47 protein-coding genes (1 of these 47 running past the window's edge) are annotated in these 57671 nt (G+C 58.6%); 28 read left to right on the top strand and 19 right to left on the bottom strand.

Going from position 1 to position 57671, the window contains the following annotated elements:
* Positions 1–1477 carry the 5' portion of an oligosaccharide flippase family protein gene (locus GOV89_RS20930; RefSeq protein ID WP_171239009.1) on the bottom strand. The gene continues 5 nt to the left of window position 1, outside the view, so only the first 1477 of its 1482 coding nucleotides appear in the window; the start codon lies at positions 1475–1477; its stop codon lies beyond the left edge, outside the window.
* Positions 1478–1880: 403 nt separating this feature from the next.
* Here GOV89_RS20930 and GOV89_RS20925 point away from each other — a divergent pair, with 403 nt between their 5' ends.
* Together GOV89_RS20925 and GOV89_RS20920 are read left to right on the top strand one after the other, a co-directional pair.
* Positions 1881–3143, top strand: a complete 1263-nt coding sequence (locus tag GOV89_RS20925) for a nucleotide sugar dehydrogenase (RefSeq protein ID WP_171239008.1) — start codon at positions 1881–1883, stop codon at positions 3141–3143.
* Positions 3136–4386: a glycosyltransferase family 4 protein gene (locus GOV89_RS20920; protein ID WP_171239007.1), complete on the top strand. Its 1251-nt coding sequence runs from the start codon at positions 3136–3138 to the stop codon at positions 4384–4386. The genes GOV89_RS20925 and GOV89_RS20920 overlap by 8 nt, the downstream gene beginning before the upstream one ends.
* 377 nt (positions 4387–4763) lie before the next feature.
* Here the strand turns inward: GOV89_RS20920 and xrtD are convergent, their stop codons facing one another.
* The 5 genes from xrtD to GOV89_RS20895 form a co-directional block, all read right to left on the bottom strand.
* Positions 4764–6383: a VPLPA-CTERM-specific exosortase XrtD gene (gene xrtD / locus GOV89_RS20915; protein ID WP_171239006.1), complete on the bottom strand. Its 1620-nt coding sequence runs from the start codon at positions 6381–6383 to the stop codon at positions 4764–4766.
* Positions 6384–6518: 135 nt separating this feature from the next.
* Positions 6519–8075: a hypothetical protein gene (locus GOV89_RS20910; protein WP_171239005.1), complete on the bottom strand. Its 1557-nt coding sequence runs from the start codon at positions 8073–8075 to the stop codon at positions 6519–6521.
* A 12-nt stretch (positions 8076–8087) separates the two neighbouring features.
* A complete protein-coding gene (locus GOV89_RS20905; RefSeq protein ID WP_171239004.1) occupies positions 8088–8696 on the bottom strand; it encodes a polysaccharide biosynthesis/export family protein in 609 nt (202 codons plus the stop codon).
* 116 nt (positions 8697–8812) lie between these two features.
* A complete protein-coding gene (locus GOV89_RS20900; RefSeq protein ID WP_171239003.1) occupies positions 8813–11263 on the bottom strand; it encodes a tetratricopeptide repeat protein in 2451 nt (816 codons plus the stop codon).
* A gap of 55 nt (positions 11264–11318) precedes the next feature.
* Positions 11319–12002: a sugar transferase gene (locus tag GOV89_RS20895; protein WP_371810654.1), complete on the bottom strand. Its 684-nt coding sequence runs from the start codon at positions 12000–12002 to the stop codon at positions 11319–11321.
* Positions 12003–12669: 667 nt separating this feature from the next.
* Here GOV89_RS20895 and GOV89_RS20890 point away from each other — a divergent pair.
* The 4 genes from GOV89_RS20890 to GOV89_RS20875 are packed head-to-tail and all read left to right on the top strand — an operon-like array spanning position 12670 to position 16818.
* Positions 12670–13527 (top strand): ExeA family protein, encoded by an 858-nt coding sequence (locus GOV89_RS20890; RefSeq protein WP_171239002.1) that lies wholly within the window; start codon positions 12670–12672, stop codon positions 13525–13527.
* A gap of 1 nt (position 13528) precedes the next feature.
* Entirely contained in the window at positions 13529–15070 is a 1542-nt protein-coding gene (locus GOV89_RS20885; RefSeq protein WP_171239001.1) for a lipopolysaccharide biosynthesis, read from the top strand.
* Positions 15071–15101: 31 nt separating this feature from the next.
* Positions 15102–15941: a CpsD/CapB family tyrosine-protein kinase gene (locus GOV89_RS20880; protein ID WP_171239000.1), complete on the top strand. Its 840-nt coding sequence runs from the start codon at positions 15102–15104 to the stop codon at positions 15939–15941.
* The gene (locus tag GOV89_RS20875) at positions 15922–16818 is read left to right on the top strand and encodes a glycosyltransferase family 2 protein (RefSeq protein ID WP_171238999.1); all 897 of its coding nucleotides are present in this window, start codon (positions 15922–15924) and stop codon (positions 16816–16818) included. The genes GOV89_RS20880 and GOV89_RS20875 overlap by 20 nt, the downstream gene beginning before the upstream one ends.
* 68 nt (positions 16819–16886) lie before the next feature.
* Here GOV89_RS20875 and GOV89_RS20870 read toward each other — a convergent pair whose 3' ends face one another.
* A complete protein-coding gene (locus GOV89_RS20870; protein WP_171238998.1) occupies positions 16887–17423 on the bottom strand; it encodes a VPLPA-CTERM sorting domain-containing protein in 537 nt (178 codons plus the stop codon).
* A gap of 567 nt (positions 17424–17990) precedes the next feature.
* On the opposite strand from GOV89_RS20870, the gene GOV89_RS20865 reads away from it, so the two are divergent.
* The 5 genes from GOV89_RS20865 (at position 17991) to GOV89_RS20845 (ending at position 22632) form a co-directional block, all read left to right on the top strand.
* On the top strand, positions 17991–18701 hold the full coding sequence (locus GOV89_RS20865) for a methyltransferase domain-containing protein (protein ID WP_171238997.1): 711 nt from the start codon (positions 17991–17993) through the stop codon (positions 18699–18701).
* Between the two features lie 81 nt (positions 18702–18782).
* A complete protein-coding gene (locus GOV89_RS20860; protein ID WP_171238996.1) occupies positions 18783–19178 on the top strand; it encodes an NAD-dependent epimerase/dehydratase family protein in 396 nt (131 codons plus the stop codon).
* 6 nt (positions 19179–19184) lie between these two features.
* On the top strand, positions 19185–20693 hold the full coding sequence (locus GOV89_RS20855; RefSeq protein ID WP_171238995.1) for a hypothetical protein: 1509 nt from the start codon (positions 19185–19187) through the stop codon (positions 20691–20693).
* Positions 20690–21715, top strand: a complete 1026-nt coding sequence (locus GOV89_RS20850) for a glycosyltransferase (protein WP_171238994.1) — start codon at positions 20690–20692, stop codon at positions 21713–21715. The genes GOV89_RS20855 and GOV89_RS20850 overlap by 4 nt, the downstream gene beginning before the upstream one ends.
* 14 nt (positions 21716–21729) lie before the next feature.
* The gene (locus GOV89_RS20845; protein ID WP_171238993.1) at positions 21730–22632 is read left to right on the top strand and encodes a sulfotransferase; all 903 of its coding nucleotides are present in this window, start codon (positions 21730–21732) and stop codon (positions 22630–22632) included.
* 19 nt (positions 22633–22651) lie between these two features.
* On the opposite strand, the gene GOV89_RS20840 is transcribed toward GOV89_RS20845, so the two are convergent.
* The gene (locus GOV89_RS20840; RefSeq protein WP_217352188.1) at positions 22652–24139 is read right to left on the bottom strand and encodes an NAD(P)/FAD-dependent oxidoreductase; all 1488 of its coding nucleotides are present in this window, start codon (positions 24137–24139) and stop codon (positions 22652–22654) included.
* Positions 24140–24814: 675 nt separating this feature from the next.
* On the opposite strand from GOV89_RS20840, the gene rfbF reads away from it, so the two are divergent.
* The 5 genes from rfbF to GOV89_RS20815 are packed head-to-tail and all read left to right on the top strand — an operon-like array spanning position 24815 to position 29190.
* The gene (gene rfbF, locus GOV89_RS20835) at positions 24815–25588 is read left to right on the top strand and encodes a glucose-1-phosphate cytidylyltransferase (protein WP_171238992.1); all 774 of its coding nucleotides are present in this window, start codon (positions 24815–24817) and stop codon (positions 25586–25588) included.
* Positions 25585–26664, top strand: coding sequence for a CDP-glucose 4,6-dehydratase (gene rfbG, locus GOV89_RS20830; RefSeq protein WP_171238991.1), 1080 nt, complete (start codon positions 25585–25587; stop codon positions 26662–26664). The genes rfbF and rfbG overlap by 4 nt, the downstream gene beginning before the upstream one ends.
* A complete protein-coding gene (locus GOV89_RS20825) occupies positions 26661–27902 on the top strand; it encodes a class I SAM-dependent methyltransferase (protein ID WP_171238990.1) in 1242 nt (413 codons plus the stop codon). Before rfbG ends, GOV89_RS20825 begins: the two co-directional genes overlap by 4 nt.
* On the top strand, positions 27902–28792 hold the full coding sequence (locus GOV89_RS20820) for an NAD(P)-dependent oxidoreductase (RefSeq protein WP_171238989.1): 891 nt from the start codon (positions 27902–27904) through the stop codon (positions 28790–28792). The genes GOV89_RS20825 and GOV89_RS20820 overlap by 1 nt, the downstream gene beginning before the upstream one ends.
* A complete protein-coding gene (locus GOV89_RS20815) occupies positions 28789–29190 on the top strand; it encodes a GtrA family protein (RefSeq protein WP_171238988.1) in 402 nt (133 codons plus the stop codon). The genes GOV89_RS20820 and GOV89_RS20815 overlap by 4 nt, the downstream gene beginning before the upstream one ends.
* A gap of 17 nt (positions 29191–29207) precedes the next feature.
* Here GOV89_RS20815 and GOV89_RS20810 read toward each other — a convergent pair whose 3' ends face one another.
* A complete protein-coding gene (locus tag GOV89_RS20810) occupies positions 29208–31271 on the bottom strand; it encodes a hypothetical protein (RefSeq protein ID WP_171238987.1) in 2064 nt (687 codons plus the stop codon).
* A 208-nt stretch (positions 31272–31479) separates the two neighbouring features.
* On the opposite strand from GOV89_RS20810, the gene GOV89_RS20805 reads away from it, so the two are divergent.
* Positions 31480–32790, top strand: coding sequence for an arylsulfotransferase family protein (locus tag GOV89_RS20805; RefSeq protein WP_171238986.1), 1311 nt, complete (start codon positions 31480–31482; stop codon positions 32788–32790).
* A 22-nt stretch (positions 32791–32812) separates the two neighbouring features.
* Here GOV89_RS20805 and GOV89_RS20800 read toward each other — a convergent pair whose 3' ends face one another.
* Together GOV89_RS20800 and GOV89_RS20795 are read right to left on the bottom strand one after the other, a co-directional pair.
* On the bottom strand, positions 32813–34864 hold the full coding sequence (locus GOV89_RS20800; RefSeq protein WP_171238985.1) for a hypothetical protein: 2052 nt from the start codon (positions 34862–34864) through the stop codon (positions 32813–32815).
* Positions 34861–35844, bottom strand: a complete 984-nt coding sequence (locus GOV89_RS20795) for a glycosyltransferase family 2 protein (protein WP_171238984.1) — start codon at positions 35842–35844, stop codon at positions 34861–34863. Before GOV89_RS20795 ends, GOV89_RS20800 begins: the two co-directional genes overlap by 4 nt.
* 243 nt (positions 35845–36087) lie before the next feature.
* On the opposite strand from GOV89_RS20795, the gene GOV89_RS20790 reads away from it, so the two are divergent.
* Complete coding sequence (locus tag GOV89_RS20790; RefSeq protein ID WP_171238983.1) at positions 36088–37593, top strand: PepSY domain-containing protein; 1506 nt, start codon at positions 36088–36090, stop codon at positions 37591–37593.
* Complete coding sequence (locus GOV89_RS20785; protein WP_171238982.1) at positions 37587–38762, top strand: glycosyltransferase family 4 protein; 1176 nt, start codon at positions 37587–37589, stop codon at positions 38760–38762. The genes GOV89_RS20790 and GOV89_RS20785 overlap by 7 nt, the downstream gene beginning before the upstream one ends.
* Positions 38763–38768: 6 nt before the next feature.
* Here the strand turns inward: GOV89_RS20785 and GOV89_RS20780 are convergent, their stop codons facing one another.
* Genes GOV89_RS20780 through GOV89_RS20770 form a run of 3 tightly spaced genes read right to left on the bottom strand, consistent with a single transcriptional unit; the run spans position 38769 to position 41902 of the window.
* On the bottom strand, positions 38769–40037 hold the full coding sequence (locus GOV89_RS20780; RefSeq protein ID WP_171238981.1) for a glycosyltransferase family 4 protein: 1269 nt from the start codon (positions 40035–40037) through the stop codon (positions 38769–38771).
* A complete protein-coding gene (locus GOV89_RS20775) occupies positions 40038–41516 on the bottom strand; it encodes a lipopolysaccharide biosynthesis protein (protein ID WP_171238980.1) in 1479 nt (492 codons plus the stop codon). It abuts the gene before it with no gap.
* Positions 41516–41902, bottom strand: a complete 387-nt coding sequence (locus GOV89_RS20770; protein WP_171238979.1) for a hypothetical protein — start codon at positions 41900–41902, stop codon at positions 41516–41518. The genes GOV89_RS20775 and GOV89_RS20770 overlap by 1 nt, the downstream gene beginning before the upstream one ends.
* A gap of 145 nt (positions 41903–42047) precedes the next feature.
* Here GOV89_RS20770 and GOV89_RS20765 point away from each other — a divergent pair, with 145 nt between their 5' ends.
* From GOV89_RS20765 to GOV89_RS20750, 4 genes are read left to right on the top strand one after another with little or no spacing between them, the layout of a single operon-like run.
* Positions 42048–42965: a glycosyltransferase family 2 protein gene (locus tag GOV89_RS20765; protein WP_171238978.1), complete on the top strand. Its 918-nt coding sequence runs from the start codon at positions 42048–42050 to the stop codon at positions 42963–42965.
* Between the two features lie 13 nt (positions 42966–42978).
* Entirely contained in the window at positions 42979–43941 is a 963-nt protein-coding gene (locus tag GOV89_RS20760; protein WP_171238977.1) for a lysylphosphatidylglycerol synthase transmembrane domain-containing protein, read from the top strand.
* Positions 43938–45374 (top strand): FAD-dependent oxidoreductase, encoded by a 1437-nt coding sequence (locus tag GOV89_RS20755; RefSeq protein WP_171238976.1) that lies wholly within the window; start codon positions 43938–43940, stop codon positions 45372–45374. Before GOV89_RS20760 ends, GOV89_RS20755 begins: the two co-directional genes overlap by 4 nt.
* 3 nt (positions 45375–45377) lie before the next feature.
* The gene (locus GOV89_RS20750) at positions 45378–46127 is read left to right on the top strand and encodes a polysaccharide deacetylase family protein (RefSeq protein WP_171238975.1); all 750 of its coding nucleotides are present in this window, start codon (positions 45378–45380) and stop codon (positions 46125–46127) included.
* Positions 46128–46136: 9 nt separating this feature from the next.
* Here the strand turns inward: GOV89_RS20750 and GOV89_RS23135 are convergent, their stop codons facing one another.
* From GOV89_RS23135 to GOV89_RS20735, 3 genes are read right to left on the bottom strand one after another with little or no spacing between them, the layout of a single operon-like run.
* Positions 46137–47630 (bottom strand): GMC oxidoreductase, encoded by a 1494-nt coding sequence (locus tag GOV89_RS23135; RefSeq protein ID WP_171238974.1) that lies wholly within the window; start codon positions 47628–47630, stop codon positions 46137–46139.
* A 38-nt stretch (positions 47631–47668) separates the two neighbouring features.
* Positions 47669–48448 (bottom strand): methyltransferase domain-containing protein, encoded by a 780-nt coding sequence (locus GOV89_RS20740; RefSeq protein WP_171238973.1) that lies wholly within the window; start codon positions 48446–48448, stop codon positions 47669–47671.
* A gap of 13 nt (positions 48449–48461) precedes the next feature.
* Complete coding sequence (locus GOV89_RS20735; RefSeq protein ID WP_171238972.1) at positions 48462–49433, bottom strand: NAD(P)-dependent oxidoreductase; 972 nt, start codon at positions 49431–49433, stop codon at positions 48462–48464.
* A 171-nt stretch (positions 49434–49604) separates the two neighbouring features.
* On the opposite strand from GOV89_RS20735, the gene GOV89_RS20730 reads away from it, so the two are divergent.
* From GOV89_RS20730 to GOV89_RS20720, 3 genes are all read left to right on the top strand, one after another.
* The gene (locus tag GOV89_RS20730) at positions 49605–50696 is read left to right on the top strand and encodes an NAD(P)-dependent oxidoreductase (RefSeq protein ID WP_171238971.1); all 1092 of its coding nucleotides are present in this window, start codon (positions 49605–49607) and stop codon (positions 50694–50696) included.
* A gap of 163 nt (positions 50697–50859) precedes the next feature.
* On the top strand, positions 50860–52230 hold the full coding sequence (locus GOV89_RS20725; protein ID WP_171238970.1) for a nucleotide sugar dehydrogenase: 1371 nt from the start codon (positions 50860–50862) through the stop codon (positions 52228–52230).
* Between the two features lie 373 nt (positions 52231–52603).
* Positions 52604–52816 carry a hypothetical protein gene (locus tag GOV89_RS20720; protein ID WP_171236680.1) on the top strand — a complete coding sequence of 71 codons (213 nt, stop codon included), beginning with the start codon at positions 52604–52606 and terminating at the stop codon, positions 52814–52816.
* Between the two features lie 3 nt (positions 52817–52819).
* Here the strand turns inward: GOV89_RS20720 and GOV89_RS20715 are convergent, their stop codons facing one another.
* Entirely contained in the window at positions 52820–53827 is a 1008-nt protein-coding gene (locus tag GOV89_RS20715; protein ID WP_171238969.1) for a replication initiator protein A, read from the bottom strand.
* Between the two features lie 386 nt (positions 53828–54213).
* On the opposite strand from GOV89_RS20715, the gene GOV89_RS20710 reads away from it, so the two are divergent.
* On the top strand, positions 54214–55641 hold the full coding sequence (locus GOV89_RS20710) for an AAA family ATPase (RefSeq protein WP_171238968.1): 1428 nt from the start codon (positions 54214–54216) through the stop codon (positions 55639–55641).
* A gap of 77 nt (positions 55642–55718) precedes the next feature.
* Positions 55719–56741, top strand: coding sequence for a ParB N-terminal domain-containing protein (locus tag GOV89_RS20705; RefSeq protein ID WP_171238967.1), 1023 nt, complete (start codon positions 55719–55721; stop codon positions 56739–56741).
* 22 nt (positions 56742–56763) lie between these two features.
* Here GOV89_RS20705 and GOV89_RS20700 read toward each other — a convergent pair.
* Positions 56764–57671 (bottom strand): tyrosine-type recombinase/integrase (locus GOV89_RS20700; RefSeq protein WP_171238966.1); only part of this gene is annotated, 908 nt, incomplete at its 5' end.

The raw sequence follows: 57671 nt of genomic DNA, 5'->3' as shown, positions 1-57671 counted from the left end.
CCTTGCGGCTGCGCAGATGGTTGCGCAGCTTGCCCAGAAGCGAAAACACCATGGTCTCAAACCCGTTCGGTCGCCCGGTCATGGCCCAGAGAGCGATATGGGTGGTGGTGTAGACAACCACGCCGACGCCGGTTTTCAGCAGCACGATGCCCGGGGTGTATGTCACCAGCAGAACATCCCGCAGCGCGTAATTGGTGGCGATGACCGCAAGTGCCATCAGCGCGCAAGAGACAAAGCTGCGCCATCCGACGATCAGGGGCTCAAAAAATCCGCCGTTTCCGAACCGTTTGGCGATGATCAATGTGGCAATCAAACCGGCCAGATTGGCCAGACCGGCGGCGATCAGGGCGCCGTAGAAGCCATATTGAACTCCGATCCACATCACCAGACAGACAACAACCAGAAGGATCGTGTTCCTGTAGAACAGCAACGAGGTCGAGCCTTCGACATAGACGGCGGACCGTACGCTTGCCTGTAGCGCATTCAGCGCATAAAGCGGGGCCAGCACCCAGATCACCGGTGCAGCTGCGACCCATTTGAAGCCCAGAAACATCCAGATTACATCAACCGAGACAAGCGCGAAGCCCACGCTGAACGGCAACAGGATCGCCAGGAAACCGGCATTGATCTTGCGGAACCCTTCCCGGCCCTGATCGGTTTTCCGGGACAGGTCGGCCAGCCCGGGATAGACCACCCGCAGGATCGGCGTGAACAGTTGGTGGGTGACGACATTGACCAGTCGGGTGCCGATCCGGAACAGACCGGCATCCGCCAGACCCAATGTGGCACCAATGATCAGTTGCGGGGCGTTGGCGGACATGAACTGCGCAAACTGCGCCCCGATGGTCCAAGACGAGAATGACAGGCTGTCGCGCCATTGGGACAGGGTCAGTCTGGGCAGCATTGGCGCAATCGAAAATGTCCAAACCCCGCGCATGACCTGCCCGGCGAAGGTTGCCACAACGATGGCCCAGTAATCCCGCCAGTACCAAGACAGGGTGATGGCCAGAATGGCGTAAACCAAACGGCTGAGGGTTTCTTCACCCGCCGCAAAGCCAAACCGTAGGCCGCGTTCGAACAGCAGGAAACGGGGGCTTTTGATGGCCACCACCAGCGACATGGCCGACAGCACGGGCATCATGTCCGTGAGTGCCGGTATTCCCAGCAGCGCGACCAGAGGTTGCGCCGCCCAGAACAGGATAGCGGCCATCAGACCAAAGATGATCTGGAACGAAAACACGGTGTGCAGATGCTCGGGCGTCACATTATCAAGCCGGATCAGGACCATTCCGATCTGCCGCTGAAACATTTCCAGCAGCGCCGTTGCGATCAGAAAATATGCGATGATGCCGAAATCTTCGGGCGTCAGAAGGCGCGCTGTGATGGCAATCGTCAAAAGCCCAAGGCTCTGCCGAAAGACACCGGAGGCCAGCAGTGTCGCCGCGCCCACCGCTAGGGCAGAGCGGCGTGTCAGCATGCTGGGGGCCGGGTTGTGATCAGGGGAATTCTGCACGTGATCAATATTTCCGAATTGGGAACAACAAATTAGTTTTCCCGTTAGTGTTTCCCTTTGTGCGCTCTTCAATGTGGTGCTTTGAAATGTGGAATCTCAGATCTGGCAAGCAGGCCGATCGGCTGATAATCAAATCAAAGAAGGATTTATTATAACGAGATCGCATGTTTTTATTATTCAGTGTTAGATGTTTGTGTGATGTTTTGGCGATGACACCTCTTCCGTGTCAGCAAATGGCATCACATAGCAAGGTAAATTTCCGCTTCAGTGTCTCAGATCGGCCTCGGGTCGTGCAAGTCTGCTGAGTTAAGAGTTGCCGCAGTCTGACTGGGCTGCGGGTATTACGTTTCAAAAATGGTGTAGCGGAATGAAGATTGCAATTTTCGGGTTGGGATATGTGGGGTTCACGGCGGCGTGCTGTCTGACCCGCGAGGGGCATGAGGTGATCGGCGTCGATGTGAATGCCGACAAGGTCTCTGAGATCAACGCCGGGCAGCCCCCGATCAAGGAACCGAAAGTGGCCGAGTTGCTGACCGAAGCGTTGGCCAGGAACCTGATCCGGGCCTCGGTTGAAATGCCGGACCTCAGGGATGTGGATCTGGCCATCGTCTGTGTCGGTACGCCCAGTTCCACAGATGGCTCGCATAACATGAGTTTTGTGGCCGAGGTGACGCGCCAGATTGCTGAAACCGTATCGCCGGATCGGGCGCGGCCTCTGACCGTGGCCTATCGCTCGACCTTCCGGCCGGGCACCGTGCGGCAGCTGATCGAGCCGATCTTTCAAAGCTATCTGGGCGATCGGACGGCGCAGGCGGTCGAGATTGTCTATAACCCCGAATTCCTGCGCGAGGCTTCGGCGGTAGATGATTTCTTCAATCCGCCCAAAATCGTTGTCGGTACAGCAGACGGCAACCGATCCGCAGTGATGGATGAAATGCACGAAGGGTTGGATGCGCCGGTGTTCTATACCGCCTTTGAAGAGGCCGAGATCACCAAATTCGTGGACAATACCTGGCATGCCACCAAGGTGGCCTTCGCCAATGAGGTCGGCCGCATCTGCCACAGCATGGGCGTGTCGGCCAAAACCATGCACGAGATTTTCGTCTCGGACACCAAGCTGAATATCTCAGCCTATTACACCCGTCCGGGGGGGGCGTTCGGGGGCTCGTGCCTGCCCAAGGATGTGCGGGCGCTGCAGCATATCGCGGGCGAGGTTGGGGCGCATACCCATCTGATCGACAGCCTGTTGCAGACCAACCAGGCGCACAAGACCTATCAGGCGCAGGACATCATGGCGCGGTTGCCTGACGGGGGCCGGGTGCTGATGGCGGGGCTGGCCTTCAAGGCCGGAACCGACGATCTGCGTGAAAGCCCCAATGTCGATATCGCCCGGCGCCTGTTACAGGCGGGGTATCAGCTGTCGGTCTATGACCCGGCCATCAAGCCTGCCGATCTGCGCGGACAGAACCTGGGCTATGCCTTTACCCATTTGCCCAATGTGGGCAGCCTGCTGGTGGATCGCGCTACGGCCGAGGCCGGACCCTGGGATCTGGTGGTTGGATCAAACCGGATCGTGAATGACCTGAACCTTGGCGATACAGAGGTGCTAAGAACCTATGAATATGACTAGCCCCGTATCCGCCATTCAGCCGATCTCGTTCGAGGAATTGCGCCAGAGTCAGCCCCTGAAGGGGCTGAAGGTTCTGATCGTGGTTGAAAACCTGCCGGTGCCCTTCGACCGCCGCGTCTGGATGGAGGCCCGCACGCTAGCCGCCGCAGGCGCGCTGGTCTCGGTCATCTGTCCGACTGGCAAGGGGCATGAGGAGCGTGTCTGGGAAGACGAAGGCATCAAGGTCTATCGCCACCCGCTGCCTTTGGATGCCAGCGGCGCGCTGGGGTATCTGTTGGAATATGGCGCGGCGCTGTTCTGGGAAAGTTGGCTGGCACTGAAGATCAAGTTTACCTGCGGTTTTCACGTCATCCATGGCTGCAACCCGCCTGACCTGATCTTTCTGGTGGCGCTGCCCTTCAAGCTGTTTGGCGTGCGCTATCTGTTCGACCACCACGACATCAACCCCGAGCTTTATGAGGCCAAGTTCGACAAGCGCGGGTTCTTCTGGAAGCTGATGAAGACGTTCGAGCGGCTGACCTTCGCCTCCGCCCGGGTGTCGATCGCCACCAATGAAAGCTATCGCAAGATCGCCATCGAACGCGGCGGCATGGCGCCCGAGGATGTGTTTATCGTCCGCTCAGGCCCCGATCTCAGCCGGTTGCAGCACCTGCCGCCAAACCCGGACTGGCGCAATGGGCGCAAATATATGGTCGGCTATGTCGGCGTCATGGGCGATCAGGAAGGCATCGACCTGCTGCTGGAATCCGTGGCGCATCTGGTGCAGGTTCAGGGGCGCGACGACATTCAGTTCTGCCTTGTGGGCGGCGGCCCCAGCCTGGACAAGCTGAAGCAGCAATCCGTCGATATGGGCCTGTCAGACTATGTCACTTTCACCGGCCGTGCGCCGGATCAGGATCTGTTCGAGATCCTGTCGACCGCCGATGTCTGCGTGAACCCGGACCGGGTGAACGAGATGAATGACAAATCCACCATGAACAAGATCCTTGAATATATGGCGTTCGAGAAACCCATCGTTCAGTTCGACGTGACCGAAGGGCGGTTCTCGGCGCAGGAAGCCTCGCTATATGCCAAGGCCAATGATCCAGTGGATATGGCCGACAAGATCACCGAACTGCTGGCAGATGACGAGCGCTGCGCTGCCATGGGCCGCTATGGGCGTGCAAGGGTCGAGGCCGAGATGGCCTGGCCCCATCAGGTGCCCGCGCTGATTGCAGCGTATAAGCGGATCTGGAAGGGGTAAAACCCTAAGTGTTGCTTTTGGTGCCGCAGTGGGCTGGAATAACAAAAATGGGAATTGTTGTTGATTGATCGCGCTGCACAAACCTTGGGTTCAAGTTCTGTGATTATGACAGGATAAGGTGGTTGTGTTACAAAATAATTAAGCCAAGGGCTGATTGGAACAGAGCGGCGGACATCATTTTTTTCGAACGCTGCTTTTGAGCAGGCAAGAGCGAGCGTAGATCGCAGTGCAATTGTTAAGCGATGGCTTATTTTGTTTTGGCAAGAGATTCAGATGATGCAAGTCGGAGATGGTGAGGAGTTTCAGACAGCCACAGGACCCGGAGAAATACTGCACAGTAGGAATTCCAGAGGCTGACTGGCACCAAATGCCGTATATCAAAACGGCACAAATTGCGGCAGGCGGTTCAGGCTTGGTTCCATGAAGCGTTGCAGCCTTGCATCTGCGTCAGCTTCGGTTTCACCGGGCTGGATTGGGGTCACAAAACGCACCAATGCACCATCGGTGCGGCCCATGATAAAGCCGTCCTGCATCACGCTCAGCTTGGCACGGAAGTCGTTGACGATGCGTTTACCCCGCTGTTCGAACCAGTAATACACCAGTTGCTTTGACAGCTCTTTCTGGATCACCGCGCGGTTGACGGTGAAACTGCCATATGGGGTGTTGCCCGGATTGACCTCGTAAGGTTCAAGGCTGAAGATTTCCCAGCCACCGACGGGCAGGCAGACTTCGGGCGAATGGATGCCGTCGCCTTCGGTCTGCTTGTTGTAAAAGGCCACGAACATATTCACGAAATCGCCGGAGGTGGTGTCGATATAGGTGGTGTTCAGATAGTCGCTGGCGCCCAATGTCCGTTCCACCTTGGGATCGAGACTGGTGGTCGAACCGGACCACGGCCCAAGCTGGCGCGGGTACAGAACAAACGGATCGCGTTCGACGTGCTGTACGTCCGAGGCGGGCCGCAGCGCCCAGGCCGTTGAGACTGCCAGTGTCAGAACCGCCGCTACCGCCAGCGCCACCGAGGCTTTGATACCCACGATGCGCAGCGCGATGGGGACGAACCCTTCGGTATCCAGATCGATGGTCTGGGCAAAGGGTTTGGGGTTGGGGGCCAGGCGCTGCAACCCGATTGCCATAAGAAACAGAATGCCCACGCAGATCAGGAAGACGACCCACCCTTCGAAGAAATGCATGAACCCTTCGGCTTGTTCGATACCGTGGTGGTTGACCAGAACACCGATCACGCCGATGCGGACCGAATTCATCAGCACTGTCAACGGTGCTGCCGACAACATCAGAACTGCCTTGTGCCAAATCGGGCCGCGATACAGCAGGGCGAAGAGATAGGAAAAGCTCAGGATCGGGAACAGGTAACGCAGCCCCGCGCAGGCCTCGGCCACCTGCAGCTTGTAGACGCCCAGATCAATGATGTTGCCTTCGATAAAGACCGAGACACCGGCCAGCTGCACGAACCAGACGCCCAGCTCGGATGACACCCACTGCAGAAAGATCGTTAGCTTCCAGTAGATGAACTGCGGTAGAGGCAGCATGAAGACCAGATGGATCACTGGTAGTTGGTGATGGATGCCGCGTTTCCAGCCGAACACGGTCAGCATGACGCCACCGGTCCAGATGATCATGGCATAGGTGACGATATCCGGGATGCGGGTCAGGTTGCCCAGAATTGCGATGACCAGCGCCACCGCAATCACCGCCACGCCCGGCCAGCGGTCATGGACGACCGGGTTGGGCGGCGGCATATTGCGCAGCTCGCGAAGGAACAGATACAGCGAAATGATGGGGATCAGTGGCCCGTGGCTGTATTCTGGCGTGCTCCAGGCCGCGCCCAGCGAGACGATACCGATCCAGAAAACGGGGATCGATCCCAAAAGCAGCAGGGCAAACCAGAACAAACCCACCGCGCTGATCGTCGGCAGGGCAGTGCGGGCCGCTTCAAGCGTATGGCTACGGCTGTCTTTCGAATCGAGACGATGCATCACCAATCATCATGCACAATAAAACTTGATCTTGAATTGCGCCGGTTTTGGATCGCAGAGTTTGGATTCGAATCTGGCACAATGGATATTTCTGGCTGGTATTTATTCGTTATTTGAAACTGTGCCGAAGGCGGCTCAGGGCTTGAGTGTGAATCGCCGTCCAAGTGTCAGGAAAAACGAGCTTGAATCCACATCAATATTGCTTCGGTCGTCCATTTCATATTGATAGCCGAAATTCAGCGCCCAGTCTTTTGTCACCGCACGGGAATAAGAGGCGTTGAACGTGCCGCGCTGGCGCGGGTTGGAGGGGCCGGAGCCTTCGTTTTCCTGGTCGATGAAATTGGCGCTGAAGGACAGGGCCGATACCGAATTGATGAAGTAATCATAGGTCAGGAACGCCAGCGTCTGGCGGGTTTCCACGCTTTGGGTGCTGGTGCCGACCCGGCGTTGGATAGTGGCGCCGATCCGGGATGTGGGTAACTGATAGCTGTAATCGATCTGGCCAATCGGCGTGACTTCGTCAAACGGCCCCCGGGTAAACCCGGCATTGAAGCTCAGCGTTGAGTTGAGCCGCTGGTAGCTGCGGCCAAAGGTGGCGTTGGTACGGGTGCCATTGACACCAAAGGACTGGTCAGCCTGGAAATTGACACTTCCGTCCGGCAGGGTTTTGTTCCAGCCGAAGCTCCAGACAAAGTTCTCGGTTACGTTGTTCGTGTTGGTGGCCCCTTGCGTGTTGTCGACCTGCGTGTAGCCTATATTTGCGCTGACGGAGGTCGTGGGGGAAATGTCGTAGGATGCTCCGGTTGAAACGGTTGTCGTATTCCTGTCGGTCTGGGCGGTGTCATCAGCTTCGAACTCGCGGTAGTTGACGCGCAGGTTCGTCTGCAAAATCGGCGAAATCCGAAAGATGGCGGCGCCCGTGAACTGGTCGGACCGGTTGTCGAACAGGCTCGGGTCGATTGTGTTCTGATAGGTGCGTTCGCTATAGGTATAGTCGAACCGGAAACCAATGGGATCGGTCAGACCTGTTTGCCAGTTCAGGAGTCCCCGGGTGTTGACCTGATCCCCGAAAGAGCCGGTGACATCGGCTGCGTCGATGATGCCGTCCAGATTGACATCGGTCAGGGACCGGTTGAAGGCCAGATCTCTCTCGCGATACTCGGCCAGCAACCGAAGTCGGCTGTTGGCGCGGTCCCGTTGATAGGTCAGCTGTGTAAACGGGTCCGAGAAACTCGATTCCGTGCCGATGATCGGTTCATTGGCGATCCGGTACAGCCCCGACAGATCGAATGTCAGTGTCGAATCCGGTGTCTGGTTCACAACCCCCAGCGCCAGGGTGTTTTCCCACCAGGTGGTCGACCCGAAAGAGGGGTCGGTCAGGCGCAGGTTGTCGTCATATCTGAGCGAGGACAGGTAATCCAGCGTCACGGTCAGGCCGGTTCCGGTGCCAACCTGTTGCGCGGGCTGCCCGACCCTACGGGCCGGGTTCTGTTGCGCGCGCTGCGACAGAAGCTGCAGGCTGGGTGTCTGCTGGACCGGCGCCGAAGGTGCCGTTGTCTGTTGCGCATTCGACTGTTGTACCGTCGTTTGTTGCGTCGCGGTCTGCTGTCCGGTTGCGGGTGGCGAAAGTGAAATTGCAAAAGCGATCCCGCCCCCCAGCGCAGAGACCAGCCTGTATCCGGATTTTCCCACCTGTATTAGCCCCTATTCGAACAAGCGGCGTGCTGGCACGACAACTACGTCTCCCGTTTTGAGCACTGTTGTGCCTTTGATGCCGCTGCCCGAGCCGTTGTAGTTATAGATATATGTATTCATCGCCCCTGACTGAGTGTCGGGCCGACGCAATTCGATGCGTTTACGCGCTGCAAAATTGGTCAGGCCGCCGACCTGAGCCAGAAACTGCAGAATTGTTGTGCCTTCGGATGCCAGATGTTTTCCGGGCACGCCCACTTCGCCCATGACGAAGACGTCAATTGTTGGTCCGGCCGCCGCACTCCCCGGAAGGGCCGGAGCGCCCAGCGAGGCGATCGAAACGAAGACCGTCGGAGGTGTGTTGAAGTTCGTGGCCAGTGCCGACGCAAGAGATGAGCTGAGACCGTCGGTCGACTTGCCCGAAGCCCGGACCGACCCGGCCAGCGGAAAGGTGATGGACCCGTCCGGCAGAACCAGAACGGTGCGATTGAGGGTGGGGTCTTCCAGCACCTCAACTCGCAGGGCATCCCCCGGTTGGATTTGGTAGGACTGCGCCCAGGCGCTGGTCGCCACAACCATGGTGACGACAAGTGTGATCAGGGATCCAAGTACTGTCCGCATGTTCAAATCTCTCAACTTTTCCTCTTTTATTACTCTTTCCCGATAACGAAACAATCTGTGGTGCGTTCACGGGGTATGAGATGCGGCAGAAATGCCGCGGACTCCAACCCGGGTGTTTACTGCCCGGGGGGCTCCGCTGCACTGATCCGTTCGATTTCGGCCTCCAGCGAGGGGGTCACGCTCAGAGGGATGTTGGTGTTCAGGGCGGCCTGAAAGGCGTTCAGGGCCTCTTCCTTGCGACCGATCGCGTCATAGGCCTTGCCCAGGTGGTACAGGACCAGCGGGTGATCCGGTATCGCCTGCGCTGCGGGTTCCAGATATTCTACAGCTTCGTCGTAATTTCCCAGCCGATAGGCGATCCAGCCATAGGTGTCCTGAAACGCCGGTACGCGGGTGCCGCGCAGACGGCGGGCCAGAACCTGCGCGCGCTGCAGACTTTCGTCATCGCTGCGATATGTGGTCAGCAGACTTGCCAGATTGTTTGCGATGACCATGGAGCGACCGGTGAGCGGGTAAAGCTTTTCATAGACCGCGATTGCCTGATCCAAATCCCCGGCGCGTTCGTGATCCGCCGCCTGCAACATCAGAAGATCCGGGCTGTTCGGCAGCGCTGTCAAAGCATTTGTAAGGGTTTGCCGGGCTTTTTCAGGCGCGTTCTGTTCGCTCAGCAGTGCATGAAGCGCCAGCCAGGCCCGTGTCGTATCCTGGTGGTCTGCGAGGATCGCGCGATACATCTGCTCAGCGCTGTCGCTCTTGCCCTCACCAGCCAGAGCATGCGCCTTGAGCAGGCGCAGCGGCACCGAGCTAGGGTTCTTTTCCAGCAGCTGATCAAGGCGGGCAAAGGCGGCTTCGGTCTCATTCCGGGCCAGAAGGGACCGGATCAGCGCGATATCCGCCGGCAAGCCGAATTCGGGGTCATTTGCCAGCTGATCCAGGAATACCGTCAGGTCATCGGCGCGGTCCTGCGCAGCCAGCATATGCGCCCTGAGCTCATTCGCCAGACGACGCGTTTCCGGGGTGCCCATGTCGCCCAGTGATTGCTGTACCGCGCGGGCGCGATCCCAATCCTGCATTCTGAGGTAGACCTCACCCAGCAGAAACAGAAGCTCGGGTTGTTCTACATCCTGACGTAGGGAATCGGTCAGAACACGCTCGGCGATTTCCAGATCATCCTCTGCAATCAGAAACCGGGCATAGCGTAGCGATTCTTCCGGCCCGTTGCGCGAGACTTCGATTGCCAACGCCAGCATTTCCCCCATCAGTTCCCGGTCGCCGTTGCGTTCATGCGCATGGGCCATCAGGGTCATCAATTGCGGATCCCGGGGCGTTTGGCCAAGTGCCTCGCGCAATTGCACGATGGCATCGCCGGTCTTGTCCTCGTCAATTAGCCAGGACGCTTTGAATTTCAGCGCACCCACCTGGGTGGCGTCTTCTTCCAGCACCTTGTTGATCAGGGTCTTGGCCTCGGCGGGTTTGCCAGTCTGGAACAGCATGCGGGCATATTCAACCTCGCTTTCGCGGGTCTGGATGTTCCGGTCCGCACCTTCCAGAAGCTCCTGCATTTCGGCAATCGCCGTTTGCGTATCGCCCATGCCGAATTTCAGCGTGGCCCGGGCGGTTTTGAGTTTGGGGATATTGGCACCGTTTTGGGCGATGATCGCATCCAGTTCGGCAATTGCCGCATCGATGCCGCGATATTCCCCCAGAAACGCGATCAGCCTCTGGGTTGGCAGATACTCTTCGGATTGCGCGTCCACCTCGGCCCGCAGCATCTGCTCGGCCGCACCCAGATTGTCCCGGCCGATATAGTGCTGGACCAGCAATTGTTCGATGCCTTCATCATCGGGGAACAACAGCGCCATCTGTTTGAGCAGCGCCTCGATTTCGTCGGGTTTGTCCAGCTCCTGCAGCGCGCGCAGCCGGATTCCATAAAGGTTTTCCCGTTTTGGCGCGATGTCCAGGGCCGCAGCGGATTCCTTAAGGACGACCTCCCAGTCCAGCTTGCGGATATGGTGGTCAATCACGACCTCGCGCGCAGACATCAGCTCAGGGTTTGTTTCGATGAATTTGCGCGCCGTATGAATGGTGAAGTCCACATTGGCAGCATCGCCATTTCTGACCGCGTCAGTATAGGCCAGCGTGTTGTTGATGGACTTGATCGTCACATCATCCGGCGCCAGTTGCGCCGCCGCCGCGCCATGTCGCCGGACATCTTCCCAATTGCCCGTTTCCAGTGCCAATTCCGCCAGGCTGCGCTGCCCTTCCAAGCTGTCGGGGTATTGCTCGACCAGCCGCAGATACTGGCTGTAGGCGATGGGAATATTGCCCCGTTCGCGTTCCAGCCTGGCAAAGGTCAGCCGGGCCTCTTTGTGGCGGCCATTCAGTTTGAAGACATTCCTGAATTCGACCAGGGCGCGTTCGACATCGCCCTCTTCCAGGTGGGCCATCCCAGCCTGAAAATGCGCCTCGGCGCGTTCTTCGGCTGTGTCACACGCGCTGAGCAGCACGGACACGGCAAAAAAGGCCACTGCCAGTCGCTTGCTGATATTGGGTCCTGTTCTGCTCAATGCTGCTCTCCCGCATCGATTACGAAAAGCTTGCGATAGGCGGCGGGGACCGGTCTTAGCAACCGGTGCCGCGCAGAACCACGAAGATGGTCCGGATCAGGATTGAAACATCTGTGCTGAACGACATGCATTTCCAATAGTCTGTATCGTGCGCCGCGCGTTCGGCAAAGGAAGATTGGCTACGGCTGGACACCTGCCAGGGTCCCGAAAGGCCGGGGCGCATCGCGTTGTAGAATTTGCCGGGGTAAAGCTTTTGCTGTTTCACCATCATCGGGCGGGGGCCGATCAGGGACATCTCGCCAACAAAAACGTTCCAGAACTGGGGCAGCTCATCCATCGAGAATTTGCGTAGGCAGTATCCGAACTTGATGATGCGGGGGTCATCGCGCAGCTTTTGATTGCGGTTCCATTCGTCACGCGCCTCGGGATTGGCCGCCAGATAGTCTTTCAGAACCGTATCGGCGTCATGCACCATGGTGCGCAGCTTGAGCAGGTTGAAAACCTTGCCGTTCTTGCCGACGCGTTTCTGCAGGTAAAACGGGGTCACGCCTTGAGTGACAAGGAAAACAGCCAGAAAAAGAACCAGAGGTACAACAAAAGGGGCTGCAAGCAGCACGAACGCGATATCAAAGATGCGTTTCCCGACACTTCTGTAAAACCCAGGGTAATCCACCGAAGTAGGCATCACAGAAATATTAGAGTAGCCAGGATTGGCTGCTTCTTTCGAATGACTCGTCACTATTTAAACCCCCAGCACACACAATTAACCAAGAACCACCTACCACACTCAGAAACCGACTACGCTCAACCTCATTCTGTATACAAAATCTTTTATGTTTTTATGCCTTACTTGGCTCTGCTTGTATCAACATGTCAGCAGACCCTTTGCCCGCAATTCTTAACAAATTCCGGTAGGCTTGCAAAACAATAATCCTGCCGGATCGGGCCGTCGACACAGAAAAGAGACCGTATTTCCCTGCTGTTAAGGCCCGAACCGTACCCCGCCGCGCAAGAGAGGTCGGGATATCTGTTGTGTTTTTCGACACAATCTGGGGTTTTAGGGGGTTTTGACTTTAATTCGACATAAAATGGCGCGCGATGAGATTTTTCTGTGGGGTACCGATTTGTGACCTGCCTTGCCGCTTTTCCGGGCAGTTTTATCAGGTGTTTGGCGAAAACAGGCGGCTTCGAGCGCCCCGATTGTCAGGATCGCTAAGTCAATTCATCGCATGTGAAGTTTAGTGCTGATTGCTATCTTGATTTTATGGCAGAGTAATACGCAAGTACGTTTTGTTTATGTGATATGTGTGTTGGGTAAGGGATTTCTGGTGGTTCAGAGTATGAGTTTGTGTGATTCCTGGGGGACCAGTGCAAGGTTTGACAAGGCGGAAGGAAACCGGGGTTCCATGGCGTCCAGTGACGGGTTTTATCTAGATTATTTCGGTCTTGACCGGCGGCCCTTCACGCTGCTTCCGGACCCTGGGTTCATGTATTGGTCGCCGCTGCACAAGCGCGGCTATTCGGTGCTGCAATTCGGCATCATGAGCTGCGCCCCGATCACCGTTTTGACGGGCGAAATCGGCGCCGGAAAAACGACACTGATTCAGCACCTTCTCAGCGATATGGAGCAATCCATTACCGTTGGGCTGATCTCGAACGCGCAGGGTGGTCGGGGCGAATTACTGCAATGGGTGCTGCATGCGTTGGGCCTACCGATCGACAATGATGCGACCTACGTACAGATCTTCCAGACGCTGCAGGATTTTCTGATCTCGGAATATGCCGAGGGGCGTCGGGTTGTGCTGATTTTCGATGAGGCGCAGAACCTGACGGTCGAAGGTCTGGAAGAAATCCGCATGCTGACCAATATCAACTCCAACACCGATGAGTTGATTCAGCTTGTGCTGGTCGGGCAGCCCGAGCTGCGTGATATGGTTCTGGACCCCAAGATGCGTCAGCTGACGCAAAGGGTGGCCGCAAGTTTCCATCTAGAACGGATGGATGAAGAATCGGTCGAAGCCTATGTCCGGCACCGGATGAAGACCGCCGGCGGATCGGGCGGAGAATTCACGGAAGGCGCCTGCAGGCTGATTTTCCAGCAGACCCGGGGCGTCCCGCGCCTGGTGAATCAGTTCTGCGACTTTGCCTTGCTGTATGCTTGGACAAGTGAGTCGGAAAAGGTGGACGAAGACGTCGTCAATCAGGTGGTCAATGATGGTGTATTCTTTGGCGGTAACTCACTCGAGAAGGAGCTGACAGTCTGAGATGAGCCCTGTTCGTTACTATTTTTCCATTTTCCTGAGGCGGTTCCCGTACTTCCTTGTCGTGGCCACGATTGTATCGGCGATTTCGATCACGGTCGCGATTACCCTGCCGCCCACCTATGTCTCGCAAATGCGGCTGATCGTGGAATCGCCGCAGATTCCGGGAAACCTGGCGGCGAGTACAGTTACCACGACTCCGTTTGAGCAACTCCAGATCGTCGAGCAGCGCTTGCTGACACGGCCCGTTCTGCTGGATATCGCCCGCAAGTTCGAGGTGTTGCCGGATCAGGACGAGGCTAGCCCGGACCAGATTGTCTCTGAGTTGCGCACAAAGACCAAAACCCGGATTTCATCGGGGCGCAATCAGGCGAACCTGATGACCATCACCTTCGAAGGCCGTAGCGGTAAGATCGCAGCGGGTGTGCTGAATGAATATCTTACGGAAATTCTGAAGCTTGATGTGTCGTACCGCAAAGAACGGGCATCTGATACGCTAGTATTCTTTGAACAGGAGGTCGAGCGTCTGGGCGATGAGCTGGACAAACGCAGCGCCCGGATTCTCGAATTTCAGAATGAAAACTCCGGCGCTCTGCCCGCCAGCCTGCAATTTCGGATGGCGCAGCAGGGGGCATTGCAAACAAGCCTTCAGCAGACCGACCAGCAGATATTCTCGCTGCAGAACCAGCGCGAAAAGCTTTTGGATTTATACAACACGACGGGCCAGATCGGAAATGTTGGGCAACAGCCGCAAACACAAGCGCAGCAGCAGTTGAACCAATTGCGCAATCAGCTTGATAACCAGCTGGGGGTTTATTCGGAAAGCAGCCCGCAGATTAAGCTTTTGCGAGCTCGGATCGAGCGTCTGGAAGAGGTTGTCGCAGCCGAGCAGGCATCTAACACCGCCACACCTAATGCGCAGACGGGCAATTCGACGCTTGACCTTCAACTGGCCCAGATAGATTCACAGATATCCGCCCTCGAAGATCAGCGCGCCGTGACGGAGGAAAACCTCAAGAAGGTGACGCTGACCATCGATCAGACCCCGGCCAATGCCATCACTCTGGCCGAGCTGCAGCGGGATCATACCAATATCCAGAACCAGTACGATACGGCGGTGGCGCGGCTGGCGTCGGCCTCGACCGGTGAACGAATCGAAGTCACGTCCCAGGGGCAGCGTATTTCGGTGATTGAACACCCGTCCGAGCCGACCACGCCAACCAAACCTGACCGGCTGGTGATCGCGGCTGGTGGTACCGTCGTCGGTATCCTGATGGGGCTGGGGCTTGTTGTCCTGCTTGAGCTTCTGAACCGTGCCGCGCGCCGACCCGAGGATCTGATCAAAAAGCTGGATGTCTGGCCGATTGCAACCCTCCCTTATGTGCGCTCCCCAGGCCAGATTGCGGCGCAGCGCATCGGTTGGGCGGTCTTCGTCCTGGCGATAATGCTGGGGGTTCCCGCAACCGTGTGGGCCGTGCACACTTATTACCTGCCTCTGGATCTGATCGCAGACAAGGTGGCCGATAAGCTGGGAGTATATTGGTGATTTTCGTTCTGAGTAAGAGAGGGAGGGTATAATGGACCGTCTTCAACAGGCGATTCAAAAGGCCCGCGAGGAACGCGATAGCCGCCAGGTACAGCCTCAGTCATTGAAGCTGACGCAGAACGAACATCCGGACCCTGTTCCGCCGGAAAGCGTTGGCGAAGACCTTTGGCTAGCGCTGCCAGAGATCAAGATCGAGTCACGTCTCATTCCCCGCAAACGCCTGATGTCATTTGGCGGTGGCGCGGACGCAACGCCTTATGACATGTTGCGGACCAAGATGTTGCAGCAGGCCCTGTCCAATGGCTGGCGCCGGGTGGCGCTGACCTCGCCTTACAGCGGCTGCGGCAAAAGCACGACGGCAGCCAATCTGGCCTTCAGCCTTGGCCGGCAGGAAGATTTGCGGACAATTGTGGTTGATTTTGACATGCGGCGCAGAGGGTTGGCAGAGATCCTCAAGCAAACCGGTACGTCCAGCATGTCCGATGTCATTCAGGGAAGTGTTCCGTTTCACGAACATGCCCTGCGGTACGGCAATAATGTGATTTTCGGGCTGAACTACACCGCGACTCGTAACCCGGCGGAGATCCTGCAAAGCCGCAAGACCATTGAGATGCTGGAGTTCCTCGAAGCCGAGTACAAACCTGACATTATCCTCTTTGATACGCCACCGCTGATGGCAAGTGACGACAGTCACGGGTTCCTCAGAAATGTGGATTGCGCTCTGCTTCTGGCCGCGGCAGAGGAAACCAGCATCGACCATATCGACGTGGCCGAACGGCAATTGGCGGAACTTACCAATGTGATGGGGATCGTCCTGAACAAATGCCGCTATATAAGCGGGGCTTTTGGTTATGAGTACGGCTCGTACTGACACGGCGACGGACACAGGGCTGCGCGATGCGGTCGTTATCCCGCATTATAATGATCTGCCGCGGTTGGAACGGTGCCTGCTGGCGCTTCGGGAGAACGATCTGACGGGGACCGAGATTGTCGTTGTCGATAACAATTCGCCGGTTTCGCTAGGGGATATGCAGCAGGCCTTTCCCGAAGTGCGCTTTGTGGTGGAAGCCCAAAAGGGCGCAGCCCATGCCCGCAACCGTGGGGTGGCGGAAACCATCGCGCCGCGACTTTTCTTCATTGATGCCGATTGCGTGCCTGCGTCCGACTGGCTGAAGGTCGGGCGTCAGATCGCGGACCGGGCCGATCTGATCGGCGGCCGGGTCGATGTATTTGACGAGACCCCGCCCCCGCGCAACGGGGCCGAGGCGTTCGAGGCCGTTTTTGCATTCAACTTCCGCAGGTATATCGAGGTTCAGGGGTTTTCCGGAGCCGGAAACCTGCTTACCCGTCGCGATGTGTTTGATGCAATCGGCGGGTTCATCAACGGCGTCTCGGAAGACCGGGAATGGACCATGCGGGCGGTAGCGCATGGTTATAGCCTGATTTACGAGGACGGGTTTCGGGTCAGCCATCCGTCACGACAGGATTGGGCAGCGCTCAGGGCAAAGTGGCGGCGAACAACACAGGAAGCCTATCAATTGCACGGAACGAGCGCTGCCGGGCGCCTGCGTTGGGCGCTTCGTGGGTTGGCCATGCCAGCCAGCGCCGTTGTTCATACCCCCAAAGTCATATCCAGCGACAAGCTGACGTCGACAGGCGAGGTTTTGCGGGCGATCTCGACATTGTTCCGGCTTAGATGTCAGCGCATGGTCTGGATGCTGCGCCAGGCAATCGGCGGCACGATCTGACCCCTCCAAATGAAAAGAGGCCGCTTGCTGCGGCCCCTCAACCCATGGATTGGGATCGTGTGCTTTGTTCAGGCTGCCGCTGCTTTGCGGCGTCGAACCAGGCCCAGACCGCCAAGCGCGGTCAAGAGTAACAGACCACCGGCTGGCAGAGGCACTGCAGCCACATCAAAGTCAAACGTGACGCCCGGCGAAGATGCGGCCCAGCTGAACACGAGGTTCTGGCTCAGGGTGTTCGGGTTCGAAGCGCTGAAGATGGTATTCAGCTTGGTGGTCACATCACCCAGAATGGCCGTGGTGGCCAGGACATTGTTCGGATCGTTGGCGTCGACCCAGCTCATCGACAGGCCAGCGGGGAATGCCGCATTCAGCAGGCGCAGGGTGATCGAGGCCCCTGCCTTGCCAAGCACCGGTCCGCTCGGAGATGTGAAGTTGACCGAATAGGTTCCGCCACCGCCTAGGCCGGTGTCAACCGCGCCAAAGAAAAGATTGTCGGATGTAATGTCATAGCTGCCGCCAGCGGAAACATGCGTCAGCGCGCTGGCCGACCCAGCCATGAATATCGCCGTAACGAGGCCTGCGGCCATCATTTTCAAAGTTCTAAACATAAAAGTCCCACCTTCCAGTTTACACACACAATCCACACACAAATTTCAGTGTGGAACTGACGTCTTATGTTAATAGTTTATTTTCATTTGATTGCGAAGACTTTTTCTGAAGATTGGGGCATTTTTGGGGCAAAGGGTGTGGTTTGTAAGATAATGACGCATCTGGCCTAGTGTTTGTTTCGCTTCCGTGAACATAGGACGCTCACGCTGATGTGATTCTGTCCCATGTTGCGTGCGGCACGACTGCGAAGCCACTCGCAGTTTTTGCAGATTGTGGCAGGGGGCCATTCACGGCAAAAAGCGCTTTTGCCTTGTGCAAGCAGGGAAACAGTCCAGCGAAATACGGCGCACTGTCCGCAGTTAAGATTCCAGACATGGTCTCTGGATCGCGTTGTATGAGGAAAAGGCGCGAAATTTGGGGTTTGCCATATTTCTCTTTCGATGATCGTCAAGTTTCGTGTAGCTTCGAGGTGTTATTGTTTCAAGTTCAGGCACACATTCCAGATCGGAATTTATTGATTGGCCGTTTGTTTGCGGTGCCTGCCGATTAACGAGGAGATGGTTCGAATGGGCGTTGGCCAGAATATAGCTGCAGAGAATGCGAACTGGACCTTTGGGGGCAATGTTCCCGATACTTTTGTCGACCACATCAAATTATCCGTGCCGCTTTACGAAATGGGCCATGGCCTGATTTGCCAAGTGTCCGATTTCTTCGTGCGCAATGACAGCCTGTGTTACGAAATCGGCACATCCACTGGAGAGCTGATCCGCAAACTGGCTGAGCACAATGCCGGCAAGCCGGATGCCCGCTGGATCGGCATCGATGTCGAACCCGAGATGGTCAAGGTTGCCGAAGCCCATTGCGCAGACGTTCCGAATGTCACCATTCTTCACGATGATGCCCGCCACATGGAGATGGACAAGGCGGACATGATCGTCAGCTACTATACGATGCAGTTCGTCCCGCCTCGTTACCGGCAGGAGCTATTCACCAAAATCTACGAGACCCTGAACTGGGGCGGTGCGTTTGTCATGTTCGAAAAGGTTCGTGGCCCGGATGCCCGATTCCAGGACATGATGACCCAGCTCTATAACGAGTTCAAAATCAGCAATGGCTTTTCCAGCGAAGAGATTGTTGAAAAATCGCGCAGCCTGAAAAGCGTGTTGGAGCCGTTTTCGACCCAGGGCAATCTGGACCTGCTGGCGCGCGCAGGTTTTACGGACGTGACGAGTATTCAGAAATACATCTGCTTTGAAGGATTCCTTGCAATCAAGTAATCACTTAACGCTATTTTGAGCAGAAGCTGAGGTGAGATGTGCTTTCCTATGGTTGATTGATGGAGGCTGCCAAGAACGTTGATGAACGCGTCTGATTTTGATCCCAATGACATGAACCTCAACGCAAAACGGGTCCTGACGACAGGCAGGGTCGGTTTTTTGGGCTCGCGCCTGTGTGCGGCCCTGCGGGACCAGGGGGACGAGGTTCTGTGCATCGACAGCTATTTCACCGGGCGGCGCGGCAACCTGCGCCATATTCTGAACAATTTCCGGTTCGAGGCCGCAATCCGCCTGACCCGGTCGAAATCCGAATTGGTAAAGTGCCCGATGCCGCAGGACGACCCGGTTCAGCGTCAGCCGGATATCACCCGCGCCCGGGAACAGCTTGGCTGGGCGCCACAGGCGGCACTGGAAGACGGGTTGAAGGCAACCATTGCGTATTTCCAGCAAACGGCCGTGGCAATGAAGGAGCTGTAGACGGTAATGACCGCCCCGTCCGCATCCGGAAGATCGCCCCGATGGATCGGGGCCATCCTTCTGCTTGCTGCGACCGCGGTCATTTGTCTGGCAGTTTTGATCATCAATCGCGGGCCGCTCTATTATTTCGATACTGGAAGCTATTTCCGGCAGGGCGATGCGGCCCTGTCTCTGGTCTTGCCTGCGCCGGAAAAGGATAGCGCGGTTGTCAACGCAGGCGCGAGTCAGCCGGGCGACCGGGTCGAAGAGGACGAGACAACCAGCGGGTCGCGGTCCATGGCCTATGCGCTGCTGGTCGCCGCCTTCTGGCGTGCCGATGCGCTGGCCGGGGTCGCCGTTGTGCATCTGGCGCTGCTGTTGCTTTCGGTCTGGCTGGCCATGCGCGTGCTGCAACGCACCGGGCAAACCGGACGCAGCACGCTGCAACTGGTGACCATTCCGTTGCTGGTCGCGGCGACGACCTCGCTGCCGTTTTACATTGCCTATATTATGCCGGATATTTTCACGTCGGTCATGCTGATCGTGATTGCAACCGTTGTTGTCGCAGGCCAGGATATGCGCTTGACGGAATGGCTTGGTGCCGTGTCGCTGGCCGCCTTTGCGGTGGTTCTGCACCCCTCGCATCTGGGGATTGCGGTACTGATGGTGCCTTTTGTCGTGCTGGCCGCCTTGCTCCGGCTTGGCCCTGGCCGCTGGCTGGCCGCAGGCTTTGCCATCGCTCTGGTCGCCGTGGCCCTGGCCGAGCGCAAGGCATTCGAGTTCGCCACGGAAACCGTGGCACGCAAAGAAGTCATTCATACCCCCCATATCACGGCGCGGCTGATCGTGGATGGCCCCGGCATGGCCTATCTGGACGATGTCTGCCCCCGGGATGATCTGGCGACCTGTGCCCTGCACGAGGCACTGTCCTGGTCCGACGATCCTTATCGCCTGACCGCCACCCATATCATTTTTGAACAATCCGAAAGGCTGGGGTCTTTCCGGTTGATGCCGGTTAAGGATCAACAGGCGGTGGCGGCCGAACAGCGGGACTTTTTCTTGCAGGTTCTGGCGGCACGGCCATTCGGGACGGTATTTGCGCTTGGCGAAAATGCGGTGACGCAGCTGGGCATGAACAGCGTCAAGATGACCATCCCAAACGAGGCGGTCATCAATAACGCTAAATCGCTTTCCGGGCTACCCGATGCCAAGCTTGAGGTGCTCGACAGTGTTCTGACACGCGACCAGCCCTGGCTTGGGGCCGCAAATTCCGTCCATTCGGTGATCTATCTGATCTCGTTTGTGATCGTCGTCGTTTTGCTGCTGTGGCCCGGACGGGTGGTGCCTTCGCTGAAGCTGTTTGCCCTGTTCCTCTTGATCGGAGTGGCCGTTAACGCGCTGGTTTGTGGCGGTGTCTCGCAGCCTGCGGCCCGCTATGGTGCGCGCGTCATGTGGTTGCTGCCCTTTGCAGCGGCCTTTCTTCTTCTAGTTCAGCGGGCCCCAGGGCCGCGCCCCAGTATCGGAGAATCCCCGTGATCTCAGACCAATCCCTGTCCATCAGCGTGGTGATGCCCGCCTATAATGCCGAGCATCTGCTGCCCCGCGTCCTTACGCCCCTGATCGAGCTGCTGAATGCTGGTCAAGTGCAGGAGGTTCTGGTGGTGGACGATCAGTCCCCCGATGGCACCGCTGCGTTGGCGGAAAAGATGGGCGCAACCGTTCTGACCACGCCGGTCAATGGCGGGCCGGGGGCGGCGCGCAACCTGGCCGCCGAACACGCCACGGGTGACATCCTGTGGTTCGTCGATTCCGACGTCATCGCCTGGCCCGATGGCCCGGAGCATATCCGCCGTGCCATGTCCGAGGATAATGTCGGGGCCGTGTTCGGATCCTATGACGATGCGCCGGATGGGCAATCGTGGTTCTCGCGTTACAAGAACCTGCTGCACCGCTATCACCATCAGCGCGCCCGGCGCGAGGCGCGTACCTTTTGGGCGGGCTGCGGCGCCATCCGGCGCGATGTGTTCCTCGAAGTTGGCGGGTTCGATGTGAAAACCTACGAGATCCCGTCGATCGAGGATATCGAACTGGGTTACCGGATCGTCGAAACCGGTCGGCGCATTCTGGTCGAGCCGCAGTTGCAGGGTAAACACCTGAAGGTCTGGACCATGCGCAACAGCCTGAGCACGGATATCTATTGCCGCGCCCTGCCCTGGGCCCGTCTGATGATCTCGCGCGAGGGGCTGACGGATGATCTGAACACCTCGACACTGGAACGGCTGCGGGCCGGGCTAGCCGGTTTGCTGATCCTGTCGGTTCTGGCGCTGCCCTACTGGCCCGGGCTGTGGCCCCTGTCTTTGCTGCTGCTGGGGCTGGCCTTTGCCGCGAATTATGATCTGGCGCGCACGATGGCCGGACATGGTGGGCCGTGGTTTGCGGTCAAATGTATCCTCTATCACCAGTTCTATTACGTCTATTCAGCTACGGTCTATGTCTGGTGCCTGTTCGAATATCACGTGCTGGGACAGAAGCAGAAACTGCAGGTCACGCGGAACTAGGATAGGGCGTGCAAATGACCGGATTACCGGATTTTCTGATCATCGGGGCCGCGCGCGCCGGAACAACGGCCCTGCACAGCTATTTGCGGCAGAACCCGAGTGTGTTCATGCCCACGGTGAAAGAGCCGAACTTCTTCTGCTTTGAAGGGGAAGCACTGGCCTGTAAGGGGCCCGGGGCGGATTACATCAACAACTCGGTGGTCGATATCGACGCTTATCGCACCCTGTTTGCCCCGGCCCCTGCAAACAGCATATGTGGCGAGGCCTCGCCGCTGTATCTATATTCCCCCAAGGCCCCGGGGCGCATTCATCACCACATCCCGAATGTGCGCATGGTGGTGATCCTGCGTAATCCGGTTGATCAGGCGCTGTCCCATTATCTGTATGCCGTAAAACAGCGCATCGAGCCTTTGGAAGATTTTGCCGCCGCGCTGGATGCCGAAGACGAACGGCTGGAGGCTGATTGGCAGCCCTTGTTCGGATATTCCCGCTTTCCGCGCTATGCCGAGCAGCTGTCGCGCTATTTCAGCCTGTTTGATCGCAACCAGTTCCTGATCCGCACATATGAAGACTTTCAGACGGACCCGCAGGGGCTGATTACAGACATCACCGAATTCATCGGAGCGGATTCCGGGTTTCGCCCGGACATATCCTCTCAGCTGAATGCCGGCGGGGTGCCGCGCAGCCGTCTGTTTCAGGACTTCCTGATGAAACCCAACCCTATCACAGGGCTGATCGCGCGGGTCATGCCGCAAGAGATGCGCTGGAAAATCCGCGACCAGCTTTCGCGGTTCAATCTGAAGCGGGGCGTTGAAATGCCCCCTCGCGCTCGCGCCATTTTGCAGGACAGACTGCTGCCGGAAATAGAAACGCTCGAGCAAATGCTCGAGCGTGATCTTAGCGCCTGGCGCGCCTGAAGGAGGTCAGGCCCGCAGGTTACGACGCGGTCCGTTTCTCCACGTTGTCACCGACCAGGTTGGCCTTGTTCTTGGGCTTGGCTTCGAACTCCTCGTGATACGAGCGTTCGACATTGACGTCCCAGATGTCATTTTGCTCGCCCATGATATTGCGGGCCGCATACATCGCCGACAGCATCGAATGATCCTGGTTGTTATAGCGATGCAGGCCGTTGCGTCCGACCGTCTGGAAATTTTCAAGCGTTTTCAGCCAGTCGCTGACAGTGTCCAGGGCTTCCTTATATTCACCATCATAGACCGGATACGCTTTGGGCTGCCGGATAATGGCGCTGTCGATGACCGTATCCGCCTTGGCAAGGCCCAGCTTTTCAAGCTCTTCACTGGCCAGCTGTCGCAGCTCCTCGTCCGACGACGACCACAGCCCGTCACCCTTCTGGCAGAAATACTCCATTCCGATCGAGGCGGTGTTCTGATCCGGCAGCATTTCTGCAGACCAGGCGCGGAAATTCTGGATGCGGCCAACCTTTACCTTGGGGCTGTGGATGTAAATCCAGTTGTCCGGGAACGGATCGGCGTGATCTAGGATCAGGGTTACGATCAAGAAGTCGCGATACCGTAGACGATCTGCGGCCTCGACAACCTCTGGCGGCGGCGGTGGATCAAAGGCGTGGATCAGGTCACGTACCGCCATCGAGTTGACGAACTCTTCTCCCTCGACCCGTTCGGTGTGCTTCTCGCCCTCTTCGGTCCAGTGACGCACGTCGATCGAGGTCACGCGATTGCCGTCGCGGTTCACCCGCACCACTTCGGAATGTGTTTCGACGCTGCCGCCTTTTTCGCGGATCAGATCGCGGGTCTTTTCCCACATCATGCCGGGGCCCAAGCGAGGGTATTGGAATTCTTCAATCAGGCTGGCCGTGTCGTTTGCGCCCGAAATCGCGTTCCAGACCGCTTTGGGCAAAGACAGGTTCTTGATCCGCTGCGCGGCCCAGTCCGCCCGGATTTCCGAGGGCGGGATACCCCAGACCTTCTTGGTGTAGCTGTGGAAGAAATGCATATAAAGCCGCCCGCCAAAGCGGTTGATCACCCATTCTTCAAAGGTATCTTCCTGCGGCTTGGGCCGGATCTTCCATTTGATGAAACTGCCGATGATCTTATAGGTCTCATAAGGCCCGATATTGCCCAGAGCGTTGAAGATACGCAGCGGATAATCATAAAACTTGTTGCGGTAGAAGATGCGGCTTTGGCGCTGCACGGTGATGAAATCATCCCCCATTACCTCGTGCCACATGTCTTCGACTTCGCCCACTTTGGTGAAGAACCGGTGGCCGCCAATGTCAAAGCGATAGCCTTTATGCGTCTCGGTCCGCGAGATGCCACCCACCATGTCCGAGGCCTCGTAAACCTGGGGTACATGCGTGTCGCTCAGCTTCTGGAGTTCATAGGCTGCTGTCAGTCCTGCAGGACCGCCACCAATGATAACTACGGGAACAATATCTTTTTTCAAATGACTAACATCCGCACTAAAACCACTCTCGTTAGGCTACAGGAGGTTGGCTGAGATTCACAACAAAATCATGTCGCACCACCGAATTGAAACCCGGTTCCGGGCGAATTATTCGTTTTGGCTGACAGAGGGAATCCGGATTATCCCCCTCCCGGGGCCGGCGGATTGAGGCGCGCTGCAAAGATATGTGCAAATCGGGATCCCCCCGTGAAAAACGGGCCTGCACTGCGCGAAAACCATATGATTGCAACTTTGGGAGTGTTGGAACATCAGCCACAAGCCATTGAATATAAATAAGTAAGATTTACCCTCGAAAAACCAGAACAGACCCCAAGCTCACCCGTGGCAATCCTTTCACCCATCCGCGATCAACCTTCGGGCGCGCAGCCTGTCCGGAGCGCATTCCCCGGCGGTACACGTAGCGTGTCCCGTGCGTTCTTCCGGCCCTGAGCGAAAGTTCAACAATCTCGCTTCGTTCGTCATATTGTATATTCATTGTCACCCGTGCGTCGGGTAATCAGGTGCATCACGACTCGTAGGTTTGTGAATCTTGACAGAGCCGTTCTGCTTGCTCCCTACTGCTGCTGAGTGTTTGAAGAAACAGGGCCACATCAGGTCTAGGGTTTAGACCGGTTCATTAGTGGCTGGCTTCGTGGTTAACGAGGGGGCAATTTTATGAAATGCGTTATTCTGGCCGGCGGTTTGGGCACCCGGCTTAGCGAAGAAACCGTCCGCATCCCAAAACCCATGGTCGAGATCGGTGGCAAGCCGATTCTCTGGCATATCATGAAGATCTATGCCTCTCATGGAATCACAGATTTCATCGTCTGCCTTGGCTACAAGGGATATGTCATCAAGGAATATTTCGCGAATTTCTTTCTGCACAGCTCGGATGTCACCATTGATCTGGCCAGTGGCGGCCTCGAGATTGCGAACAGCAAATCCGAACCTTGGCGCGTGACGCTGGTCGATACCGGCGATGAAAGCCAGACGGGCGGACGGCTTAAGCGGGTGATGCCCCACCTCAAGGGTGAAGACGCATTCTGCCTGACATATGGCGATGGGGTCGGCAATATCGACATCCGGGGCGGGATCGATTTTCACCGCGCCCACGGCAAGCTGGCAACGGTCACGGCGGTTCCCCCGCCCCGCCGCTTTGGTCAGCTTGAGATGCAGAACAATCAGGTCCTGAATTTCTCTGAAAAACCGGTTGGGGATGGTGGCCTGATCAATGGTGGATTTTTTGTGCTTTCGCCCAAGGTGGAAAAATATCTTGGTGATGACAGCACCGTCTGGGAGCGCAGCCCCCTGATGAACCTGACGCGCGATGGCGAGTTGATGTCCTTTGAACACAAAGGGTTCTGGCAACCCATGGACACCATCCGCGAACGTCAGGAGCTTGAGGAACACTGGGCCACAGGCATCGCACCGTGGAAAATCTGGGAATGACTGAGGCTGCATTTTCAGGCCGCAGGGTTCTTGTGACCGGGCATACCGGTTTCAAAGGAGCATGGCTGGCCGCCTGGCTGGCCGAAGCCGGTGCGGATGTGACCGGGTACGCCCTGGTGCCCGAAACTGATCCCAACCTCTGGGCCCTGCTGGATCAGAGCAAAATCCGTTCGGTCACGGGGGATCTGAATGACCGGGCGGCGTTGGACCGTCTGATCTCGGAAACCGATCCCGAGTTTGTCTTTCATCTGGCCGCGCAATCACTGGTGCGGCGCTCCTATCGCACACCGGTCGAGACATTTGCGACCAACGTGCTGGGCACGGTTCAGCTTTTGGACGCCTTGCGGGCCGCGCCCAACCTGCGCGCGGTGGTGGTTGCCACCTCGGACAAGGCCTATGAAAATGTCGAACAGGTCTGGGGCTATCGTGAAACCGACCCGATGGGAGGGCATGATCCGTATTCCGCATCGAAGGGCGCGACCGAGATTGCCGTCGCGGCGATGCGGCGTAGCTATTTTTCACCAGACGCAGCGGATCCACACCCGGCCCGAATTGCCAGCGCGCGGGCCGGTAATGTCATCGGTGGCGGGGACTGGGCCGAAGACCGGCTGGTTCCCGATATCGTGCGCGGCTGCCTGAGCGATGAAGGGCGCGTTGTGTTGCGCCACCCCGGCGCGATCCGCCCCTGGCAACATGTTCTGGAGCCGCTGAGGGGGTACATGATGCTGGCCCAAAAGCTTGCACAGGGTGATGCCTTTGCCAAAGGCTGGAACTTTGGTCCCGAACGCGATGATGAACGCCCGGTTTTGGATGTGGCCCAGGCCGTTATCCAGGCGCTTGGGCAGGGCCGGATCGAAATCGACACTCCGGCGGACATCCCGCATGAAGCCAACATGCTGCGACTGGATGTTTCGCAGGCACGCGCGGCGCTTGGCTGGCGTCCGGTCCTGAGCTTTGAGGATACGGTCAGGCTGACGGCGGACTGGTATGCGGGCTGGGCGCAGGGTGCACCCGCGACTGAGCTATGCCGCGCACAAATTGCAGAATTCGAAACCATAAGTAAGAGAGAGGCATGACCGGCGTAACCCAACCCACCTGCCGCCAATGCGGCGCCCCCCTTGAGATGACGCTTGTCAATCTGGGGTTGTCTCCTCTGGCCAACTCCTACGTTGATCCCGCGCAGGCAGACACCCCAGACCCGGTTTATCCGCTACATGCCCGTGTCTGTACGCAATGCTGGCTGGTTCAGGTGGACGATGCCGTACCCGCCGAAGAGATATTTTCGACCGATTACGCCTATTTCTCCAGCTTCTCGGACAGCTGGCTGGCCCACTGCCGGGATTACGTGGAACAAATGAGCAGGCGGTTCGATCTCGGGTCAGGCGATCTGGTGATCGAGATTGCCTCGAATGACGGGTACCTGCTGCAGTATTTCGTGGAAAAGGGCATTCCCGTGCTGGGGATTGAACCGTCGGGCAATGTCGCAGCCGCCGCCGAAAAGAGAGGTGTGCGCACGCTGGTCGACTATTTCGGCGAGGCGCTGGCCCAGAAGGTTGCTGCGGCAGAAAAACCTCCGGCGTTGATCGCTTCGGCCAATGTTCTGGCGCATGTGCCCGACATCAACGATTTCGTCGCCGGGATAGCCACTTTGCTGAAAGGGGATGCGGTCTATACAGTTGAATTCCCGCACCTTCTGAACCTGATCAAAAGCGTCCAGTTCGACACGATCTATCACGAACATTACTCCTATCTGTCGCTGCTGGCGGTCGAGGCAATCTTTGCCAAGGCGGGCCTGCGTGTGTTTGACGTTGAAGAGCTGCCGACCCATGGCGGATCGCTGCGGGTGTTCGCCTGTCTTGAAGGCGCCAGCCACCCCGAAGGGCCTTGTGTGGCCAAGGTCCGCGCCGATGAGGCCGCAGCGCAGTTCGACCGGCCTGAGGGTTATATGAATTTCACCACGCAGGTCGAAGCGCTGCGCGACGGGCTGCTCGCCTTTCTGCGCGAAGCAAATGCCAGGGGGGACACCATTGCCGCCTATGGTGCCGCCGCCAAGGGCAACACACTGTTGAATTATGCCGGGATCGGTCCCGATCTGATCTCTTACTGCGTTGATCGCAACCCGGCCAAGCAGAACACGCTGCTGCCCGGCAGCCATATCCCTGTGCACGGGGTCGAAGCGCTGCGCGAGACGCCGCCGGATTACGTGCTGATCCTGCCCTGGAACATCCGTGATGAAGTCATCGACCAGATGGCCGACCTGAAGGCGCAGGGCACCCGGTTCGTGACCGCCGTGCCGGAGGTCAGGATCAGCTGATGGCACGGGTTCTGCTGACCGGCGCCACTGGCCTGATCGGCAAGGCAGCAATCAGCGCGCTTGCGGCATCCGGGTGCGAGGTGATTGCCCTGTCCCGGCGCGGGCCGGTTGACGCGGCCCATCAGACCCTGCCCTGTGATCTGCTGAACGCCCAAGAGGTCTCAGCCGCTGTCCGGCAGGCGCGCGCGTCGCATTTGCTGCATCTGGCCTGGCATGACGGGCCCAAGGATCGCTGGGTGTCGCCCGCCAATCTCGACTGGATGGCAGCCAGCCTGCATCTGGTCCGCGCCTTTGCCGAGGCAGGCGGGGAACGGGCCGTCTGTGCCGGCAGTTGCGCCGAATATGACTGGTCGATCCCGGAACTGACCGAGGCCTCTCCGCTACGCCCCTGCACGCTGTACGGGGCGGCCAAGGCGGGCACTGGCATGGCGTTGTGTGCGGCGCAGGACACGCTGGGCCTGTCACTTGTCTGGGCGCGGATCTTCTTTGTCTTTGGTCCGGGCGAGCCGCCGGGGCGGCTGTTAGGCGATCTGATCACCAACCTGAAGGCGGGCAACCCGGCGGATTGCACCGACGGGGTACAACAGCGGGACTTTCTGCATGTGGATGACCTAGCCCGGGCCCTGTCGGTCTTGTTGAACAGTGACGTGAGCGGGCCGGTCAATGTCGCCAGCGGCGCGGCCATCGCGGTCCGCGATCTGATCAGCGAGGTCGCCGCGCAGCTGGATCGATCAGATCTGATCCGGCTGGGGGCCATAACGCGCCATCCCGACGATCCGGCCCGTCTGGCCGCCGATGTCACCCGATTGCGGCAAGAAGCCGGGTTCACCCCCCGCTATGATCTGCAATCTGCGGTCGCGGCTGTGCTTGCGTCGGAAGGGTTGGCATGAAGGTCAGGCTGTCGCATACCCACTGGACCTTCCTAAAATTTCTGGTGGTCGGCGTGGTCAACACCGCGTTCGGCTATGTGCTCTATGCGCTGTTGGTGGCTCTTGGGCTAAGCCCGCAGCCCGCCTTGGCGCTGTCTTATTTCGGCGGTGTGATCTGGAATTACATGACCCATGCGCGGCTGGTTTTCGGCTCGCGCGGCCTGTCACGGCTGCCGCTTTATGTGCTGGCCTATCTGCTGCTTTACGGGATCAATGCGATCGGGTTGCAGGCCCTGCTGAGCACAGGGCTGTCCCCGTTTGTGGCGCAGGGCCTTCTGGTGCTGCCCGCCGCGATGCTGGCCTATGTTCTTATCGGGCGGGTGCTGACCGGGCGGTTCCCGTGGTCCCCGCCCGCATGACCTGACAGCAGCGCGGATCAGGACGGGCTTTGCAGACCCAGAACCGACCGCGCAATTGCCACCAGATCAATCACGAAACGCTCGCCCCGGCGCGCGCCTTTGCCAAAAATCTCATCGCGGGAGACATGGTAGGCAGGGGCGCTGAACCGCGTCGTGAATGTGGTGTTCAGATGGGTCTGATACCGGTCCTCATCCAGAATATAGAGGACATAGCCCCCATGGCTGTCATGGGCACGCGCGTCTTCGGGGGCTGGGTCGCTTTCAGGCTGCAGCAGATAGGTGATGGTCTGGTCTTCGGCCTTGGGCTGAACGGAATAATGCAGCCAGACAAGGGGACCGCCGAAATAGTTCTGTTCGGCCTCGGCATCCTTGTACTGGATCGGGAACACCCGCGCGAAGATATCATGGAAGGTGGCCAGGGCCTCGACCTGATACCCTTCGAAACGTTCACCCTTCAGCTGGATATGCGCGCCCACTTCGCGGGAAAACTGGTGCAGCCCGGGCTTGGCCGGGAAGGACACGAAAAAGGCCGCAATGATGCCCGCCGCAATGGCCAGACGGCTGGGCCAGAAATGACGCGGAACGCTCAGCCAATCATAGCGCCACATGACGATCAGCGGCGTCAGCATGACCGGGATGAAATGGTGCAGCAGAACACGGTATCCCTGAAAATAGAAGAACAGGAAAAACGCCGCCGTCACCAGCACCAGCAGATGCGACAGCTGATCCTGCCGGCGCCAGAACACCATGGACAGTGCGGGCAGAATTCCTGCCGGAACAATCAGATATGCCAGGCGCGCCGGTTCCCAGAAAGTGACATAGCGCAGCCGGTTCACGATGCCTTTCAGGTCGAACTCACCCCCCGGCACCGGCAACCCGGCCGCCGTGATCAGAACAGGGCCCACCGTTCCGATTGCGGCGCACAGAACCAGCAGACCGAACATCCATCCAATCCGGGTCCAGTCGCGCGGGCGCCAGACCAGAAAGAACGCGATCAGTACCAGCAGCATCCACAACCCGCCTGTCGGCAGGCTCATATAAGCCAGGATGCCTAGGATGAACGCGGCGCTCATCTGGTTGGTGACTACCAGATAGACATACCCCAGAAACAGCACCATGACCAAAGTCTCGCGGACCGCAGGCATCGGGCTGTCGCCGAAATAGGGATTATATCCGCCGCTGTAGATGATCGACAGGGTATAGACAAGAAACACAGCAATGATCAGCGCGTGATCAAGCGCCCCGATCACCGCATCGCGCCCGGTCCGGATCAGACCCAGCACCACGATATACAGCAGCCCGGCATACAGGACATGCGGGACCCGCATGGCAAATTCGTTTTCACCCAGAAGGCGCTGAAACCACGAGGCGGGCAGCACGGTGAAATACGAGGTGACGCCGGGGGCGACCTGGATCGCTCCGGCCTCTTTCGACCAGAACGGCCAATCCGTATGAATGAAATTTCGGACGAAATTCAGAACACCCACCCCGTCGGACGAGAAGTTCTCCCAGTAGAATTTCGCGGACATGGTGACCAGGACCAGAACCGCCAGGATCAGGGCCGCAAAAATATCGCCGCGATGCCCGGCAAGGGCAAAATGCCCGGCCTGACCACGCGCCCCGCGCCAGGCGTAAATCCCGCAATTGACCGCCAGAACAGCGGTCACCATGATAAAATAGGCATCCCCTTTCAGGACATCACCCGTGATCTGGTGCCACAGGATGGCCGTGCCACACAGGCTGAATATCGACAGTACCAAACCCGCCAAAATCCAGCGCGGTAGATCCCGGGTTTGACGGAAAGCCAACGCCAAGATCAGCCCGGGCAGCAGAAAGAACAAACTGATGATGACCGAGGCGACCGGTGTGACCAGATTAAGCAGCCAGATCCGGTCGAAAATCAGATAGGGGGTGGGGTGTCCGGCAAGCGTATGCAAGCTCACAACCTGTTCAATCGGGATGCGCGCGAACCATGCCGCGACAGTCAACACACCTGAGAAAATCAGCCAATTGTAAAGCGGAGCCGAACAATCATCTGCGCGATCCCGTGTCGAAATTTCGCTTTTCACACTCTGATTCATATACTCACCCGAAACAACGGTTACCTAAAAATCACAAAGAAAAATCTCATCTTAAGCACAACCAAAGAGATTTTAACGCGTTTTGCAAATAATCACGGCAAATTCGTGATTTTGCCTCTGTTATGATCTGTCCTTCTGTCCAATGCTATCGTTGACCGGCCAATCTGCCCATTGTTAGAAAAGTGACGTAGGGTTGATGAGTAGTAAAATGGATATTTCAAAAATTATCTTTCGGACCATTCTGGCAGTGGTTGTCTTGGGTGGGTTTTTTGTAGTTGGATTGTATTCCGGGCACCATCGCAACGGGCTGCATCAGTTGGTTTACGGCACCTTCGATCAGACACGGCTGGTGATCAAGGAACTGCCCAATCTCACGAAATCCAGACCGATCCATTTTCTGCGCAAAGCCCGCTATGACGGCGAAGGTGTCACCGTCAATGCCGGGCCTGACAAGACCGATGAATACCTGCTGCTGTCGGGGTTTTTCAAAGACCATAACGGCGTACGCCTGATCGAACGGGACGGCACCATCGTCCATGAATGGAATGTCAGCATTTTCGACACCGTGGGCGACCCCTCGTTTTGCAGAAACCCGCCTGCCACCGAATGGAACGCCATTCCGCATGGCACGATCATCGAGCCGGACGGCACGATCACACTGGGCTTTGAAAGCTGTGGTATGATCAAGCTGGATCGCTGTTCCGCGCCGGTCTGGGCGCAGACCGAACTGATCACGCACCATTCGCCCAATTTCATGTCCAACGGCGATATCGTCATTGCCGGGGGTGAATTCGTCCCCGACGGCCCGAACGTTCAGTGGCCCTATGACGATGAATATTGGGAAGACCTCATCTTTGTCTTCAGCCCGGACGGGACCCTGAAGAAATCTAAGCGGATGACGGATCTGTATATCGAGAACGATTACCAGGCCATTCTGACCGCAACAGGGAAATTCGCTACCTGGATCAATGGTGAGTTTCACCTCAACGAGGTTGAGGAACTGTCCCCCGAACTGGCGCCGGCCTTTCCGATGTTCGAGGCAGGCGACCTGCTGCTGTCCATCCGCAACCGCAACATGATCATGGTCGTGGATGCAGAGATGGAGACAATCAAGTGGCACCAGATCGGCCCCTGGATTCGTCAGCACGATCCGGATTTCCAGCCCGACGGCACCATCACGCTTTATGACAACAATACTGACGAAACGAACCCGGGGCGGCGCAGTGGCGGCAGCCGGATTTACCGGGTTGATCCCACCACGGGCGAAACCGAAATTGTCTACGGCGGTACGCCCGAGACGCATTTCTATTCGCGGGAACGCGCGACCCATCAGATGCAGCCCGACGGGTCCGTTCTTGTGACGGAGGCGCAGGGCGGCCGGGTGTTTCAGGTCGACAGCGCCGGCGAGATTATCTGGGAATGGGTGAACCGCTATGACGAGGACAACGTCACCTGGATGCACGACGCCTCGATCCTGCCGAAATCCTTTTTCGAGGTGTCGGACTGGTCCTGTTCTTAAGCTCCCTTGGGGGTCCGGACCATTAATTCGGTACCGTGAAATAGATAACCTCTCGGGTTGGGAATGCCGCAATCGTGGCGGCGTTCCTGTCCGGGCCCAGATCCCGTGCAAAGATCGGCTGACCTGACGGCAGGAACGGGTCGTTCAGATAAAGCGCGGCGCCCAAATCCCCCTCGGACGAGACGATGACCAGCGCGTGCCCCCAGTCTTCGGCGGCAGCCTGGCGCCGGATGTCGCCGGTATAGTCGTCATAGCCATGATATTTCGTCACCCCGCGCCAGGGTAAGAAGCCGATCAGAGACGTGGCGCACAGCAGCAGAATCACATTCCCAAAACGGCCCCGAAAGCGTTCGGGCATCTGATGGGCGATTTCTTCCAGCCCCGCCGCTGCCAGCACAAGAAACGAAAACAGCGTCACGTGCCAGTATCGCGGGCCGATATAGAATGTGCCAGTGAACCAGTAGAAGAACAGCGCCCCGACAATCGCCAGTAACACCACCAGCATCGCTCGGTCCAGCCCGTCCAGCCTGCGGCGCCACAGTAGCAAAGCCCAGATCGGGATAAGCGATCCGAAGGTCCAACCCAACAGTTCGAGGTTCAGCGCCGCAAGGCCGTTCAGCGCGTTCAGCACCGCTTCAGCTGGGCTGTGGCCGGTCCAGATATCCAGCGCCCCCCAGCTTTTTTCGGGGGGGCCGACATGCGCTCCGAAGCCATAGGCGTTGGCGGTGTCCGGCCACAGGCGAGCCAGATAATCAGCCTGCGCTGTCAGCAGCGGGTTGCCAGTCATAGCGTGGTTGATCAGCAGGAACACCGATCCGGCCAGAATGCTTCCCAGCGCACAGGCCACAACCTGACCAATCCCGCCCGGCAAGCGCCGCAAAAGCCACAGGCCGGTCAGCCCGGCCACGATCAGGCCATCCAGCGGACGGGTGACAAACGCCCAGCCCAAAGCCAGCCCCGCGCACAGCGCCAGAATAACGTCCTGCCGCGTCGATCCCGGCCCGGCCCGCACCAGGCACCACCAGCCCAGCAGGACCATGAACAGAACGGTCGAATGCGTCATCAGCGATGCGCCCGTCGCCAGGGCCCAGGGCGAGCTTGCCATCAACAGGGCCACCAGATCAGCGCGCGAACGGCTGACCGTCCGGGACGCGATGCCATGTGCTAGCAGGACGGTCAGGCCGGTCAGGATGGGATTGACTAGCCATGGCAGGCCTACCAGCACCCCGCCGGTCAGCAGAATGGGCCAGCCCGGTGCCGTAACACCGAACCATCGCTCACCCTGAATATCCAGCAGGTAGTATTCCAGCGCAGCCCGCGCACCCTCTGGAGGTGGCGTGGTCCACAAGGCGCCGCGGGCAAGTGTCCGGGCCTGAAACAGATAGGCCACTTCGTCCTCGACATGGGGCAGACGGTCAAACGCGGTCCAGGCCAGAGCGGCACTGGCGAGGGTCGCAAAAACCGCCAGCCCGGCAACCGGTAGGCGCAGGGGATCATCCGGTCCGGCCACCAGGAAAAGCGCCAGAAGGGTCGCGATCTGAAGAGACGACAGCACCCCGCCCACGCCAATCTGCAGGATGTAAGGGATCAGATGGCCATAGGCGATATAGGGCGTGGCCGAGACCGAGAAACCCGCAACCAGAACGAAGAAAAGCAGAACCCGGACAACACCCAGTTCTGCCAGTATCCCCCCGGGCAGCCCCGACCCGCGATGCCGGACCAGAACAAGGCAGGTGACCACCGCCTGCACCGCGACCATGGCCAGCATGATATGGCTTTCCAGCGCCCCGGGCGAAATCTCAAGCCGGGGGAACCACAGAGGCGTCGTGATCCATAGCCGCGCCGCACCCGCCAGCAGCACAAGCGCGCCCAACACTCCGAACAGCACCTGCCGCCGGAACCAGAACAGGATCAAGAACAAAAGCCCTGCGGCCAGCTGACACGCGAACCACAGGTTCAGCGCTTGGGCCGTGCTATTGGTTAGGGATGCATCCATGGCCCAGGCGGGCTGGCCAAACAGGACAAGCACAAGGGCAATGCGAAACCATTGCCCCCGGCCTATCTGGGCGATCATGCTAGATGCTCTTCTTTGATCAGAGCCGGATCCCGCGCGGGACCTTCGATGTTGATCCGCTCTTGCTCAGTGACGATAGGGCCACCGCGCACCTGATTATGGATCGAGGTGATGTATTCCCCCAGCATCCCGATGAACAGCATCTGAATGCCCGACAGAAAGAACAGAGAGACGATAATAGTCATCGTCCCCCTAGGCGCCTGATCGGGATTGATGAAAAAGAGCACCACGGAAACCAGTGAAAACAGGATACAGCTGATCGCAATGACCAGCCCGCTGATCGTGCAAAGCCGCATTGGAGCCCGCGTGAAGGAAAAGATTGCATTCAACGCCTGATCGGCCAGCGCCATCAGACTGTGTTTGGAAAGTCCCTTTTTCCGCGCGCGCCAGACATAAGGCTTGATGATCCGGCGAAAGCCGCAGCTTGCGATGATACCACGGATATAAGGATAGTGATCCTTATGCGCCAACACCGCCTTGAGGACCTTGTGGTCAATCAGTTGAAACTCTCCGACCGATGGCTCCAGCCAGACATCTGACAGCCCGTTGACGATTTTGTAAAAAACACCGCGCGCATTGCGCATCACGAACCCTTCTTCCCGGGTACTGCGCGCGCCCGCCACCACGTCATAACCACTTTCCCACAGTTCGACGAATTCCGGGATCAGTTCCGGTGGATCCTGCAGATCGACCGGCAGCATGACGACGACTGCGTCGCCGGTGGCATAGCGCAGTCCGTTGAAGGTGGACCGAAATACTCCGAAATTGCGGGCATTGACCACGACCTTCACATCCGGATCGTTTTCGGCAATCCCCCGCAGAATGTCCACGGTGCGGTCGGTCGAGGCATTGTCGATAAAGATATGCTCGCGCCTGTAGCCCGACAGTTCCTTGTCGAAAATCGCCTTTACGGTCTCATAGCAATTCGCCACATTGTCTTCTTCATTGAAGCACGGCGAAACAATGGAAATTTTTTTCATAACTCTCTTTAACACCAAACAGCACCGCTTACCCCACCAATACTCGGGTATACTCATACCATCCCGCGAAGTTTGGGATTCGTACAACACCTAACCTTTAGAAATATATCGCAATACCCTATGCAAATCCCCATACAGAGGGCGAAACCGGCCCTTCCCCAGCAATAATATCCTGCAGCTATTGTTTCCTATGCAATTACTCCGTTTAGTGTGCCCAAGAATTGTTAACTGGCAGCCTTTCAAATGAACCGTAAATCCCGTAACGCGCTTTTTAAGATTCACACCTGGCTGGGTCTGCACCTGTCCCTGTTTTTCACCTTCATGTTCCTGACAGGCACAGCACTGACCATCGGGATCGAGCTGGAGTCCATCACCCGCCAAAGCATCTGGACAACCGTCCCGTCTGTGGATCGCACCGCCGGTTTCGGGGATATCTACGAGGGCATCAAGGAAGCCCGGCCTGACGCCAAGATCGGGCTGATCGCGGTCGACCCGAAACCGTGGTTCGTGAACAGAACCTATGGCTCCACCGCCTGGGGGGAATCCGTCAGCTTCTGGACCGATCCGGTGACCAGCGAACTGGTCGAAGAAACCCGCGCGGTTGGTTTCCGGAACATTCTGCGCGACCTGCATGACAGCTTTTTGACCACCAACCGGCTTGTCTTTGTTGCGGTTTCAGCCATGTCATTGGTGCTTTTGCTGCAGATCATCAGCGGGCTGATCACCTACCGGCGGTTCTGGAAAGGCTTCTTTCGCTGGCCGGCCCGCAGCAATGGTCAAAGATCGTGGATCGGCGGGCTTCACCGGCTCAGCGCGCTGTGGGCGTTGCCGCTGTCGCTGCTGATTGCCATCACCGGGATCTATTTCATGCTGGGGGGGCTTGGCTTCAAGGGATCAAGCCCCAGCCCGCAGCCCCCTGCCGCCCGTGAGGCCGCCCTTCCGGCAGGATTTGACCGCCATGTCATCGACACCGCCGAAGAACACGCCCGCAACGCGCTGCCCGGGTTTGAGCCGACCGTCATGTCCCTGCCCGGCCGCAAGAACAAAGGAATAAACTTCATCGGGCATCAGGACGGGTTTTCCAAGTTCAGCGGGCTGAGCACGGTGACAATCGACCCGGTGACGTTCGAGGTTCTGGGCGCGTTCTCTCCTGCGGATGACAAGGGCCTCAAGCGGGTGAAGATTTTGATGAACAAGCTGCATTTCGGCACCTGGGGCGGAGTTTTCTCATTGGGGCTGTGGGTTGTGCTGGGGCTTGTAGGCACAGGCGTTGCCCTGACCGGTGCCCTGATTTTTGCCTCCCGCATCGCGCCCGACAACGCATCGGGTGGCGCATTCAGGCGGATTTGGCGTGGGCTGGGCCTGGCCCGCTGGGCTTATCTGGTCCTGTTGTTGCTAATCGGCGCGTCCGCCTATCTGCATTATGGTCCGGGGTCTTATGGCAGGGTGGCCGTGCATCCGGTGGACCAGCAGGGCAATGTTGCACGTCTGGTTCTGACCCGGCCACTGCGGCGCGATACCCCGCTTGAGATCGAGCTGGACATACGCGACCCCGAAATCGCCACGGCCGAGCTGCAGATCAACCAGGGGGATTTTACCCCGCTTGCCCTGAACGGGAACGGCGATAAATCCCGTGCGACGTTCACATTGAACCCCGATGATACTGGCAACGAAATCTTGGCCCGGCTGCAGAACGCCGACGGGACCGAGCAGATCGTCACCTTTCGGTTGGGCCAGCCCATATGGTAAACCCTGCGACCCCGCCCGAGCCGCTGCCGCCGCGCAAGCTGTGCGTTGTGCAGATGTGCACCTATTTTGCCCTCGGCGGCGGCATCCAGCGGCATATCAATGACCTGAGCAACTCTTTGATGGTGCAGGGACATTCGGTAATCAAAGCGGGCACACCCGGCGAGTTGGGTGAGACCGATGACGACAGCCTGTTCGTGCCTTTGCAGCTGGACAAGGTGAGCGATCACAAAGCGACAGGGCAGATGGGGCTGATCAGCCGTCTAAGCTGGTTGATGCGGTCGACCCTGACCTTGCGGCGGATTCTGAAACAGCACAAGGCGGACCTGATCCACGCCCATGAAACCGCTCCGCTGCTGACCGCCCGGCTGGCCAGTTTCGGGCTGCATATTCCGATTGTCATGACCTATCACGGGTCTTCCCCGAACCGGCTGGACAGCGTTGCGCTGTCTTGCCAGCGGCAGGCCGATCAGGTGATCTGCCCCAGCCAAACCGTTATGCAATCGCTGCTGGAGCGTGGGGTGGATCCGGCCAAGTCCAGGGTTATGCTGTTGGGGGTAAAACCCAACGCTCCTACCGACCCCCAGACCGTGGCCGCCCTGCGGCAAGAGCTTCTGGGTCCTAACGGCACGCATCTGGTTCTGTCCCTGTCGCGGCTTGATCATCAAAAAGGCCTGGACGCGATGATCGAACTGCTCCGGCGGGTCCGGCAAGACCTGCCCGGTCTGCGCGTTGTCGTCGGCGGTGAGGGCGTGCTGCGCGGTCAGGTCGAGGCTTGGAGCGATGAGGCGGGCGTCTCCGACATCATTCGCTTTCCGGGCGTCATTTCGGATGTCTCTACCTATCTGGCCGCGTCCGACCTGTATCTGCTGACCTCCCGGTGGGAGGCGCTGCCGATCTCTATTGTCGAGGCGTTCCGGGCCGGGCTGCCGGTGATCGCCACCGATTGCGGAGGCGTGTGCGAACTGGTGGATGACAGCGTCGGGCGGCTTTGTGCCGTGGATGATCTGGACGCCCTGTCGGATGCCCTGCAACAGCTGTGCACCGATCAGCCGGAATATAACCGGCTACAGAAAAACGCGTTGGCGCGGGGGGGCGAGGATCGGTTTTCGCCGACCCATGTACATGCCGAATTTGAACAGCTTTACCGCAAGCTGGTGCGGGGCCGATAAAGCCGTTCAGCCCGCCGCGGCCCCGTTTTCAAACGCACCTGCCTCAAGCGCGTAGGCTAGATCGGTCCGCCCGGCCCCATGCGCGGCCTGGGCAAATGCCGCGCCAAACCGCGCCAGCACCCGGTCTTCGCGCCAGATTTCCTCAAACCCTGCTCGCGCGGCGGCGGACATCCGGCCATGGGCGTCACCACCGTTCTGAAGGCTGTGCATCGCAGCCAGCAGATCCTCTTCGGTTTCAAACAGTACACCGCCGCCCGCGCTTTCCACGATCTCGGGGAAGGGGCCCAGTCGGCGGGCAATAACCGGAGTGCCCAACCGGAAGCTTTCGATCAGAATGATGCCGAAGGTTTCATAGCAGACCGACGGCACGATCAGGCCAAGCGCGCCCCGGTAATAGGCGTCCAGTTCTTCGGGACTTTTGCGGCCTAAGAACTGGATGCGCGGATTGTCCTGCGCCCGCCGTTTTAACTCATCCGCGTAATCGCCATCCCCAAGGATCAGAAGATCCGCATCGGGATAGCGGTCCATAGCCGGGAACACATCCTGCAGGCCCTTGATCTTCTCCAAGCGTCCGACAAACAGGAAATAGGGGCGCGGATGACCGGAATAAGGCTCGGCCAGTTTGGGCAAGTCCGGCAGGAAATAGGGCAGCACCTGCATCTCCTGACGCAAGCCAAACTCGCGATGTTTGGCGCGGCTGAACTCGCTTTTGGCAATGATCAAATCCATGTGATCCAGCGCCCGGTCCAGCGCTCCGGTATAGCGCCACAGCTGCGGCGGGCGTTTGTAATTCATCACACAGCGCAGGCACTGGCGATCATCACACAACTCGCGCCCATGCCGCCAAAGAACGTGGGTCGGGCAAACCAGCCAGTGTTCATGTGCCTCGTAGATTTTCAGGCCATCTCCCATCGGCAGCAGGCCCGGCCCGCCGATCAGCGAGGTATTATTGTGCCAGATGATATCGGGCTGATGCTGATTCAGTATGTCACGGATGCGGGCGGCATGGACCACCGGGCGGCCCAACTGCTGGGTCAGAACATTTGACAGCATCCCATTCCGGCTGCGCAACCCGATGCGCCGCACCCCATCGGGGGCACCTTCGGGCTGTGGCTTGCCGCCAAGGATCAGATAACTGTCCTCGTCATGCACCACCGTCACGTCATGACCCCGCGCAACCAGCGCCCGTGCCATGCGCTGAATGCCAATCGCGTCACCACCAAATGAATATGGCGGGTAAAATGTCGTGAACATCAAAATGTGTAATGACTTCATCTATCCCTCAATCCCTTTTGAGTAATCTGCCGCCTCACCGTGCCCGGCCCCAGTGCGGATCATCGACATCAGCAGACGCAGCCTGTCCGGCAGCACCAATCGCGCCAGCAGCAGGTAAGCCAGAATACCGGTAAGCGTTCCAAGCAACAGGACCCCCACCTGCGGCCAGCCCGCCAGGGGCCAAACCACCCCTTGAACGATGCCCGCCATAATCGCGGACAGCAAAAGCGGTGCAAAATGCAGCCGGGCAAGCATACTGGCCGACAAGCCTGAAATACCGGCAAGATTGCCATATCTGATCGGCCACAGGATTAGAAACGCCGCCACAAACGCGGCCATGACCACTGTCAGCCCATAAGGTGCAGTCACAATGATTGCCAGCGTTGCCAGGCAGACCTCGGCCCAGGACAGGATCGCCAACCGGCCAACCCGTCCTGCCGCAAGGCAAAAGGTCTGATGTATCTTCTCGATACAACGATACATGCCAAATACCGACAGCAAGCTTAACGTAGGCGCGGCCGGGGTCCATTTCTGGCCAAACAGCAGAATCAGGACCGGCTCGGACAGAACCGCCAACCCGGCAAAGGCGGGGATGGCAACAAATCCGATCAGCTGCATCACATCCTTCAACAGATACGCCGCTTTCCCACCTTCCCGCGTCACCGCAGCAAAGGCGGGCTGCGCCACCATCCGCAGCGGTGTGATCAGTAAGAAAGACGCAATCTCGACGACACGCCAGGCGATGGCATAGAACCCCGCCTGCACCGGCCCCATAAGCGCGCCAATGATCACGACGGGCGCTTGCACCGCTGCTAGTTCAGCCGCACGCAGTCCGAGGATGCGGTGGCCGAAATGCAGGATCTCCCGGATATGTTTACGGGATACGGAAAAACCCGGCCGCCAGGACACCGCGCCCCAGGCCATGACGATATTCGTCGTGGTCACGGCCAGCCGCTGACCGACCAGAGCCCAGACACCATATCCCGACAGCGCCATCCCAATACCCACGATGCCGCCAATGACCGCCCCGACAATGGCGCGCAGAGCAAGCACGCGAAACTCCATCTGGCGCCGCAGGATGGCAACGGGCACAGCGGTCAGGGCGATCATCATGACGGTCGGGGACAGCCCGACCAGCAGGTTCTGTACCAGATCCTCGCTATAAAACCCTGCAAGCGGGCCCGCCGCCAGAAACAGCAAGGCCATCAACACCGTGCCCAGCAACGCCAAAAGCCAGAACACCGAATTCAGCCGGGTCGGAGACAGCTCGTCTCGGGTCAGCAGGATGTCCGATATCGACTCGCGCACCAGAAACTCGGAAAACAGCACAAAAGCCGCAGCCATCGCTAGCAGGCCAAACGCCTCGGCCCCAAGCAACCGCGCCAAGATAGCGATGATGATGAAGTTGAACGTCTGTTCCACCCAGACGCCAACAGACATCCAGGCAACGCCGCTGGAAAAACGCCGCCCCAGTGACATTACGCCCCATCCTGCCGTTCAGTTTGTGGACGCTTCTGTCGGCACGCCTTCATGCTCGGATCCTTTCTGACAAAAGTTGCAGACCTTTGGCATATCCTCCCAATGCCCCAATACCCCACCAACACGTCCTTTCGATGCAATTCCGAGATTTCCCGTAATTTTGAGTTCAAATCACCCCTTAAGACCTTATAGGCGCAAATTTGGAAACATTCGCGGCGCGCTGCCCACAGTCCAAAATGACCGAACATATTGGAAAACATGCCATTGCGCGGATGCGCGCGCATCAGGGCCGTTGAAATCATCCCGCTCTTTCTGGAAAACAGGCAGAGATTGTAAGCAATGGGCGTCGTACAAAACATGACGCCAGAAAGATCGGATTTGGTCAAAATTATTGTCTATGTTCAGCCCGTCTGTGTTTGAATACTATGGGCGTCAGAGGGAATTAAACCAGCCGCACCCGGGCTATCACAGATGCCACGCGGGCAAGGTCGGGCAAAACAAGTATTACTTATGTAAAGGGTTTCCATTTTCATGAACAAGGTTGCCGAGCAGATCACCCCGGACGACACCACAACCGGTGCGTCGGACACATCAGGCATGAGCCTGAGCGTGGTCATCCCCGCGTTCAACGAAGAAAACGCCGTGCGCCACACGGTCGAGGATGTGCGCACCCATCTCGAACCCTTGGGCATTCCTTACGAGATCATCGTGGTGGACGATGCCAGCCAGGATAATACCCGCGCCGAGGCCGAGGCCAGCGGAGCCACCGTCACCTTCAACGACGTGAATTCAGGCTACGGCGCCAGCCTCAAGCGTGGTGTGCGGATGGCGCAGCATGAATATGTCGCCATTCTGGACGCCGACAGCACTTATCCCGCACGCTATCTGCCGGGAATGCTGGCGATGTGCCGCGATCAGGACATGGTGGTGGGCGACCGGGGGGCGGCGATGAAGAACGTGCCGCTTCTGCGCAGACCGGCCAAGAAATTCCTGTTCGCCTTTGCGTCGTTCCTGGCCGAGCGCAAGATCAACGATCTGAACTCGGGCCTGCGCGTGTTCCGCAAATCCGAGCTGATCCCGTTCCTGCCGCTGCTGCCGCAGAACTTCTCGTTCACCACCACGATCACGCTGTGCATGACCTCGAATGGCAAGCGGATGATCTATACGCCGATCGAATATGGCAAACGGGTGGGCAAGTCGAAAATCCGGCCGATTGATTTCCTGAACTTCATCATCCTGATCCTGCGCATCAGCACGCTGTTCAATCCGCTGCGGGTGTTCATCCCGCTGGGTCTGGCGTTTTTCACATTGGGCACAGTGAAATTCATTATCGACATGTTCTACTGGAACCTCAGTGAAACGGCGGTGTTCTCGTTCCTGGCGGCGATCATGATCTGGTCGCTGGGGCTGATCGCCGACATGATCTCGCGGCTGCATCTGAGACCCTGACAGGAGCGGCGGTATGCTTTCCGATCCAAGTCAACGGCGCTGGCTGATCCGGGTTGCCGGATCGGTCGTGGTGCTGGCGATCCTGTTCTGGATTCTGCCTGCTGATGCAATCGTGGCCGCGCTGAAGGCAATCCCGATCTGGGTATTTCTATGCGTGCTGGTCCTGTTCCTGCTGGCCCATGTCGCGGCGGCGCTGAAATGGTGGCTGCTTCTGGGGCGCGGATTTGCGGCCCCGCTGGCCATCCGGGCGCATTTTGCCGGGTTGGCGGCCAATCTTTGCCTGCCCGGAGCAATCGGAGGTGACACGGTACGCGCCGGCCTGGCGCAAGCGGCAATGAAGGACGGCGCGCGGGTTGTTGCGGGCGCAACCGTGGATCGGCTGATCGACATGGTGGCCCTGCTGACACTCTCTTGTCTGGGGCTGGTCCTGACATGGGAAAGCGCTGCGGGCGGGCATATGATCTGGCCTGTAGCTCTGGTCTTGCTGGCGGCGCTGGTGGGCATGGTCGCTTTGCCGCGCCTGCTGCCCCTGCCCTGGCGCTATGTGCCGTCCCTGCCCGGCAAGGGCTTTGCCCATCGTCTGTCCGAGGCGCTGGCCGGGATGGGGCGCAAGCCCGGAACGCTGGCTGTAGCTTTCATCGCATCTGTGCTGATTCAGCTGTTGCTGATCCTGCTGGCCTGGTGGCTGGCCATTGCGGCGGGAGTCGATGTGGCGGCGGGCCCATGGATATTCGCCTGGCCACTGGCCAAGATCATTGCCGTGCTGCCGGTATCCCTGAACGGGCTGGGCCTGCGCGAGGCGACGCTGGCCGGTTTTCTGGCCCCCTTTGGTGCCAGCGCAGCCGCGGTCGTGGCCGCCGGGCTGGTCTGGCAAGTTGTTTTGTTCACGGCGGGCGGGTTAGGCGCGCTGGTTCTGACCATGTCCGGGATGCGGTTCAGCACCCCGGCAAGTTCCCAGAAGGAAGAGTGCAAGTGACGGATGTTTCCCGACCCAATGGCGACAAGCCAGAAATCATCATCCTCGGTGCCGGACCGGCTGGTCTGGCCGCTGCCCATGCTCTGACCGGGCAGGCCAAGGTCACCGTGATCGAACGTGCGCCTGTTGCGGGCGGCAATTCGGCCTCGTTCCCGGTCGAAGGTGTGATCTGCGACTATGGCTCGCACCGGTTTCATCCGGCGGCCGAGCCCGAGGTTCTGGCCGATGTAAAAGCCCTGCTGGGAGACGACTTACTGCTGCGCCCGCGCCATGGGCGCATCCGGCTGGGCGGCAAATGGATTCACTTTCCGCTGAAACTGACCGATGCGCTGTTACGCCTGCCCAAACCCTTTGCCGCGTCGCTGATCGGGGACATGGCGCTGAAGCCCTTCCGCAAGAAAAGCGAAGGCCCCGAGACATTCTCGACCGTGCTCTATGACGGGCTGGGACCGACGATTTCGGACAATTTCTATTTCCCTTACGTACGCAAGCTGTGGGGTCTGGATCCGGACAAGCTGGCGGTGAAACTGGCGGAACGGCGGGTGGGCAGCGGCTCGGTCGGCAAGATCCTGATGAAGATGCTGCGCCTGCTGCCGGGTCTGCGCAGCGAAACGGCGGGGCGGTTCTTTTATCCGCGCAAGGGGTTCGGGCAGATCTCGGACGCGATGCGGAACAGTGCGGAAAGCAACGGTGCCAGCTTCCTGTTCAACACTGAAATCACCGCCATCGATAGGGACGGCAACCGCATCACCGGGTTGACGATCCGCGACGAAGATGGCGAGCGGAAGCTGACCGGCGATCTGATCCTGTCGACCATCCCGCTAACCGGGCTGACGCGCCTGATCGGCGACGCTCCGGCCGAGGTGGTCGAAGCCGCCCGCGCGATCCGGTTCCGGGGCATGATCCTGCTGTACCTGGTGCTTGAGACCGACCAGTTCACCGAGTTCGATGCGCATTACTTCCCCGAACTGTCGATCCCGATCAGCCGCATGTCAGAGCCCAAGAACTATAACGCCAGTGGCGAGCCGAAGGGCGTCACTGTTCTGTGTGCCGAGCTGCCCTGCGACCCGGATGAAAAATGGTGGTCCATGTCCGACGAGGAACTGGGGCAGGAATTCACCAAATGGCTGGGCCAGCTGGGCTTGCCCGTCACGGTACCGGTGCGCCGCTGCGAAACCCGGCGGCTGAGCCATGCCTATCCGGTTTACGATGTGGGTTATGAAGAGCGGTTTGATACGGTGGATCAATGGCTCTCAGATATGGACGGATTGCTCGTATTTGGACGGCAGGGCCTTTTTGCGCACGATAATACGCACCACGCTTTTGCCATGGCCTATGGCGCGGCAGATTGCATTGACGGCAATGGCCATGTCGACCGCGCGAAATGGAACAAATACCGCGAGGTCTTTGCCACCCATGTGGTGGAAGACTGATCCATGTCCGCCTGGCAGGCCGATATCCTGATGTATCATTCGATCTCGGATGCGCCGGGGCCGACATCGATTGCACCCGAGGTGTTCAAAGCCCAGATGCAGGCGCTTGCGGACTCGGGCCTGCCGGTGGTCACACCTGATGCGCTGGCCAACCCGCCTGCCCCGCGCGTGGTCATCATCAGCTTCGATGACGGGTTCGAAGATTTCGCCGACACCGCCTGGCCGATCCTGCGCGATCATAATTTCACCCCGATCGTCTATCTGCCCTCGGGTAGGATGGGCGGCAGTGACAGCTGGGCCGGGGGCAACATCCCCACCCGCCCCCTGATGGATTGGGACAGGATCGAAACCCTGGCAGGGGAAGGCGTTTGTTTTGGAGCGCATAGTGTCAGCCACCCAGATTTGTCGACGCTGGATGCAGAGGCGTTGGAAGAAGAAGTCACCGGATCCGGGCAGGATATAGCTGCCCGGCTTGGCCAGCCTGTCCGGCATTTCGCACCGCCCTATGGCGCGTCGAACAGCAGCGTGCTCAGGCAGATCGCGTTGCATTACGACACCTCGGTCGGCACAAGGCTGGGTGTCGCCGGACCGAAAGATGACATCCACGACCTGCCCCGGCTCGAGATGTTCTATTTCACCGACATCGCCCGCTGGCAGGCGCATCTTGCCGGGCGCGGCGGGCCCTATCTTGCGGCGCGCAAAATGATGCGTGGTTTGCGCAGCGGGCTGAGCAAGGTGCTGCCCCTTAACTGACAATCAGGATTAGGGCGCAAGCGTTCCGATCCGGTGGGCATTTGCCATCACACTGAATGTAATTGTCGTCGCCGGGATGGTTGGCAGTACAGAGGCATCAACGACGTGAATGCGCGTCGCGCCATGCGGGCGCCCCAGCACATCGCTTTCACCTGGGCTCGGATCATCTGACATCGGCAGATCACCCCCAACGTGGAAACTGGCCCCCGGTGCCCCGAACCGCGCTGCAAAAGACAGGCTGGTCAGGCCAAGCACCCGCAATGCCCGGCCATAGCGCGCAAGTGCTGCGCGCATTGTGCCTTCGGTTCGCAGGTTTTTGATCAGTTCGGGGCGTAGCCGTCCATCCTCGGACAGATGCAGGGCTATTTCATGAGAATGATCGGAATGCAGGAAAACCTGCGCCACGATCAGACGCCGGGCCAGCGCCTCAAGCAGCGGTCCGCTGCCAGGGAGCCGGCGACCATAGTTCTGTTTCAGATCGCGGGCATAGTATTCGTTCCAGGTATAGACCTGCGCATGGATCAGTTGCCGCGACACGGAAGGGTCATCCAGTTCGGCAAAAAGCTGCGGCAGCGTCTGATAGGGCAAAACATCGGGCCACCTTGGCGCGCGCCAATGATGCAGCATCGGCAGGAAAGCCTGCTGGCTGTCCTTCAATGTCAGCGTCTTGCCCTGAAGGCCGGGCGAGGCCAACAGAATGCGCGCGCTTTCCAGCACCCCGGCGGCCAGAAACACCCGCCCGCCCCGGATGTCGCTGCCATCTTCCAGCGTGACGACAACTTCGTCGCCTTCCTCGCGAACCTGCCGCACCACATGATCCGCACGGTAGGTAAACCCTGGCTCTGCCTGCAACGCCATGCACGTCTGTCTTGCAGACCAGATCAACGACCAGGGGCACCCGTGCAGACACAATCCACAGGTCTGGCATCCCGGTCCAACCGCCTGACGTGCAAGACCAACATGCATCCCTGCCCCCTGCAATGCTTTCGCCTTTTGCTTTGAGCGGGCCAGTAGTGTCTCGGCCTGTGCGGTTGGTGGAACAGGTGTTCGACCAGTCATGTCGCAGGCAGGAAAGAGATTCTGCAGCTCGTCCTTTTGCCCGGACACCGGCATTATTTCCGCAACCGCTTTGTAATGTGGGGCAAGATCGTCGGCTGTTATGGGCCAGTCTTCGATATCCGCCTGCCGATAGGGCAGAACCGCCGCACCCCAGACATTCGATAATCCACCCGCCGCACGCGAGGCGCGCAATGCGAACCATTCCGCCCCCTCCGCCAGAGTATGGGCAGGTGGGGACAACGCGTAACCTGTCCCATAGCGCCACACCTCGCCCTGCGGGGCCTGAAACTGAGGCTCCATCCAGGCTGTACGCGCCTCGGCGTTCCAGTTTTCGGCGCGGGTTTGGGACATCTGCTGCACCCGGTCCGTGATCCCGGGTTCCGGGGTGCCGCCGGCATCCAGCATCGTGACTGTCCGCCCCCGCGCCAATAATGCGCGGGCCACGGCAACCCCCGCCGGACCAGATCCTATGACAAGGTCGCTCACTGCGCCTTTACTGCCCGGACCAGAACCAGAATTTCATAGTTGGGGTCATGAGTGGACAGTTCTTCTAGCGCAATTTCGCTGGCCCCAAGGCCGTGCAGGTTGCAGATGCAGGTAAAGACATTGCCAACGGTCGACACCTCGACATTCTCTGCCGGAAAAACAGCCCGGAACAGGTGACGCTTGGACTGGCTGGTGAAATGCCAGTATTCGCCCCAATCATCCACGCCTTCGCGCCGCGCCACCCGGGTCATCCCGTGCGAGGTACACAGCACCACGCCGCCGGGTTTCAGAATGCGTTCGAGCGTGGCGATCGCTTTGCCCACCTCAAAGATCATCTGCAGGGTCTGCGTGATGATGATGCAGTCAAAACTGTTGTCTGGAATATGCGGCGCATCGGTGATGTCAGCCACGATGGTGGCTTGCGGATTGCCTTCGACATAGCTCAGCACATCCGCTTGCGTGACCCGATCACCGCCGAATTTCTTGATATAGGCCGGATCACCGAATTCCAGAACCCGGCCACGGATGTCGTCGCTGTGGTTTTGCAGGAATTCTTCCATGTAATAGCGTTCGATGGTCAGCAGGTCGCGATCCTGCCCGAACACAGCACTGATCGGCGACAGCCGCCGCAGCCCGCCGAAATCCACCGCCCCCACGGGGGTCGATTGCAGCTTGTGCAACCGTTGTTGTTTACGGATCCATTTGCGCAGCCGTTCCGGCAGCAGCACGGTCGCGGTGTCACGCACCAGCTTTTCAACTCTTTGTCCCGGTGTCATCGTGATTGGCTCTTCATGCGTAGGCTTTGGCGCGTTTCTCGGCCATGATATCGGCGATGATATCGTCCAGCGTGCGTGCCGGGCTGAACCCGGTAAACCGCCGCAGCTTTGAGACATCGGGCAGGCGGCGGGCCATGTCTTCGAACCCTTCCGGATAGACCTCTTCATAGGGCACCAGACGGATTTCGGACGCAGACCCCGTCGCGGCAATCACCTTTTCGGCCAACCCGCGGATCGTCACTTCCTGCTCACCACCGATATTGAAGACCTGACCCCGGGCTTCGGGCACATCAAGCAGGCGTACGAGCGCCTCTATCACATCGGCCACATGGCTGAAGCAGCGCGATTGCTCACCGGTGCCATGAACCTGAATTGGCTGACCCGCCAACGCTGCTTCAATGAAGTTCGGAACAACCATGCCATAGCGCCCGGTCTGGCGCGGACCGGTTGTGTTGAAAAAGCGCAGCACGACCACTGGCAGGTCAACCTCACGCGCATAGGCCAGAGCCATGAACTCATCCAACGTCTTGGCGCAGGCATAAGACCAGCGCAGAACGCTGGTCGCGCCGATCGTCAGGTCGTCATCCTCGTTGAACGGGAATTTTGATGCCTTCCCATAGACCTCGGAACTGGAGGCAATGAAAACCAGGGGTTTGTGGCGCAGGGCGGCCCGCAATACGTTCTGCGTGCCGTCGACATTGGTCGCAATCGACTGGCTGGGCTGATCCATGATCAGCTTCACCCCGACGGCGGCGGCCATGTGAAACACCGCGTCGGCTGCACCAACCAGCTGTTCGACCAGATCCGAATCCAAAACGCTGCCTTCAACAAAGCGAAAGGCGGCATGATCCTGAACAGAGGACAGGTTTTGCAGCGATCCGGTGGATAAATCATCCAGCACCGTCACCTCATGCCCATTGCCAATCAGACGCTCGGCCAGATGTGACCCGATAAAACCGGCCCCGCCTGTGATCAATATTTGCATGAAAAACCCTCGTACCAACAGAATCCACTCTAATGCCACAGGCTTAGCATAGGTATCTGTGGCCACCAAATGGTAGATACCGCTATGGTGCGCTGACAGGCCGGGCCTGCACAGTTTTGGAAAAAGGGCTGAATTGTTGCACATCGCACTAAGAATGTTGAACCTGCGGACATGACCGAAAAACACGTGGAACCCCGTCCCGGCGACGGTCTTGCAGGCCAGCGCGTGATTGTGACCGGCGCAACCGGCTTTATCGGCCAGCGCCTGATCGATGCGCTGCTGACGCTGGGATGTGATGTGACCGTATTGCTACGCACGCGCCACGGGGCTGCCGCGTTGGAACAGGCCGGAGCAAAGACACTGCTTTGCCCGCTGCACCCCGGCCCGACCCTGACGCAGGCGTTGGGCGGCACGGCGGCCCTGTTTCATCTGGCCTATGATTTCCGGGCCTCCGGCGCAGAAAACCTCGCAGCTTTTGACGCGCTCATCAAAGCCGCCGAAGAGGGATCTTGCAAACGTATCGTGCATCTGAGTTCTGCTGTGGTCTATGACAGCTGGCCCAACGGACCGATCAACGAACGCAGCCCTATCACTCCAGAGGGTACGCAAAGCTATCGCGGAGCCAAAATAGCGATGGAACAGAGACTATTACGGGGGAAATGCGACGCCGCCATATTGCAACCAACTATCGTCTACGGACCCGGTAGCGCGCTCTGGACCAATGCGCCATTGGCGATGATGCACCGGGGTGGCGTCATCCTACCCGACCCGCCCGGACAATGCCCGGCTGTGCACGTCGATGACGTTGTACAGGTCGCCCTGCACGCGGCCTCATCGCCACAGACCGGGGTTGACCGATACCTGATCAGCGGGCCGGACACGCTGGGATGGAAGGCGTTTTTTGAAGGGTATGCCCGGCTTGCCGGGTGCGGAGAAGTTCGGATCGATTCAGCCGCCAACCCGACCCCTCCCCCGCCGCCCAATAACAACACGCCTGCTGGCCCCTCTCTGTCGGGTCAGATCAGTGCACATCTGCGCCGCCTTGTCGGGCGCCGCCGGGTCGAGGCCGCCGCGGATTGGGTACGATCCGTTCAGGCCCGGCTGACAAAACCACACCCCGTTATGCCGGATATGGCAGGGCGCAGGCTTTTTGCCGGCCGGCCCGAGGTTTCAACCCAATATGCACAAAATCAGATCGGCTATGTGCCCCGTGTTTACTTCGCTGAATGGATCGAGAATATGCAAGAACAATCGAAGCCCTGATTTACGACTGCTTCGTTTTTGGAAACACTCATTCCAGGTCTCGGCCGGGAGCGACAAATTAGTTGGCTTCGTTCCCGATCTGCCCTATCCGATGAAGAGAGAAGGTTTCCAATCTGCTAAGCTAATTTTAATTCAGTGTGACTTTGTACGATCAGGATAGATTATGAACTACGAAACCTCGCACCATCAGTCCCTCAAGCAGCTTATCGCGGCGCGCGATGCGCGGGTTGCCGTGGTGGGGCTGGGTTATGTCGGCTTGCCGCTGGCGCTGACGGCCTATGATAAGGGGTTCGACACCACCGGCGTTGACCTCAACCCTGATCGGGTGGCGCGGATCAATCAGGGTGATCAGGTCATCTCGTACCTGGAACAGGACCGGATCGCGCAGGCGGTGGCCAGCGGCAAATTCCGTGCGACGCAGGACGCCGCAGCACTTGCCGGGGCCGATATCATCCTGATCTGTGTGCCGACCCCGCTGACCGACGCACAAGACCCGGACATGCGTTTTGTCGCGGCTGCCGCACAAACCATCGCACAGCATTTGCGCCCCGGTCAGATGGTAGTGCTGGAAAGCAGCGTCTGGCCCGGTGCCACAACGACACTGGTTCAGCCGATCCTCGAAGCGGGCGGTCTGCGAGCGGGTTCCGATTTCTTCCTGGCCTTCTCGCCCGAGCGCGAAGACCCCGGCAATGACAAGTTTGACACGCACAGCATTCCCAAGGTGGTCGGTGCCGACGATCCGCAATCGCGGCAACTGGTCGAGGATTTCTATCGCGCCATCGTCACCAGCGCCGTGCCGGTGAGCTCGGCCGCCACAGCCGAGGCTGTGAAGCTGGTCGAAAACAGCTTTCGCACCGTCAATATTGCGCTGGTCAACGAGTTGAAGACCGCGCTTGAAGCAATGGACGTGGATGTCTGGGAAGTGATCGAAGCTGCTGCGACCAAGCCGTTTGGCTTCATGCCCTTCTATCCCGGTCCTGGAATTGGTGGGGCCTGCATCCCGGTGTCTCCGGCCTATCTGGCCTGGCGCGCTGCGGATGCAGGATCTGATACGCCGCTGATCAATCTGGCCCGCACCAGCAATGACGCGGTGCCCGAGATGTTGGCGGCACGGATGGCAGCCGAGTTGGCCGCGCGCAACGGGTCCGCGCTGGCGGAAACCGGGCAGCCCCTGACCGGACAGCGCATCCTGCTGATGGGCATCGCATATAAGCGCGATGTCGAGGATACCCGCCGCAGCCCGGCGCTGGTGTTACTGGACGAGCTGGAGAAGCTGGGCGCCGAGGTTGACTATCACGATCCGTATTTCCCGCGCCTGCCCGAAGGCGGCGAATACCCGCAACTGGCGGGCCGGACCTCGCAACCGCTGACGGCGGACAACCTGAAACGTTACGCCGCCGTAGCTGTAATCACCGACCACAGCGCGCCGGATTACGATCTGGTCGCACGCGAGGCGGCGCTGGTTTTTGATACGCGCAATGTCTTTGAAAAAGCGGGGATCAAGGTGACGGACGGGCGTTTGGTCAAGATGTGACCCCCAAAAAACCTCTGATCATTCAATGGCCAAAACGAACGCGCGTTTGCCATTCCATCCAAATGATCGCGGATTGACAGAACTGTGCCATAGGCGAACCTTTGCACATTTTCAGGGGTCGTCAGCGCTCTATATTGCTGTCACAAAAGTTTTAAGGAACTATCTGCTCAGACATATTCATGTCTCAATAAATTATAAGCAGTGTTGCGCGAGTAGTGGAGCAAAGCTCCGTCAGGTACAAATAACCAAATTTTAACCCTTAGTGCTCCAAAGTTTTGCCATGATTTCATCGCGGAATCATCTTGGGTATCTACCCAATGGCATAACTACAGTCGCTCGGGGACTAGCCAGACCAAGACCAGAGCTGGAGGACTTGGAAAACATGATCGGAGTTATCGGAATAGCCATTCTTGTAGGCCTGTGCGCCGCTGGGGTTGCTTTGTTCTCCGGCGCATCCATTCTTGTGGCACTGGGCAGCTATATCCTCTTTGGATGGCTCTTCATCATTGCTGCCCTCATCGTTGTTGCCGCGGTTAATGCCGTGAAGGCACGCGGGCAAAAACAAAACCCCGCCTATTCCAGCTGACCCCTAGTCCCGTCCGGCGACCCGCTTGGCCACATAGCCCAGAAACGCCCGTTGCGGGTTCCTGATCTGTGGGCGGCCCGACGCGGCCCAATAGGCCAACCAATCCGCCTCCAGCGCATAGACATCGCGGCCTGGCGCCATCGCCCGGGCTTCTTCCAGCGCCTCTGAGGGCAAGATCGGCTTGTCCGGCCCCTCGACCACCTGACCGCGGCGGGTAAAGCGTATCAGGTCGCCGGGCTCTTCGGTCATCTCATAATCGGGCAGATGATCGGCCGCGATCATGTCGCGGATCATCTTACGGAACACCCGCCGAGGTGAGGCCGAGCCCGATTTCTTCAGCAGCACCTCGACCGAAATCCGCCATTCGGGCTGGCGGCCACAATGTTTGCGCGCCAGTTCATAGATCCGACGCTCAAGCGGTTTGCGCAGACGGAAATAGTCACGGCTGAGGGTCAGAACCGATTTCGCCAGCACCGCCCGAAACAGCCAGTCCGACAGTTTCACGCTGACGCTGACCATCCGGCCCGCCCGGGTATGGCGGACGATCTCCCAGCTTTCGATCAGACCGAACCCAGTGGTGGTCTCTTTCTCACCGGTGACGATGTTGGTGGTGATCCTTGTACCGGCCAGCCGCTCGAAGGCCTCGCGCAGACGCTTGTAACCGTCACCGCTGGTTTCGCGGTTGGTGGCCACCAGCAGATCATGCGCCTTCAGATGTAACACCCGGCTGACCGTCCGGCCCGCATTGATCGCCGCCATCAGCTGACTGATACAGAAGATCAGGATGTCCTTGTCGTGGATCGTTGCCAAACCACGCACCGACGGCGTCACCGTGATCTCGACCCCGTTATGTTCGTAATTCAGAATCCGCCGGTCCGGTCGGGTCGAGAGCGAAAACATCGGATGCTCCATCGACCCCATATCTGTCTTGGGCAGCGCATCGAAGATATCGCATACAAAAAAATCGCCCGTTGGGTGCCGGTCAGGCAACAACGCCCCTGACCCGCTCATACTGCCCTGCCCATATGTCCTGCCCGAATCTTTGTTCGTGGTTTTATTGACGCTTACCGTAGAGTTATCCACAGGAAGCGTAAAGCCGCCGGAACGTGGGTTCAGAGTCACTGCAACGTGGGTTCAGAGTCACCCTATCGTGGGACCAGATTCACTAATGAACTCAAAAATCTCAGAAATCTATTTTTTTTCTTATAGTTACAAGAACCAAAATTCTGCTGTAACTAAAAGAATAACAGAATTTTAACTGGATATATTTTTACCTCACTCTCAAAAGCAGCGTATCAAAGGGATTTTATCCCTTATTTTTGCTTAGAAAATTCGGTTTTGTGCTCACAATGCTTCCACATGCTTCATTTTGTGGTATATTATCCAAAACATAGCACATGGACAGATTTTCAATGCGAGCAGCACCGTCCGAAGGGCTTCCCCCCTATTTCAATATCGATCCTGATCTGGCCCATGCTGAGTTGGGCGAACCAACCGGAACCCATGAGTTCTCGCAGATTGCAGATGCCTGCGCCCGGGGGCGCGCAGATTTGGCGAACCGGGGTCTGGAAGACGACGGACAGAAAAAGCTGCGCCTGTTTTCAACCTGGGAAATCACCAAATATCTGATCCCTGTTGCCCCCGCCCATTTTCGACGGGTGTTAAAGAGCAACCCGGATTTACCACAGGGACAGTCCGAGACGGAAGGTGGCGCCAAGTGGTTCACCCTAGATGAGGTTCTACGGCTACGCACACATTTTGCATCCGAAGGATCCAAGGCAAAAGAATACCGTCCCTACCGACCCAAAGGGTTGCCGGCCAAGATTGTCTCAGTGGCCAATTTCAAAGGCGGCGTCGGCAAGACCTCGACCTGCGCGCACCTTGCAATGTCTGCCGCTTTGGACGGCTACAAGGTGCTGGTCATCGATCTGGACAGCCAGGGCTCCATGACGTCGATCTTCGGCGGCAAGGTCAGCGATGAATGGCAGACGGTATTTCCCCTGCTCGCCCGTCATTACGCCACCCATCTGCGCCGCGACAATCAGGGGCGGCTTGACCGGGGTGAAGCGCCGCATCCGATTGACGATACCTTGTCCGAGGCGCTGAAAACCCGCAGCAGCGATCTGATCCAGGCCACCCATTGGCCGAATATCGATCTGATCGGCGCTCAGCTGAACCTCTATTGGGCTGAATTCCAGATCCCGGTCTGGCGGATGCAGGGCCGCAGCTGGAAGCTGTGGGATGCACTGACCGACACGCTGGACGAGGATGGGGTGCTGGACGACTATGACATCATCTTCATCGATACCCCCCCTGCCCTCGGCTATCTGACGATCAACGGGCTGGCGGCTTCGGATATCCTTCTGGTGCCCATGGGGGCCTCGTTTCTGGAATTCGACTCCACCGGCCGGTTCTTCGACATGTTGCATTCGACGTTCCAGTCCATTGAGGATGGAGAGAACATGGCCGCTCGCGCGCTTGGACGGCCCGAGATGGCCTTTCAGTGGGACGCGGTGCGCACAATTATCACCCGCTATGACGGCAGTCAGCAGGCCGAGCTGGCGGGGCTGATGCAAGCCTATCTGGGCCGCACCCTGTCGCCACACTGGCAGGGCTACACGGCGCTGATCGGCCAGGCCGGGGAACAGGTCAACGGCATCTATGAGGCGGATTACCGCGATTTCAACCGCGAGACCTATGTGCGCGGGCGAGAAACCTTTGATGCCACTTATGCCTCGTTCAAGAAGCTGCTGATTGGCGTCTGGCGGGGCGAAGAACGGGCCCAGCAGGCCGAAGAGGCCGGAACACCGGAATTGTCGCTCTGAGTGCGATGTTTCGCGCGCGAAACACGTCTTCTATGACTCGAAACGGAGTCTGATCCGAGCAGGAAAAGGAAAAAGTGATGGCTAAACGCAAACGACTGACCCCAGCCCGGCCGGATTATCTGGAGGACAATCGCCCAGCCCCCGGTTTGAATCCCATGTTCCCTGCAGAGACACCCCGCACCGCGCCGCCGGTTGCACAGGTGGCCGGGGCCACGGCGGCTCAGGCGGCGCTGGAGGAGCTGTCCGGAGAATTGCGTGCCGCCCGGGCCGAAGGTCGTTTGGTGCAGGACTTGCCGCTGGACGCCATCGAGGAAACCTATCTGGTGCGTGATCGGATGGCGGCTGATGACGTGGATATGGAGGCGCTGAAGGAAAGCCTGAAGGCACGCGGGCAGCAAACACCGATCGAGGTCGTGGAATTGACCGAAGGGCAGTATGGCCTGATCTCGGGTTGGCGGCGCATGACTGCGCTGCGGGCGCTGGTACAGGAGACGGGCGAGCCCCGCTTTGAAACCGTGCGCGCTTTCCTCAGACAGCCGCAGAGCGCCTCGGACGCGTATGTGGCCATGGTCGAGGAAAACGAAATCCGTGTCGGGCTTAGCTATTACGAGCGCGCCCGGATCGTGGCCCGTGCGGCTGAGCAGGGCGTTTACCCGGACGAGGCTGCTGCCCTGCGCGGGCTGTTCGCATCGGCCAGCCGGGCCAAACGATCGAAGATTGGCTCGTTCATCGCGATCTATCACGCGTTGGATGATCATCTACAGTTCCCTTCGGCCATTCCTGAACGATTGGGGCTGTCGATTGCCAAGGTCCTGAAGGACGATCCAAAGGCGGTATCTGCGCTTATCAAAACGCTGGGTAAAGTCGGGGCCGAGACATCGGATGCAGAGTCGTCTGCCCTGACACAGGCAGTGAATAGCAGCAGCTCAGAACGCGGGAATTCATCTTTATCAGAGTCTGATACATCCCCTAAAGAGACAATAGGAAACATTCAGCTGAAGCCGAACCGGAACGGAACGCAGATCATTCTTTCCGGTCGGGGAATGTCTGAAGCATTCCTGGCGGACCTGCGGGCTTGGTTACAATCCCGCGACAGCTAATGTTTCGCGCGCGAAACAGGTTTCACCCCAGCAGATCAGCCGTTGGATTTTCTGCGATATCGACGTCGTCGTAATATTTCTGCGCCTGCGCCATGGATCGGTGCAGGGAGAGGCGCACGGCGGCCTGGATCGGGGCACCGTCCAACGCTGCTTGGGTCAGAAACCCCGAGCGCAGCCCATGGGGTGAGGCGAAATCATCCGGCAGTCCGGCCAGTTTCAACCGGTGTTTGACGATCTGGTAAATCGCATCCGGCGACAGGTGGCGCGTGAGCACGCGGTCTGCCTTGGAGATTGGGCGGAAGAGGGGCCCGCCCTCGATCTGCCCCACTTCAATCCAATGCACCAGCGCCTGCGCCGCACGGCCCTTCAGGACCAGCCGTGGGGTTTCACCCTTGCTCGTGGTTTTGGTTTCCAGCAGCGAGATCCAGATCAGACCTTCCTTGCCGAATGCTTTCAGGCTGACATCCTCGCGCATCAACCCAGTGATCTCAGACCTCCGTCGCCCGCCACTGGCCCAGCCCAGCATCAGGATCGCCCGGTCGCGGCAGTCCCGGCGGCTGCCCCGGCAGGTGGCCAGCAATTGCTCCAGCACATCGCGGGTGATCGGGTGCTGCGATTTCGGGGCAGGAGGCCGGGCGGCGGCGCGGCGGGCCTTGGCGCGGGCTTGTTTCACCTGCGGCGTGTCGAACGGCGAGGGGAGGTTCTTCATCCGGTGAAAGGCCAGCCAGGAGGCGATGCGCCGGTCCAGCGTTGACGGGGCTGGGCAAGCCAGCGACTTGCGCAGCCGCTGAGCAATCAGCGCTTCTGCGGTTTCGCGCGCCACATCCGTTTCTGGTGCGTCGTCCAGATTGCGGGCGTGATCTAGAATGAAGACAAGGGCGGTGGCCTCAGATTCCGGCCAGTCCAGCGTCGCTGCGAACCGCGCGGACT

The organism is Ruegeria sp. HKCCA5763 (assembly GCF_013034545.1).
GTDB lineage: Bacteria > Pseudomonadota > Alphaproteobacteria > Rhodobacterales > Rhodobacteraceae > Ruegeria.
This window is presented reverse-complemented; position numbering and strand designations above follow the sequence as displayed.

Bases quoted from the DNA above. Each gene is read 5' to 3' on its own strand.
- GOV89_RS20775 (WP_171238980.1), bottom strand. From the start codon at position 41,516: ATGTCACTGGGGCGGCGTTTTTCCAGCGGCGTTGCCTGGATGTCTGTT.
- GOV89_RS20710 (WP_171238968.1), top strand. From the start codon at position 54,214: ATGGACAGATTTTCAATGCGAGCAGCACCGTCCGAAGGGCTTCCCCCC.
- GOV89_RS20820 (WP_171238989.1), top strand. From the start codon at position 27,902: ATGGCACGGGTTCTGCTGACCGGCGCCACTGGCCTGATCGGCAAGGCA.
- GOV89_RS20925 (WP_171239008.1), top strand. From the start codon at position 1,881: ATGAAGATTGCAATTTTCGGGTTGGGATATGTGGGGTTCACGGCGGCG.
- GOV89_RS20715 (WP_171238969.1), bottom strand. From the start codon at position 53,827: ATGAGCGGGTCAGGGGCGTTGTTGCCTGACCGGCACCCAACGGGCGAT.
- GOV89_RS20920 (WP_171239007.1), top strand. From the start codon at position 3,136: ATGACTAGCCCCGTATCCGCCATTCAGCCGATCTCGTTCGAGGAATTG.
- GOV89_RS20735 (WP_171238972.1), bottom strand. From the start codon at position 49,433: ATGCAAATATTGATCACAGGCGGGGCCGGTTTTATCGGGTCACATCTG.
- GOV89_RS20790 (WP_171238983.1), top strand. From the start codon at position 36,088: ATGAACCGTAAATCCCGTAACGCGCTTTTTAAGATTCACACCTGGCTG.
- GOV89_RS20750 (WP_171238975.1), top strand. From the start codon at position 45,378: ATGTCCGCCTGGCAGGCCGATATCCTGATGTATCATTCGATCTCGGAT.
- GOV89_RS20780 (WP_171238981.1), bottom strand. From the start codon at position 40,037: ATGAAGTCATTACACATTTTGATGTTCACGACATTTTACCCGCCATAT.
- GOV89_RS20760 (WP_171238977.1), top strand. From the start codon at position 42,979: ATGCTTTCCGATCCAAGTCAACGGCGCTGGCTGATCCGGGTTGCCGGA.
- GOV89_RS20860 (WP_171238996.1), top strand. From the start codon at position 18,783: ATGAACGCGTCTGATTTTGATCCCAATGACATGAACCTCAACGCAAAA.
- GOV89_RS20740 (WP_171238973.1), bottom strand. From the start codon at position 48,448: ATGACACCGGGACAAAGAGTTGAAAAGCTGGTGCGTGACACCGCGACC.
- rfbF (WP_171238992.1), top strand. From the start codon at position 24,815: ATGAAATGCGTTATTCTGGCCGGCGGTTTGGGCACCCGGCTTAGCGAA.
- GOV89_RS20785 (WP_171238982.1), top strand. From the start codon at position 37,587: ATGGTAAACCCTGCGACCCCGCCCGAGCCGCTGCCGCCGCGCAAGCTG.
- GOV89_RS20890 (WP_171239002.1), top strand. From the start codon at position 12,670: ATGGCGTCCAGTGACGGGTTTTATCTAGATTATTTCGGTCTTGACCGG.
- GOV89_RS20875 (WP_171238999.1), top strand. From the start codon at position 15,922: ATGAGTACGGCTCGTACTGACACGGCGACGGACACAGGGCTGCGCGAT.
- GOV89_RS20725 (WP_171238970.1), top strand. From the start codon at position 50,860: ATGAACTACGAAACCTCGCACCATCAGTCCCTCAAGCAGCTTATCGCG.
- GOV89_RS20905 (WP_171239004.1), bottom strand. From the start codon at position 8,696: ATGCGGACAGTACTTGGATCCCTGATCACACTTGTCGTCACCATGGTT.
- GOV89_RS20880 (WP_171239000.1), top strand. From the start codon at position 15,102: ATGGACCGTCTTCAACAGGCGATTCAAAAGGCCCGCGAGGAACGCGAT.
- GOV89_RS20730 (WP_171238971.1), top strand. From the start codon at position 49,605: ATGACCGAAAAACACGTGGAACCCCGTCCCGGCGACGGTCTTGCAGGC.
- GOV89_RS20855 (WP_171238995.1), top strand. From the start codon at position 19,185: ATGACCGCCCCGTCCGCATCCGGAAGATCGCCCCGATGGATCGGGGCC.
- GOV89_RS20805 (WP_171238986.1), top strand. From the start codon at position 31,480: ATGGATATTTCAAAAATTATCTTTCGGACCATTCTGGCAGTGGTTGTC.
- GOV89_RS20810 (WP_171238987.1), bottom strand. From the start codon at position 31,271: ATGAATCAGAGTGTGAAAAGCGAAATTTCGACACGGGATCGCGCAGAT.
- rfbG (WP_171238991.1), top strand. From the start codon at position 25,585: ATGACTGAGGCTGCATTTTCAGGCCGCAGGGTTCTTGTGACCGGGCAT.
- GOV89_RS20825 (WP_171238990.1), top strand. From the start codon at position 26,661: ATGACCGGCGTAACCCAACCCACCTGCCGCCAATGCGGCGCCCCCCTT.
- GOV89_RS20705 (WP_171238967.1), top strand. From the start codon at position 55,719: ATGGCTAAACGCAAACGACTGACCCCAGCCCGGCCGGATTATCTGGAG.
- GOV89_RS20870 (WP_171238998.1), bottom strand. From the start codon at position 17,423: ATGTTTAGAACTTTGAAAATGATGGCCGCAGGCCTCGTTACGGCGATA.
- GOV89_RS20845 (WP_171238993.1), top strand. From the start codon at position 21,730: ATGACCGGATTACCGGATTTTCTGATCATCGGGGCCGCGCGCGCCGGA.
- GOV89_RS20815 (WP_171238988.1), top strand. From the start codon at position 28,789: ATGAAGGTCAGGCTGTCGCATACCCACTGGACCTTCCTAAAATTTCTG.
- GOV89_RS20765 (WP_171238978.1), top strand. From the start codon at position 42,048: ATGAACAAGGTTGCCGAGCAGATCACCCCGGACGACACCACAACCGGT.
- GOV89_RS20865 (WP_171238997.1), top strand. From the start codon at position 17,991: ATGGGCGTTGGCCAGAATATAGCTGCAGAGAATGCGAACTGGACCTTT.
- GOV89_RS20885 (WP_171239001.1), top strand. From the start codon at position 13,529: ATGAGCCCTGTTCGTTACTATTTTTCCATTTTCCTGAGGCGGTTCCCG.
- GOV89_RS20800 (WP_171238985.1), bottom strand. From the start codon at position 34,864: ATGATCGCCCAGATAGGCCGGGGGCAATGGTTTCGCATTGCCCTTGTG.
- xrtD (WP_171239006.1), bottom strand. From the start codon at position 6,383: ATGCATCGTCTCGATTCGAAAGACAGCCGTAGCCATACGCTTGAAGCG.
- GOV89_RS20795 (WP_171238984.1), bottom strand. From the start codon at position 35,844: ATGAAAAAAATTTCCATTGTTTCGCCGTGCTTCAATGAAGAAGACAAT.